The 57671-nt window shown below is 62.4% G+C and carries 50 protein-coding genes, 1 tRNA gene, 1 rRNA gene and 1 riboswitch (1 of these 53 running past the window's edge); of the genes, 23 read left to right on the top strand and 29 right to left on the bottom strand.

Features of this window, described 5'->3' with window-relative positions; genetic code table 11:
• The first annotated feature begins 168 nt into the window (after nucleotides 1-168).
• Nucleotides 169-285 (top strand): 5S ribosomal RNA (gene rrf / locus OS914_RS14440).
• Between the two features lie 158 nt (nucleotides 286-443).
• Here rrf and OS914_RS14445 read toward each other — a convergent pair.
• The 4 genes from OS914_RS14445 to OS914_RS14460 all read right to left on the bottom strand — a co-directional run bounded on the left by OS914_RS14445 (nucleotide 444) and on the right by OS914_RS14460 (nucleotide 5378).
• The gene (locus tag OS914_RS14445; protein ID WP_267546765.1) at nucleotides 444-1802 is read right to left on the bottom strand and encodes a DUF4032 domain-containing protein; all 1359 of its coding nucleotides are present in this window, start codon (nucleotides 1800-1802) and stop codon (nucleotides 444-446) included.
• Between the two features lie 125 nt (nucleotides 1803-1927).
• Entirely contained in the window at nucleotides 1928-3010 is a 1083-nt protein-coding gene (locus OS914_RS14450) for an ABC transporter ATP-binding protein (protein ID WP_267546766.1), read from the bottom strand.
• Nucleotides 3011-3163: 153 nt separating this feature from the next.
• Nucleotides 3164-3952 carry a trehalose-phosphatase gene (otsB, locus tag OS914_RS14455; protein WP_267546767.1) on the bottom strand — a complete coding sequence of 263 codons (789 nt, stop codon included), beginning with the start codon at nucleotides 3950-3952 and terminating at the stop codon, nucleotides 3164-3166.
• On the bottom strand, nucleotides 3942-5378 hold the full coding sequence (locus tag OS914_RS14460) for an alpha,alpha-trehalose-phosphate synthase (UDP-forming) (protein WP_267546821.1): 1437 nt from the start codon (nucleotides 5376-5378) through the stop codon (nucleotides 3942-3944). Before OS914_RS14460 ends, otsB begins: the two co-directional genes overlap by 11 nt.
• A 239-nt stretch (nucleotides 5379-5617) precedes the next feature.
• On the opposite strand from OS914_RS14460, the gene OS914_RS14465 reads away from it, so the two are divergent.
• The 7 genes from OS914_RS14465 to OS914_RS14495 all read left to right on the top strand — a co-directional run bounded on the left by OS914_RS14465 (nucleotide 5618) and on the right by OS914_RS14495 (nucleotide 12406).
• Nucleotides 5618-6514: a DsbA family protein gene (locus OS914_RS14465; protein ID WP_267546768.1), complete on the top strand. Its 897-nt coding sequence runs from the start codon at nucleotides 5618-5620 to the stop codon at nucleotides 6512-6514.
• Between the two features lie 98 nt (nucleotides 6515-6612).
• Nucleotides 6613-6686, top strand: a tRNA-Thr gene (locus tag OS914_RS14470).
• Nucleotides 6687-7265: 579 nt separating this feature from the next.
• Nucleotides 7266-7931, top strand: a complete 666-nt coding sequence (locus OS914_RS14475) for a GntR family transcriptional regulator (protein ID WP_267546769.1) — start codon at nucleotides 7266-7268, stop codon at nucleotides 7929-7931.
• 38 nt (nucleotides 7932-7969) lie between these two features.
• Complete coding sequence (locus OS914_RS14480; protein ID WP_267546770.1) at nucleotides 7970-9598, top strand: BCCT family transporter; 1629 nt, start codon at nucleotides 7970-7972, stop codon at nucleotides 9596-9598.
• Between the two features lie 2 nt (nucleotides 9599-9600).
• Nucleotides 9601-10734 carry a mandelate racemase/muconate lactonizing enzyme family protein gene (locus OS914_RS14485; RefSeq protein ID WP_267546771.1) on the top strand — a complete coding sequence of 378 codons (1134 nt, stop codon included), beginning with the start codon at nucleotides 9601-9603 and terminating at the stop codon, nucleotides 10732-10734.
• A 2-nt stretch (nucleotides 10735-10736) separates the two neighbouring features.
• Nucleotides 10737-11855, top strand: a complete 1119-nt coding sequence (locus OS914_RS14490) for a mandelate racemase/muconate lactonizing enzyme family protein (protein WP_267546772.1) — start codon at nucleotides 10737-10739, stop codon at nucleotides 11853-11855.
• A 389-nt stretch (nucleotides 11856-12244) separates the two neighbouring features.
• The gene (locus tag OS914_RS14495; protein WP_267546773.1) at nucleotides 12245-12406 is read left to right on the top strand and encodes a hypothetical protein; all 162 of its coding nucleotides are present in this window, start codon (nucleotides 12245-12247) and stop codon (nucleotides 12404-12406) included.
• A gap of 858 nt (nucleotides 12407-13264) precedes the next feature.
• On the opposite strand, the gene OS914_RS14500 is transcribed toward OS914_RS14495, so the two are convergent.
• On the bottom strand, nucleotides 13265-13639 hold the full coding sequence (locus tag OS914_RS14500; protein ID WP_267546774.1) for a hypothetical protein: 375 nt from the start codon (nucleotides 13637-13639) through the stop codon (nucleotides 13265-13267).
• 474 nt (nucleotides 13640-14113) lie between these two features.
• Complete coding sequence (locus tag OS914_RS14505) at nucleotides 14114-14539, bottom strand: Hsp20/alpha crystallin family protein (protein WP_267546775.1); 426 nt, start codon at nucleotides 14537-14539, stop codon at nucleotides 14114-14116.
• A 193-nt stretch (nucleotides 14540-14732) separates the two neighbouring features.
• Here OS914_RS14505 and OS914_RS14510 point away from each other — a divergent pair, with 193 nt between their 5' ends.
• Nucleotides 14733-15029, top strand: a complete 297-nt coding sequence (locus OS914_RS14510) for a MerR family transcriptional regulator (RefSeq protein WP_267546776.1) — start codon at nucleotides 14733-14735, stop codon at nucleotides 15027-15029.
• 260 nt (nucleotides 15030-15289) lie between these two features.
• Here the strand turns inward: OS914_RS14510 and OS914_RS14515 are convergent, their stop codons facing one another.
• A complete protein-coding gene (locus OS914_RS14515; RefSeq protein ID WP_267546777.1) occupies nucleotides 15290-15616 on the bottom strand; it encodes a hypothetical protein in 327 nt (108 codons plus the stop codon).
• 859 nt (nucleotides 15617-16475) lie between these two features.
• On the opposite strand from OS914_RS14515, the gene OS914_RS18115 reads away from it, so the two are divergent.
• From OS914_RS18115 to OS914_RS14535, 3 genes are all read left to right on the top strand, one after another.
• Nucleotides 16476-17744, top strand: coding sequence for a CAP and S-layer homology domain-containing protein (locus OS914_RS18115; protein ID WP_324290667.1), 1269 nt, complete (start codon nucleotides 16476-16478; stop codon nucleotides 17742-17744).
• 306 nt (nucleotides 17745-18050) lie between these two features.
• Nucleotides 18051-18731, top strand: a complete 681-nt coding sequence (locus tag OS914_RS14530; protein WP_267546778.1) for a response regulator transcription factor — start codon at nucleotides 18051-18053, stop codon at nucleotides 18729-18731.
• Nucleotides 18706-19812, top strand: a complete 1107-nt coding sequence (locus tag OS914_RS14535) for a sensor histidine kinase (RefSeq protein ID WP_267546779.1) — start codon at nucleotides 18706-18708, stop codon at nucleotides 19810-19812. The genes OS914_RS14530 and OS914_RS14535 overlap by 26 nt, the downstream gene beginning before the upstream one ends.
• A gap of 64 nt (nucleotides 19813-19876) precedes the next feature.
• Here the strand turns inward: OS914_RS14535 and OS914_RS14540 are convergent, their stop codons facing one another.
• Together OS914_RS14540 and OS914_RS14545 are read right to left on the bottom strand one after the other, a co-directional pair.
• Nucleotides 19877-21562, bottom strand: coding sequence for a copper resistance CopC/CopD family protein (locus OS914_RS14540; RefSeq protein ID WP_267546780.1), 1686 nt, complete (start codon nucleotides 21560-21562; stop codon nucleotides 19877-19879).
• Between the two features lie 91 nt (nucleotides 21563-21653).
• Nucleotides 21654-27269: an Ig-like domain-containing protein gene (locus tag OS914_RS14545; protein WP_267546781.1), complete on the bottom strand. Its 5616-nt coding sequence runs from the start codon at nucleotides 27267-27269 to the stop codon at nucleotides 21654-21656.
• 257 nt (nucleotides 27270-27526) lie between these two features.
• Here OS914_RS14545 and OS914_RS14550 point away from each other — a divergent pair, with 257 nt between their 5' ends.
• Nucleotides 27527-29428 (top strand): FAD-binding monooxygenase, encoded by a 1902-nt coding sequence (locus OS914_RS14550; RefSeq protein WP_267546782.1) that lies wholly within the window; start codon nucleotides 27527-27529, stop codon nucleotides 29426-29428.
• A 430-nt stretch (nucleotides 29429-29858) separates the two neighbouring features.
• On the opposite strand, the gene OS914_RS14555 is transcribed toward OS914_RS14550, so the two are convergent.
• Nucleotides 29859-30587 (bottom strand): IclR family transcriptional regulator, encoded by a 729-nt coding sequence (locus OS914_RS14555; protein ID WP_267546783.1) that lies wholly within the window; start codon nucleotides 30585-30587, stop codon nucleotides 29859-29861.
• 220 nt (nucleotides 30588-30807) lie between these two features.
• Nucleotides 30808-32199 (bottom strand): MFS transporter, encoded by a 1392-nt coding sequence (locus tag OS914_RS14560; protein ID WP_267546784.1) that lies wholly within the window; start codon nucleotides 32197-32199, stop codon nucleotides 30808-30810.
• Between the two features lie 164 nt (nucleotides 32200-32363).
• Between OS914_RS14560 and OS914_RS14565 the strand changes: the two genes are divergently transcribed.
• Nucleotides 32364-33329, top strand: a complete 966-nt coding sequence (locus OS914_RS14565; protein ID WP_267546785.1) for a LysR family transcriptional regulator — start codon at nucleotides 32364-32366, stop codon at nucleotides 33327-33329.
• A 241-nt stretch (nucleotides 33330-33570) separates the two neighbouring features.
• On the opposite strand, the gene OS914_RS14570 is transcribed toward OS914_RS14565, so the two are convergent.
• Nucleotides 33571-33744: a CsbD family protein gene (locus OS914_RS14570; RefSeq protein ID WP_267546786.1), complete on the bottom strand. Its 174-nt coding sequence runs from the start codon at nucleotides 33742-33744 to the stop codon at nucleotides 33571-33573.
• Nucleotides 33745-34117: 373 nt separating this feature from the next.
• A complete protein-coding gene (locus tag OS914_RS14575; protein ID WP_267546787.1) occupies nucleotides 34118-34948 on the bottom strand; it encodes a C40 family peptidase in 831 nt (276 codons plus the stop codon).
• A 4-nt stretch (nucleotides 34949-34952) separates the two neighbouring features.
• Nucleotides 34953-35142, bottom strand: a riboswitch (cyclic di-AMP (ydaO/yuaA leader).
• A gap of 393 nt (nucleotides 35143-35535) precedes the next feature.
• On the opposite strand from OS914_RS14575, the gene OS914_RS14580 reads away from it, so the two are divergent.
• Together OS914_RS14580 and OS914_RS14585 are read left to right on the top strand one after the other, a co-directional pair.
• Nucleotides 35536-35745 carry a helix-turn-helix domain-containing protein gene (locus OS914_RS14580; protein WP_420713962.1) on the top strand — a complete coding sequence of 70 codons (210 nt, stop codon included), beginning with the start codon at nucleotides 35536-35538 and terminating at the stop codon, nucleotides 35743-35745.
• 190 nt (nucleotides 35746-35935) lie between these two features.
• Nucleotides 35936-36208, top strand: coding sequence for a hypothetical protein (locus OS914_RS14585; RefSeq protein WP_267546789.1), 273 nt, complete (start codon nucleotides 35936-35938; stop codon nucleotides 36206-36208).
• 212 nt (nucleotides 36209-36420) lie between these two features.
• Here OS914_RS14585 and OS914_RS14590 read toward each other — a convergent pair whose 3' ends face one another.
• The 3 genes from OS914_RS14590 to OS914_RS14600 all read right to left on the bottom strand — a co-directional run bounded on the left by OS914_RS14590 (nucleotide 36421) and on the right by OS914_RS14600 (nucleotide 39496).
• Entirely contained in the window at nucleotides 36421-37428 is a 1008-nt protein-coding gene (locus OS914_RS14590; protein WP_267546790.1) for an MDR family NADP-dependent oxidoreductase, read from the bottom strand.
• Nucleotides 37429-37911: 483 nt separating this feature from the next.
• Nucleotides 37912-38532 carry a bifunctional 4-hydroxy-2-oxoglutarate aldolase/2-dehydro-3-deoxy-phosphogluconate aldolase gene (locus tag OS914_RS14595; RefSeq protein ID WP_267546791.1) on the bottom strand — a complete coding sequence of 207 codons (621 nt, stop codon included), beginning with the start codon at nucleotides 38530-38532 and terminating at the stop codon, nucleotides 37912-37914.
• A gap of 70 nt (nucleotides 38533-38602) precedes the next feature.
• Complete coding sequence (locus OS914_RS14600) at nucleotides 38603-39496, bottom strand: sugar kinase (RefSeq protein WP_267546792.1); 894 nt, start codon at nucleotides 39494-39496, stop codon at nucleotides 38603-38605.
• Between the two features lie 290 nt (nucleotides 39497-39786).
• On the opposite strand from OS914_RS14600, the gene OS914_RS14605 reads away from it, so the two are divergent.
• Nucleotides 39787-40518: an IclR family transcriptional regulator gene (locus OS914_RS14605; RefSeq protein WP_267546793.1), complete on the top strand. Its 732-nt coding sequence runs from the start codon at nucleotides 39787-39789 to the stop codon at nucleotides 40516-40518.
• Nucleotides 40519-40583: 65 nt separating this feature from the next.
• Here OS914_RS14605 and OS914_RS14610 read toward each other — a convergent pair whose 3' ends face one another.
• The 8 genes from OS914_RS14610 to OS914_RS14645 form a co-directional block, all read right to left on the bottom strand.
• Nucleotides 40584-40772, bottom strand: coding sequence for a hypothetical protein (locus OS914_RS14610; RefSeq protein ID WP_267546794.1), 189 nt, complete (start codon nucleotides 40770-40772; stop codon nucleotides 40584-40586).
• On the bottom strand, nucleotides 40753-41145 hold the full coding sequence (locus tag OS914_RS14615) for a hypothetical protein (protein ID WP_267546795.1): 393 nt from the start codon (nucleotides 41143-41145) through the stop codon (nucleotides 40753-40755). Before OS914_RS14615 ends, OS914_RS14610 begins: the two co-directional genes overlap by 20 nt.
• Nucleotides 41146-41194: 49 nt before the next feature.
• Nucleotides 41195-41728 carry a gluconokinase gene (locus tag OS914_RS14620; protein WP_267546796.1) on the bottom strand — a complete coding sequence of 178 codons (534 nt, stop codon included), beginning with the start codon at nucleotides 41726-41728 and terminating at the stop codon, nucleotides 41195-41197.
• The gene (gene manD, locus OS914_RS14625) at nucleotides 41725-42954 is read right to left on the bottom strand and encodes a D-mannonate dehydratase ManD (RefSeq protein WP_267546797.1); all 1230 of its coding nucleotides are present in this window, start codon (nucleotides 42952-42954) and stop codon (nucleotides 41725-41727) included. The genes OS914_RS14620 and manD overlap by 4 nt, the downstream gene beginning before the upstream one ends.
• A 76-nt stretch (nucleotides 42955-43030) precedes the next feature.
• On the bottom strand, nucleotides 43031-44176 hold the full coding sequence (gene dgoD, locus OS914_RS14630) for a galactonate dehydratase (RefSeq protein ID WP_267546822.1): 1146 nt from the start codon (nucleotides 44174-44176) through the stop codon (nucleotides 43031-43033).
• A 12-nt stretch (nucleotides 44177-44188) separates the two neighbouring features.
• Nucleotides 44189-45070 (bottom strand): carbohydrate ABC transporter permease, encoded by an 882-nt coding sequence (locus OS914_RS14635; RefSeq protein ID WP_267546798.1) that lies wholly within the window; start codon nucleotides 45068-45070, stop codon nucleotides 44189-44191.
• Nucleotides 45070-45990 (bottom strand): carbohydrate ABC transporter permease, encoded by a 921-nt coding sequence (locus OS914_RS14640; RefSeq protein ID WP_267546799.1) that lies wholly within the window; start codon nucleotides 45988-45990, stop codon nucleotides 45070-45072. Before OS914_RS14640 ends, OS914_RS14635 begins: the two co-directional genes overlap by 1 nt.
• Nucleotides 45991-46122: 132 nt before the next feature.
• Complete coding sequence (locus OS914_RS14645; protein WP_267546800.1) at nucleotides 46123-47427, bottom strand: ABC transporter substrate-binding protein; 1305 nt, start codon at nucleotides 47425-47427, stop codon at nucleotides 46123-46125.
• A 145-nt stretch (nucleotides 47428-47572) separates the two neighbouring features.
• On the opposite strand from OS914_RS14645, the gene OS914_RS14650 reads away from it, so the two are divergent.
• Complete coding sequence (locus tag OS914_RS14650) at nucleotides 47573-48361, top strand: FadR/GntR family transcriptional regulator (protein WP_267546801.1); 789 nt, start codon at nucleotides 47573-47575, stop codon at nucleotides 48359-48361.
• A gap of 55 nt (nucleotides 48362-48416) precedes the next feature.
• On the opposite strand, the gene OS914_RS14655 is transcribed toward OS914_RS14650, so the two are convergent.
• The gene (locus tag OS914_RS14655) at nucleotides 48417-49289 is read right to left on the bottom strand and encodes a prephenate dehydratase (protein ID WP_267546802.1); all 873 of its coding nucleotides are present in this window, start codon (nucleotides 49287-49289) and stop codon (nucleotides 48417-48419) included.
• A 219-nt stretch (nucleotides 49290-49508) separates the two neighbouring features.
• Between OS914_RS14655 and OS914_RS14660 the strand changes: the two genes are divergently transcribed.
• Together OS914_RS14660 and OS914_RS14665 are read left to right on the top strand one after the other, a co-directional pair.
• Nucleotides 49509-50957, top strand: coding sequence for an amino acid permease (locus tag OS914_RS14660; protein WP_267546803.1), 1449 nt, complete (start codon nucleotides 49509-49511; stop codon nucleotides 50955-50957).
• A 134-nt stretch (nucleotides 50958-51091) separates the two neighbouring features.
• The gene (locus OS914_RS14665; RefSeq protein WP_267546804.1) at nucleotides 51092-51334 is read left to right on the top strand and encodes a DUF2630 family protein; all 243 of its coding nucleotides are present in this window, start codon (nucleotides 51092-51094) and stop codon (nucleotides 51332-51334) included.
• Between the two features lie 82 nt (nucleotides 51335-51416).
• Here OS914_RS14665 and OS914_RS14670 read toward each other — a convergent pair whose 3' ends face one another.
• The gene (locus OS914_RS14670) at nucleotides 51417-52097 is read right to left on the bottom strand and encodes an ABC transporter ATP-binding protein (RefSeq protein ID WP_267546805.1); all 681 of its coding nucleotides are present in this window, start codon (nucleotides 52095-52097) and stop codon (nucleotides 51417-51419) included.
• A 3-nt stretch (nucleotides 52098-52100) separates the two neighbouring features.
• The gene (locus OS914_RS14675; RefSeq protein WP_267546806.1) at nucleotides 52101-53552 is read right to left on the bottom strand and encodes an ABC transporter permease; all 1452 of its coding nucleotides are present in this window, start codon (nucleotides 53550-53552) and stop codon (nucleotides 52101-52103) included.
• Between the two features lie 254 nt (nucleotides 53553-53806).
• Between OS914_RS14675 and OS914_RS14680 the strand changes: the two genes are divergently transcribed.
• Nucleotides 53807-55282, top strand: a complete 1476-nt coding sequence (locus tag OS914_RS14680) for a threonine/serine exporter family protein (RefSeq protein WP_420713960.1) — start codon at nucleotides 53807-53809, stop codon at nucleotides 55280-55282.
• On the opposite strand, the gene OS914_RS14685 is transcribed toward OS914_RS14680, so the two are convergent.
• Nucleotides 55279-56103 (bottom strand): siderophore-interacting protein, encoded by an 825-nt coding sequence (locus OS914_RS14685; protein WP_267546807.1) that lies wholly within the window; start codon nucleotides 56101-56103, stop codon nucleotides 55279-55281. The genes OS914_RS14680 and OS914_RS14685 overlap by 4 nt on opposite strands.
• Nucleotides 56104-56210: 107 nt before the next feature.
• Entirely contained in the window at nucleotides 56211-56969 is a 759-nt protein-coding gene (locus tag OS914_RS14690; protein ID WP_420713961.1) for a uracil-DNA glycosylase, read from the bottom strand.
• A 143-nt stretch (nucleotides 56970-57112) separates the two neighbouring features.
• On the opposite strand from OS914_RS14690, the gene OS914_RS14695 reads away from it, so the two are divergent.
• Both OS914_RS14695 and OS914_RS14700 read left to right on the top strand, forming a co-directional pair.
• Nucleotides 57113-57394, top strand: coding sequence for a DUF3263 domain-containing protein (locus OS914_RS14695; protein ID WP_267546808.1), 282 nt, complete (start codon nucleotides 57113-57115; stop codon nucleotides 57392-57394).
• Between the two features lie 40 nt (nucleotides 57395-57434).
• Nucleotides 57435-57671: the beginning of a LytR C-terminal domain-containing protein gene (locus tag OS914_RS14700; RefSeq protein WP_267546809.1), read on the top strand. Its footprint extends 414 nt past the window's final position; 237 of the gene's 651 nt are visible here — the first part of the coding sequence; it begins with the start codon at nucleotides 57435-57437; its stop codon lies beyond the right edge, outside the window.

A 57671-nucleotide genomic window follows, 5' to 3' on the forward strand; every position in this document is an offset into this window, starting at 1 on the left:
GTCCACTATGTGGTTCCCAACCAACAACCCCCACCCCCAGGGGCGTTGCACGGTCAACGGAACAAACACCACAGCATAACTAAATACTGGTAGTTGTAACCCACAAAATTTCCCCCACCACACCCCCAAACAACACCCGGGGGGTCGTGGCTGGTGCGGAGGAAGAGTTACGGCGGTCATAGCGTGGGGGAAACGCCCGGTCCCATTCCGAACCCGGAAGCTAAGACCCACAGCGCCGATGGTACTGCACTCGTGAGGGTGTGGGAGAGTAGGACACCGCCGGACAACCATTAAAAAAAGGACTAGGCCCCGCACACCGTGCGGGGCCTGACCCCTTTAACACCCCCAACACCACAACCCCCGGGCGAGGTGCTGCCCGGCACCGTTTTCCCGGTCGCGCTCCAGCCGGCGCTAAGCCGGCGCCGACATTGCATCGGAGGGAGTCAGGAATCCTCGCCGAGCGTGCCGCCGTCGAGGATTTCCATGGTCGCCGTATCCGCGGTGAGCATGATGGCGGCCTCATCGCGCCGGTGCCGCAGAATCGTGTCCAGATAAGACTGCACAGCCTCTGCCAGCGGCACGTTGCGGTCCTGCCTTTCGGACATGTACCATCGGTGTTCCAACACCTCGTGCACCACTTCCGCCGGTTCGAGTTTGCCGCCCAGTTCCCGTGGGATAGAGCGGACAATTGGCTCGAAGACGTGGCTGACCCAGGAGTGCGCGCTGATTTCCTCATCCAGGTCCGGAGTGTTGTCCGCGCGGTAGGTGTCCATGTCGTTAAGCAGCCGCCGGGCCTGATTTTCCTGTGCGTCAATGCCCGTCAGGCGCAGCAGCCGGCGTTGGTGGTGTCCGGCGTCGACCACTTTCGGCTGTAACGAGATGGTGGCGCCGTCTGGAGTGGTTTTGATGGTGTACTCGCCGACGTCGAAGCCAAGTTCGTTCAGGCGGCGGATGCGGGCTCCCACCCGCCAGCGCTCACCAAGCTCGAAGGACTCCTTCCCGGTCAGCTCTCCCCAGAGCCGGCGGTAGCTATCCATGATCAGCTCACTGGTAGCTACCGGATCGACTTTTTCCTCGATGAGGCCGCCCTCCAGCAGATCCATAAGTTCGCCGGCGATGTTGACCCGTGCGATTTCCAGGTCGTATTCGCGCTGCCCGGTGGAGAGGTCTGGGTACAGTTCGCCGGTCTCGGCATCCACCAGGTAGGCGGCGAAGGCCCCGGCGTCACGGCGGAAGAGCGTGTTGGACAGTGAGACGTCGCCCCAGTAGAAGCCGATGAGGTGCAGTCGGACCAGCAGTAGCGCCTGGGCGTCAATCAGGCGGGTCAGGGTGTCCCGGCGCAGCATCTGTGAAAAAAGTGCCCGATACGGAAGTGAGAACTTCAAATGGCGGGTAACCAACACCGGGTCCAGGGGGAGGCCGTCGGCAGTGGTGCGCCCGCTAATGACAGCTACCGGTTCGACGCAGGGTACGTCGAGGCGACGCAGCTTGCGGAGCATATGGTATTCATGTTTGGCCACATGCTCGCTGGTTTCCTTGATGGCGATGACGGAGCCGCTGAGGTGTGCAAAACGGACCACATGCCGGGAGATGCCGCGGGGCAGGGCGGCGAGGTTTTCCTCCGGCCAGTGCTCGAGGGCGATGTGCCAGGGGAGGTCCAGGAGCTCAGGTGCCGCCGTTGCCGCCGTGATGCTGAGCGAGCCAAGAACACCGGGCGGTGGTGCCGGCGGCCGTGGCAGCTTACCCTTTTGGCCAAAGTCCGTGGGCTCATCTGTCCACCGGGCGCCTGCAGAGTCCGTCATGGGTCAATTCTCCCTTAAGTGGCGGAAACACAGATCAGCGAAACACGGAATAACGCAAAACGCGGAGTGACCGAAACGCGGCGGCACCCCGGAGGTTGCCGCCGCGTTTTCGGTGAGGATCGTGCTTAGTCGCCGAGCCGCAGGCCGGAGGTGCTGTCGAAGAGGTGGATGTGCCCCTGCTGTGGACGCACAAACAGGTGGTCCCCCTTCGCCGGTGGGCGGCGGCCGTCGACACGGGCCACCATGTCGTAGTTCTTGCCGTCCACGGTGGTGTGCCCGTAAATGTAGGCATCCGCGCCCAGCTCTTCAACGACGTCAACCTCAACCTCGAGGCCTTCGCCCTCCGGAGCCGTTTCGAGGTCTTCCGGCCGCACACCCACCGTCACGGTGTTGCCTGCGGCGTGGGTGAGCACATCGCGCTGCACCGGGTACACGGCGCCGCCGAACTTCACGCCGCCGTCGACGACCGGCAGTTCCAGCAGGTTCATGGCGGGGGAGCCGATGAAGCCGGCCACGAAGACGTTGTTCGGGTGGTCATACAGCGCACGAGGAGTATCAACCTGCATCAGCAGTCCGTCCTTGAGCACCGCCACACGATCGCCCATGGTCATCGCCTCGACCTGGTCGTGCGTGACGTACACGGTTGTCACACCAAGCCGGCGGGTCAGCGACGCAATCTGCGTGCGGGTCTGCACGCGGAGCTTAGCGTCAAGGTTGGAGAGCGGCTCATCCATTAGGAAGACCTGCGGGTTACGGACAATCGCGCGACCCATGGCAACGCGCTGGCGCTGACCGCCGGAAAGCGCCTTCGGCTTGCGGTCCAGATATGCCTCGAGGTCCAGCAGCCGGGCGGCTTCCTTGACGCGGGTGGCGCGTTCTTCCTTCGGCACGCCTGCGATCTTCAGGGCGAAGCCCATGTTGTCCGCTACGGACATGTGCGGGTAGAGCGCGTAGTTTTGGAAAACCATCGCGATGTCGCGGTCCTTCGGGGGAACATCGGTAACGTCGCGGTCACCGATCAGAATCCGGCCGGAGTTGACGTCTTCCAACCCGGCGAGCATGCGCAGCGAGGTCGACTTACCGCAACCGGAGGGTCCAACGAGGACGAGGAATTCGCCGTCGGCGATTTCAATGTTGAGCTTGTCAACAGCGGGCTTCTCGGTGCCCGGATACAAACGCGTAGCGTGGTCAAAAGTAACTGTAGCCACAGTCATCAATCCCTTCATCGGCAGGTACGTGCCGAACGATCCGTAGTGAATGGTGATTTTTATTCAGTTAGCTGCCGCAATGTGCGCCACTTGAGCAGTATGTCATATAAAACGTGACGTGCATCTCAGCGGCACACTCCCGGCTGGATAATCTCAGCTGCGGGCGCTGCGCAATCCCAGCACCAGCTCCAACAGCGGCGCGACGTCATCCGGCGAACCGATGCGAAATTGTGCTGCAGTCTGCCCGGCGCCCACTTTGACGCCGACGTCCTGCGGCCCGAGAACGCCGAAGCCGTACTCGTCCGTGACGTCGTCGCCGGCGAAGAGCACCGCGGAGGCGTGGACGGCGTCGCGCAGGGTCCGCAGCCCGTCGCCTTTGTCCGCGCGCACCACGGAGAGTTCCAGTACGCGCTTGCCCTCACTCACGTAGACGCCGGGTAGGGCGTCCAGTGCAAGGTGCGCTTGTTCGACGGCGGCGGAAGCCGCGGAGTCCTCGGCCAGCCTGGTGTGCAGCACCACGCCGGCGGGTTTTTCCTCCAGCAAGGTTCCCGGGTGCTGCCCGGCGATGCCCTGGACCAGCGCTCTGGCCCGTCCGAGCAGCCGTGCCTGGGCCTGGGTCAACGTCAGCGGCCGGGCATCGGGCCCTAGCCAGACTTCCGCGCCGTGGCTGCCGATCAGCAGGGCCTCCGGCGGCGGGCTGGCGACCGCACGCAGACTGGCCAGTGCGCGCCCGGAGATCAGCGCCGTCGTCGTGCCCGGCAGGTGCGCCAGCGCAGCGAAGGCAGCCGCGGTTGCCGGCAGTGGGCGCGCGTCGCCGGCCCGCGGGACCAGCGGGGCCATGGTGCCGTCAAAATCCATGGCCACCAGCAGCCGTGGCGTACGGCACAGACGTTCGACGGCGGTGCTCAGGTCCGCGGGAAGGCCGGTCGGATCAGCGGTCATCCCGGACGGCCTTTTCATCCAGCGTGACCAGGAAGTCCTGTGACCAACGCTCCACATCATGGTCCAGCACCTGCCGGCGCATTGCGCGCATCCGTCGGCTGGCGGCCACGGGGCTGAGGTTGATGGCGGCCATGATGGTCTCTTTCAGACCGTCGATATCATGCGGATTGACCAGCATCGCCTGTCGGAGCTGGTCAGCCGCGCCGGTGAATTCGCTGAGCACCAGCGCGCCGGTGTTGTTGACCCGGGCGGCAACGTATTCCTTGGCCACCAGGTTCATGCCATCCCGCAGGGCCGTGACGAGCATGACGTCGGCGGCCAGGTAAAGCGCCACCATTTCCTCCACCGGATAACTGTGATGCAGATACCGCACAGCGGTGTTCTGGATCGTGTCGAACTGCCCGTTGATTCGCCCGACGGTGCCCTCCACCTCTTCGCGCAGCATCCGGTAGGTTTCCACGCGCTCCCGGCTGGGACTGGCAACCTGGATCATCGAGGCGTCCTCTACCCTGACGTTGCCCTCGTTGAGCAGTTCGCCATACGCCTTGAGCCTGTGCGTGATGCCCTTGGTATAGTCCAGCCGGTCCACGCCCAGCAGGATGGTTTTGGGATTGCCCAGATCGCTGCGGATCTGCCGCGCGCGTTCAATCACGTCCGGGCGGCGGGCCAGCGTCTGGATCTGCTCCACATCGATGGAGATCGGGAAGGCCTCGGCGCGCGCAATATGGCTCATGGCGCCGTCGGGCGTTGGCACATGCACCTGCTTTTGCTTCACGCTCGCGCCCAGGAAGCGACGGGCCGAGCGCAGGAAATTAGCGGTATCGTTGGGCCGCTGGAAGCCGATTAGATCCGCCCCGAGCAGCCCGTCAATTATGGCCCGGCGCCAGGGCAGCTGCGCGAAAATCTCCGGCGGCGGGAACGGGATGTGATTGAAAAAGCCGATCCGCAGGTCGGGCCGGCTCTGCCGCAGGTACCGCGGCACCAGCTGGAGCTGATAATCCTGCACCCAGACCGTGGCGCCCTGTGCGGCGGAGCGGGCAGCGGCGTCGGCGAACCGATGGTTAATCCTGCGGTACACGTCCCACCAGGTGCGGTGGAACTCCGGCGGCGCAATGACGTCGTGGTAGAGCGGCCAGAGAGTTGAATTGGAGAAGCCCTCGTAATATTGCTCAACCTCGTCGCTGCTGAGGGTTACCGGGATCAGCCGCATGCCCTCGTTATCGAAGGGCTCCAGGTCCTCGTCCGGAGCACCATGCCAGCCCACCCACGCGCCGTCGGCCTTGTTCATCACCGGGGCAAGCGCCGTGACCAGACCGCCCGGCGAACGCCGCCAGCCGCCGTCGCCCTCCGCTCCCGGAACTCTGTCCACCGGCAGGCGGTTGGACACGACGATGAAATCGAAGTCTCCCCGCGGCGCGTTGTCCATCGGCGTGCGCTCACGGATAATCTGGCTCGGACGTGTTTGAGGATCGGACAACAGTGTCTCCCGCGTTTGTCTGGTGCTTATCAGCCAGCCTATAGGTTCCGGAATCATAGCGCTTTTGGTTCGCTGGCCGGTCACTGGTCCGGTCATTTGTGCAGGCGTAACCCGGCTCCCCGGTTCGTCCCCTAAAATGGGGGAGTTGCCGCCGCGTGGAACTCCCGCGCCCACTGACACGAGGAACTATGACCCCGCAGAACGAGCCACGTCCCAGCAAAGCCGAACGAACCGCGCAGGCCCGCGAAGAGGCGCGCCGGATCCGCGAAGCACACGCCAAAAAGGAGAAGCGCAATGGCTGGCTGATCCGCGGCGGCGTCCTGCTGGCCGCCGTCATCGTCGTCGCCATTGTGGCCCTGTTGATCGTGCAGGGGACCAAAAAAGCGCCGGAAACCGCTGCCAGCGGACCAGTCCCCGCCAACGCCAACATCTACGGGGGCGTGGTTCAGGACAAGACTGGCGTGGTGCAGCACACGTCACCGGGCCAGGTCGACAAAGCAACCCTGCCGGCCGCACCCTCCGCCGGAGCCAGCGCCGCGGCCACTGATTTGGCCTCCATTGGCATCGCACCCAGCGCTGCGGGTAAGCCCGTGCAGATCGTTGCCTACGTGGACTTCATCTGCCCCGCGTGCAAACAGTTTGAAACCGCTTACGGCCCTGTGCTTAAGCAATGGCAGGACTCGGGGAAGGCGACCGTCGAGTACCGGGCAGCCGGCATCCTGGACCAGTACTCCAGCACCAACTACTCCTCCCGCGCCGCCGCCGCCGCCGCCTGCGTGGTGGATAAGTCCCCGGACAAATACGCCGCTTTCTTTAGCGCCCTCTACGCCAAGCAGCCCGCCGAAAACAGTGCGGGCCTGAGCAACGACGAACTGAAGACGATGGCCAAGGACGTGGGTGCTGCGGATATCGGCAGCTGTGTGGACAACACCACCTTCCGCCCCTACATTCAATACAGCACCCTCGCTGCGCACGCCCACAACGTCAATGGAACGCCGACCGTATTCGTGGACGGCAAGCAGTACACCGACACGACCGTTGCCTTCAACGCGTTTGCGCAACCGATTATCGACGCAAAGAAGTAGTCTCTTCGCTTGGTTCCGGACGGGCCTCGGGGCGGCTGCATTTAGCGATGCGGACGCCCCTGGGCTAGTCTTGTCTAGCTGGCTTTCGGGCCAGTCATGCCTCCTTAGCTCAGTTGGCCAGAGCACCTGTCTTGTAAACAGGGGGTCGCCGGTTCGAATCCGGCAGGAGGCTCAAGGAACCCGGAACGACGGGGTATCGGTGATTGGAATGGCCCCAATGAGGGGCCTTTCCAACTTAAGTCTCCACAAACTTCCCACATTGGGCCTCTATAGTCATTAGTTTTCATCCTTCTTCGCGGTCGGGGGGAGGCTCTTCCCTTCGGGGTGTGAAGGCATCCACGAGGCCCTGGTATCCAGGGCCTCCTGATGGTCTCAAAAGGAGGGTCCGGCGCGTCTGTGTGGCCACACAAATCATTCCGGAGCCGGTGGTGTCTGCGGGCACCTTTGCCGTGGCGGACCCGTGACCACAGGACCGGTGGCGTTCTTCCTGACCGCCCCGATCCGGTCGGGCAACATACTTTTTTGTAGTCTTCTTCACTCCTACCGTTTAGGTAGCCGGCGTGGGCCTCCATGGTGTTGATGTTCTCCCTGCGCCCCGTCCTCAACGACACCCGGCGCCCCTAACTCCCTGAATCTGCAAGTTTGTGTGGGTGAATGGAACAGCCCCTACCCAAATGTTGGAAAAGTCACTACCATTGGATTGTCGACAATCGACACCCGACAGTTGGCGCCTCATGATGAAGGTTGGAATATGAGCAAGCTGGAGAAGATCTCCCTGAAAGACCGTCTTGCCACGGAGCTTCGGCGCAAGATTCTCACAGGTGCCCTTCCTCCGCACTCCCGCGTCACTGAGCAGGATCTTGCGGATGAGTACGGCGTGAGCCGCGCCGTGGTGCGGGAGACCATGCTGGTGCTGGAATTGCAGGGGCTTATAACTTCTGTGCCCTACAAGGGTTCGGTGGTCGCCTCCATCTCCCGCACCGAAGTGGCCGAACTACTTTTGCCTATTCGAATCCATATCGAGCAGTTTGCGCTCAAACAAGGCATGCCCCTTTTTGATGCGGACACCTTTGAGGCCTTTGACCGTGTCTTGGCCGAAATGCAACGCGCCATCTATAACAAGGACATCGAAGCCTTCAATGAGGCCGACATGCGTTTCCACGCCATCATTGTGGATGCCTCTCCGACCGACTCTGCGCGAAGCATCTGGGATTCCATCCATCCACGGATCAGGATGCACTTCGCACTACAAACCGGGCGCACCGGCGCGCTTCCGGAATTCCTGGAAGACCACAGACGACTGGTTGACATCTTCCGGACCGGAGACGTCAACGCCAGTGTCGCCGCCATCAAGGCCCACATCATCGAGACGAACGAACCCCATCTGAGCGTGCTTGACAAATCCGTACAGGCATAACCACACGTAGATATCAATGCTCTGCCAAAGGAAACAACGTGATTGAAACCAAGGCCGCCAGCGAGGCGCCAAAGAAGTACCAAACACCCAGACCAAAAGTGGACAAGGTCCTCGTCGTCGGGGCCATCATCGTCGTCGGGATCGTCGTGGCGGCACTGCTGCTGTGGCCCAACCAAGCACAGTCCTCCGCAAGCTCCCTCTTCGATGGATCGACCCGTATCTTCGGCGCACCGGTTCAGGTGCTCGGGCTGGGCTGCTTCCTGCTGGCGGTACTGCTGGCGGTCTCCAAGTTCGGGCGAATCAAACTTGGCGAAGGCAAGCCCGCGTACTCTACATCCAGCTGGCTTTTCATGTTCATTTCCGCGGGCCTCGGATCGGCCACCATGTACTGGGCCTTCATGGAATGGGCCTACTACTACCAAACGCCCGGGCTCAATATTCAACCGGAATCCCGGGAAGCCCTGGACGTGAGTATGTCCTACACCTTCTTCCATTGGGGTCCCATCCCGTGGGCCATGTATGTGGTCGCCGGCATCTCGATGGCGTACTACTTCCACGTTCGAAAGGGTAAGCGCCTTAGCTACTCCGGCAACATAGAGGCAGTGACGAAAAAGGTAAAGGCCGACGGCATCGGCGGGCGCATCATTGACCTGCTGTTTCTTTTTGGCACCTTTGGCGGACTGATCCTGACCGTCACCGTGACGGTCAACACCGTCTCTGCCGGGGTCGCCGGACTATTGGGCGTTGAGAACGCTTTCTGGCTCAAGGCGGCCATCCTGGCCGTGTCTACCGTGGTGTACGGACTGAGTTCCTTCGTCGGCATTGACAAGGGATTGCAGAAACTGGCCAAAACCGCGATCATGGCCGCTTTCATCTTTGCCGCGGTGGTGTTCCTGATCGGCCCGTCGGAATTCATCATGGACAATGTCGTGAACGCTGCCGGACTGGAGGCTCAGAACTTCCTTCACATGAGCCTATTTACCGACCCGAACGGGGGCGGCTCCTTCAGCCGCGACTGGACAGTTTTCTACTGGCTCTACTGGATTTCCTACCTCCCCGGTGTAGCCATCTTCATTACCAGGGTCTCCAAGGGACGCACCATCCGGCAGACCGTCCTTGGCCTGATGGTAGGCGGCTGCGCCGGCACCATGTTCTTTTTCGGCATTCTCTCCAGCTATGCCATCCACCAGATGAACCATGGAACCGTTAACGCTCCACAGATCTTGGCAGGCAAGGGAGGCGACACGGCGGTCGCCGAACTGCTGAACACCTTGCCCTTCGGGGGATTCTTCTCCATCGTGTATTTCCTGATCATGCTGGTGTTCCTGGCCTCGCACATGGACGCCACCTCGTTCACTGTTGCCGCGGTCAGCACCCGGAACCTGCCACACGGGACCGACCCGGCCCGCAGCCTTCGCCTGTTCTGGGTTGTCATGCTGGCTGCCGTTCCGATGGCCATGCTTGCGATCAACGCCGACCTGGGCACGCTGAAAACGGGCCTGACCCTGACAGCCATCCCCTTCCTTTTCCTGCTGCTGGTCCAAATCTGGGGCCTCATCCGATGGCTCAGGCAGGATTCGGGCCGCATCGACACGAAAACTGGCCTCCTTCGCCCGGTGAAGCTGGAAGAGGCAGCAGAACCCACAGCTACGGAGGAAACGCGCTGATCATGAAGATTATCGACGTCGAAGCGATCTGGCTGCGCGTTCCATCGTTCGGTGAACGATGCGAGTGGGGCGAGGACGCGTTCCTGGTGAAAGTGCACACCGACACCGGCCTGATCGGAATGGGGGAATCCGACAGTGCCCCGGCCGTACTCAAAGCTTTAGTAGAGACACCCTCCTCCCATTCCACAAGTCGTGGGCTGCGTGAAGTCCTGCTGGGGGAAAACCCCCTGGACATTGACCGGCTGTGGCGGAAAATGTATGACGAATCCTCCTACATGGGTCGACGCGGGGCTGCCATACATGCCATCAGCGCCATCGACATAGCCCTGTGGGACATCGCATCCCAGCACTACGGGGTGCCGATCCATACGCTTCTGGGCGGGAAGGTCCGTGACGAGATTGCCGCCTACGGCACGTTCATTCCCAAAGACAGACCCGGGGACAACGCCAAGCTCGTCGAAGGGCTCCTCCAGTCCGGGTTCACCAGCCTGAAGCTGGGCGGTGGCCTGTTCGGCGCCGACCCGGATCACGACCATGAAGTCATGCGTGTTGTCCGGGAAACTGCAGGAGACGACGTGGACTTCGCAATTGACTTGGTGTACCAGTGGAAAAATTACCGCTACGCCAAAACCCAGTGCGACCGTATGGCCCAATTCGGACTGAACTGGATCGAGGAGCCCCTCCCCAGCGACGACCATCAGGGGTTGCGGCGTCTGGCGGAAACCTCGGGGACCCGGATATCCGGCGGCGAGGGACTCTCGACAGTGGCAGAATTTTCCGAATTCATCCGCGAGTCACGACCTGACATCATCCAGCCCGACATCACCCGTTGCGGGGGCATCAGCGAGATCCGAAAAATCCACGACGTCGCCGCGCGCTACAGCACCGAACTTGTCCCGCACGGATTCAGCACCGGCATTCTCATGGCCGCCACAGTGCAGTTTCTGGCCAGCATCCCGGGTGGGGAGCTCATCGAGTTCTCCCAAAGCACCAGCCCGCTGTCCCAGGACCTGGTCACAAATCCCATCACCTTGGAAAACGGCAAGGTCATGGTGCGGGACACGCCCGGTCTGGGCATCGAACTGGATGAAGAACTCATTTCCAAGTATCGCGTCGAAATGACGTTAGGGGCCTGACAGTGAAAAATCTTGCGATCGACTCTGTCGACGTATTCGTTCTGACAAACCCCGAGGCCAGGTATAGGACCTCGGCACACTATGACGAGCTCCAGATCACCAATACCGTGGTGAGAATCAATGCCGGCGATGCATTCGGGGTCGGCGGTGCCATCTCGTGGACCGAAGGCGGCGTAGACACGGCCCTGGGCAAGGCCATCGAACATGTTGGAAGCGCCCTGATCGGTCAGAACGCACTCAACCGGGAACGCCTCCACGGGCTGATGTCCAACAGGTGTGCCTCCATGCTGCCATTTTCCCTGGCGCCGCTGGACATCGCCTTATGGGACTTGGCCGGCAAAACGTTCGATGTGCCGCTGTACCAGCTACTGGGAGGTTACCGGGATGAAATCCCCGCCTATGCGAGCACCCCGTTCTTCGACACCATCGAGGAATACCTGGACATGGTCGCCCGGTATTTGGAGCAGGGCTACCGGGCGATCAAGTTCCACACCTGGTGCTACCCGGACAAGGACCTCGAACTGGTCAACGCCGTCGCGGAAAAATTCGGTGGACTCGATATTGCCTGGATGCTCGATGTTGAAGGGCGCTACAACCGGAAGGAAGCGCTGCGTGTCGGCCGGCGGCTGGAGGAGCTCGGGTACACCTGGTTCGAGGCGCCCCTGCCCGACAGCGATCTGGAAGGCTATCGCTGGCTGCGCAGCAAGCTGGACATTGAAATCATCCCGGCCGGCAACGAGCTCGTGACGCTGGATCTGGTACAGACGGGCATCTCCATGGGGAGCTGGGACCACGCCCGCGTCGATGCAACCCTCGCCGGTGGCATCACCGGAACCCAACGCATCATGTCCGCCGCCCGGGCGCATTCGATGAATGTCGAATTGCAGTCCTGGGGCTATACCCTCTCCCAAGCCGCCAACCTGCACCTCATGCTCGCGTTCCCCAATTGCCGGTACTTTGAACAGGCCATGCCCCTGGAACCGATGGAGTACGCCGCGCTTAACCCTATCCGCATAACTTCCAACGGACTTGTGAGGGCATCGAACAAGCCTGGATTGGGCATTGACCTTGATTGGGAACTAATCGAAAAGCAGGCCCTGGTCAAATACACGCTCCGATAACTCCTAAACTATCCTGCTGAAAGCGGAGCGCTGCCACCGGTTGGTAGGGCTCCGTTTTCAGCTTAACTGAGCAAATCCCGGCGGGTCCTCTCGCCGCCCCAGGAGGCGAACGAGCCCTCAGGGAAGATCGGGCTGCGGACCCGTCCAAGAGGCGAAGCCTGCCCGGCAAAGTGACGGGTCCAGGAAGGGCCAATCCATGGCAACGTGTCGCGGGCAGGGGGCTGGCTATGTCGACGTGCAAACTTAACAGGACTGCCAGCTAGCCTTGGGCCAGACGATAACGAAACAGTGACACCGTACCCACTGGAGGAGTTCACCAGGACGAGGCCTACGACTACCAAGTCAATGTTAAGGTTGCCCTTCAGTGGATCATCGACCGCTATTAGGTCATGACCCACAAGGATTCCCAAATCACCAAGGGCCCCAACGACTACTGCCGTGAAATCAGCAACCCCCGCTCCATCGTGGATCTGATCAAACGCGTTTTCACAGTGTCGTTGGAAACGATGAAGATCGTGGCACAGCTTCCGGCTCTGGATCTCGCTGAGTGATCGGCTGGGATCAATGCGAGGCCGACCAGGAGCATCGTTTAGGGGCAATCCGGTTCAGGTGGCCGCGTACGCCCGGCGCGTGAGCTCCTCGACCAGTGGCCAGTCGGCTGTGTTGCTGATCCTCAGCTCAAGATCCCCTGTCCCGAAGTGACCGATCTTGCTGACGTCCCGGCTAAATCCCTCTCTGAATTACACGGACGCCGGGTCGAGCTTTAATACGAGAGCAGGTTTTTTGAGGCGGGTGAACTTCTACGCAGGCGAAATTCTTCAGCTGACGGAAGGTGAAGTAGAGGGATCGCTCGTTCTTCACGACGTCATCACCGAGCGACAGCGCGAACGTCTCAAACTTCTCATAAAGGGCCGCTAACTCGTGATCTGCCTGGGCGAGTAATTCGGCGACTGTTTTGGACCGTGACGATTTCTTTTCGAGGACTCCCGGAGCCGGGGCTGAGAGGCCTATGGATGGAGGTATTCGTCGTAACGCGTGAAGTCGTTGGCAACGCAGATCAGCCGGGGGCGGACCCATCAAGACTCTCCGCTGTTGCGGTGGATGGGAAATCCTTCATCCATGCGCTGGAAAGTCATTGGGTCCTGCAGGAGGCTCCAGAAACCCCTCCGTTCAGGCGATTTTGTCCCTGACGGAGGAGTTTTCCATGCGTGAAAACAGGGAACGACACGCTTACGACACGCTTTCAGAAATCCGGCCGACACCCGTCGGCTCGCGGTCCGCATGGGGAAAGCCATGCAAGCAGGTAGAGAGACCTTGGGGCCGGCAACGGACCAAGGCAACATACCGCAGCTCCTGACGACCGAGGAAGCGGCCTTCTGGCTGCAGATGGCTCCCAAGTCCCTCAGGATCTAGTGGTCGTCGGGCCCGTAGATGAAGGCTTTAGCGTGATCGACGGCTTTTTTGAAGGCATCGTTGCGCAGGGTGATGTGATCGCTTTGCCGGGTTTCGAGGTAATCGGTGTTTCCAGGGCGTAGGAGCCAGATGTCACCGGCTGGTGGGAGGTAGAACACGGCGAAGGAGCGGTGGGTGTCGTCGTCATCGGCCCACACGGGGACGACGGCGAGCGCGCCGCCGGTGTCGGCGTTAATCCACTGCGCCCGGGGCATGGGTTGTTCGTGGAGTTCCGGGTCCAGGAACGGGGCGGTGCCTTTGCCCCAGCGTTGCTCGAAGCGTTCGTGGAATGCCGGCAATAGGGGTGAGTCGTAGCGACGCCATGCAGTCATCTAGATGCGCCTCCTGGCGGGTGGTTCCCACCGCAGCGGCCCGACGATAATCTTCGGCTGCCTAAACGGCGGCCCCGACATGAGTCCCGGAACTGCGGCCGAGGGGCCGGGAACGGGCGCCGCGCCTGTCGAATCTCTCAGGTGGTGGCGGCGCATCAGCGATCTGTACGCCCGGCCGACATCATCGGCGGTGGCACCGGGGCCCAGGTGCAGAACGGCATAGTAATCCGGTGACGTCGTCATGAGATCTGACGCTTCCTGTCGACAGCTTGTGGCGCCGGGTGCCGGTGCCGGTGCATTGCGGTGGTGGTTGTGTTGGGGGTGGGATGGTCCCCGGCCGCTGGGGCCGGGAACCATCCCTGGCGGCAGGGCCAAGAAACGTCTCTTCGTTACGCGTCCGGCGAGGTTGGGGCGCCGTGCAGGTACCGCCCTGTTCCCTTGTTAGACGGGTGCTGAGGGTGCCTTCTCTCGTGGTTAGGAGTTGATGGCCTGCCGGTCCCCTTCTTTGGTGGTGGTGATGGAGATCTTGCGGGGTTTGGCCCGTTCCGCCACCGGGATGCGCAATGTCAGCACGCCGGAGTCGTAACTGGCCTGGATGTTTTCAGTATCCAGGTTCTCGCCCAGGACCAGTTGGCGGCTGAACACACCCCGGGGCCTTTCAGCGGCGAGCATCTCCTTGTTCCCGTCAAGGCCCGGGCGTTCGGCCCTGACGGTGACCACGTTGCGTTCCACGTCCAGGTTGATCGAGTCCGGGCTGACACCGGGCAGGTCAAACTCGACGTCAAAGGTGTCCCCTTCACGCCAGGCGTCCATCGGCATGGCCGCCGGCCGGGCCGCGGTCCCCAGTACCTGCTGGGCCAGTCTGTCAAGTTCACGGAACGGGTCTGTACGCATCAACATGGCTATTCACTCCTTGTCAGTGTCACTTGATGCCATCTTCACTTGCTTACTGCCCATCAATACCTGTCATGATGGGCATAGATTTTTTATAACACGGCTGCCACACTGGTGCAAGAGGATTTTTTTACAGACTAAAGATTCTGCAGGTCCGGGGAACTTTGCAGGACCAGGCACAGGAAGGGGGATACCCGTAATGATCCGGGATCAGCGGGCGCGTGGGGTGTACGCTATCTCAGTTGCAGCTGAACTCGTCGGGACCGGTCAGCAAAACCTTCGGCTTTACGAACGCAAGGGTCTGGTGACCCCCGGGCGTACAGAGGGCGGTACGCGCCGGTACAGCGAGAACGATCTGGTGACCCTCCGCCGGATCGCGGAACTCCTCAACCAAGGACTTAACACCTCCGGTATCCGCCTGGTCCTGGCCCTGGAAACGGAAAACCAGACACTCAAGACCGAACTCTCACACCCCACGGACCGCCCAGATGGGTAACGCCACACGACAGCCAACCCAGAACCCGGTCACCACCGCTGGCGTTGCGGGAGTATCCGTGGAGGATAAGTGCGTGGAAGCATATTCAGTGGTTGGCTGCGCCGGGGGACTCGCCCATGGGAATGCCTCGCACCTTCAATCGGCTGAGCACCGTGAGGCAAACAAGCTCCCCGTCGGCATCAGATACCTCCATGCCGCCCAGCCTCGCCACAACGAAGGGTCCACAGCCCCGGCAGTTTTCATTAGAGGGGTACAACCCGCTATGCACCGATGTCTATGACGTAACTATTCACACCGATTAATTTCGCAGCCTTGCTCGCGCCAGCGAAGCGCAGTACATGACAGAAGCCCAGTTTCGTCCCGTCACTCAACTCAAGGACACCGTCTACACTTGCGCCACGGCCGTGAGTCAGAAGCGATCCGAAGACCACCTCGCTGACCGACGGAAGCCCGGAGACCCAAGCTAGAGCCACGGATTTTCCCATCAAGTTCCGCTCACCGACGAGAGCCCAGGAGACGTCACTGGCTAACAACGACGAAATAAAGTCGATATCCTTCATCGCCAGTGCCATAACCAGATCACGCACAATCCGCTTCCGTGGCGCATTGCCGCAGTCCGGTTCCCCCCGAATTGCCACCATGGACCGACTATACAATCTGATTCTGTAATTATGGTTCGATCCTTGCCCTAAAGCTTCAGCGATAGAGGTTGGCCCAGTGGGACCTATTGTATCCAGGGCTGCCTGCTAAGCGTGGCTTGGCGTATCCATCGGCGCCGGCACGGGGGAGAACGGCGAACTGAAGGATCCTGAGCAGGTTGCGCATATCCCTTTGAGAGGCATCCAATTCGTGGACGTGGTTAAGGCCGTTCCTGTGATGTACAGATCGCAACCGCATGTCTGATGGACGCTCCCGCCAGAAGATGTCAATGCTCTTGCCATTGCGGGTTTGATGTGGTGGCTAATTCCTTTGGCCCCTCGTGCTTGGACTCACCGCCTCACGTTGGCGGAGTTCGCCGGCCGCCCGTTCATCATCGTCTACGTCGCTCTCGCACTCGCTTTTGTGGCTGCGCGGGAAGATCGTGGATGCAGCCCGGGAGCAGGCCGACAAGGTTCTGTCCGGCACAATGCCCGAGCACACAGCGATGGATATGTTCGTCGTTGCAGAGGGCAGCTTCTGGAAGAGGCTGTTCTCCCTCTTCGGCTGCCCGGCAGCTAGATCAAGACCATGGCGGGCTCCCTCGACGCCGCGACCGCCGCCTGTCCAGGCAGAAGAGGAATCTTTTCATAGGTTCAGCCTTACGCATCGGACCGGAGGTGCCGATAGAGCGTCTTGACCGGTGATGACGCGGGGACTCTTCTCATTGACGCCGCACACGCGATTTGGGATCCGCCACCAGCCGTACACGAGCCTGGCCCGCGATGTCCCTGATAAGAAAAAGTGGTTATGAAAAAGTTTGCCCTCAGTGCCTCCGCCTTGCCGCTCGCTCTTGCCCTCGCTTTGGGGAGTGCATCCGTCCCGTTCACGAGTGCTTCCGCCGCTGTACCGACAGACACCGTAACTGTCGGAGCCGGATCAGACCTCATCCCTGTTATGCCCGACACACCCAAACCACCAGCGGATATGACCCTGCCAGCTGGGTCGGCGCTGATGCCGGCCGGCGCGGCGGGCAAAAATCCCGCGTCCGTCGAGGTGAATTCAGACTCCAGCGACATTTACGCCGCGCAGGTTCTCGACCTGATGAACGCCCAGCGGCGCAACGCGGGCGTGCCTGCGCTGCGCTGGAACCAGAAAGTCGCTAACGTCTCACAGGAATGGGCGAACCATCTGGGTGAAGCCACGAAGGACCCTAACTTTGATTGGGGGACCATCCATCGGGCCGACGGTGGCGGCCCGGCGATTTCGGCTGGAGCGACGTGGTATGCCGAAATCATCGGTTTCAATTTCACGCCACGCAATATTGTTGACTGGTGGATGAATTCGCCATCACACAGGGCTGCCATGTTGGACGGCCGCGAAACAGATGCCGGCGTCGGCTATGTCGTGCCGGCCTCCGGGCCGTACGCGGGCTGGCATCTGGTCGTTTCCAATATGGCCGGCTATCGCTCTTCTGGACCTGCCCCGGTACCTGCCCCAGCTCCAGCGTCTTTCTTCGGTGACCTGAGTGCCGGGCAGCCGTTTCTCACTGAAATCAATTGGGTCGCTGATAAAAAGATCGCCACGGGCTGGACCGAGGCCAACGGAGCCAAAACGTACCGCCCCTTTGACTCGGTGAGCCGGGAGGCCATGGCTGCCTTCATGTACCGTCTTGCCGGATCACCTGCATACACGGCGCCTGCATCGTCCCCGTTCGCAGACGTCGCCACGGGGCAGCAGTTTTACAAAGAAATTGCCTGGCTCGCTTCGAGGAGGATTTCGACCGGCTGGACCGAAGCGGACGGAACCAGTACTTTCCGGCCGCAGCAGCCCGTCGAGCGGGATGTCATGGCTGCCTTCTTGTACCGTCTCTCCGGTTCGCCGTCGTACACGGCACCGAAGGTATCTGCGTTCGCTGACGTCTCCTCCGGCCAGCAGTTCTACAAAGAAATTGCCTGGCTGTCAGCCAGGGGCATTTCCAGCGGCTGGACCGAAGTCAACGGCACCCGGACCTTTAAATCAGTCCAAAGCGTCAACCGCGATGCCATGGCCGCTTTCATGTACCGATGGGTCCACTGAGCGGCCGGGAGCAGTTTTACTTCCTCAAACGAGTGTCGATGGGGAAAACAGCGACCCCGTGAAGTTTTCGGAATGACTGCAATTTCCCGGGCCGACCCGAAGCCCATTGCACCTTCGTAACTACTTGGGTCATTGATTTATACGTGTTGACTGCTGTGGAGCCTTGGCTGACGATGAGTGCAGCCGGTGACTCCCGTACCGGCCTAACCACGATATTGTGGATTTTATCGGGCAGGAATCGGCGGAATATCGCATGGAAAACCGTATTGAACCGCCTGACTTTGACCTCGCGCAGCGGTCACCGACGTGAATCGCATCGCGGTCGTCGAGGACGAGCCAGAGCTGGCCAGACTCCTCGGCCGCATCCTCTGTGGTGCCGGCCACACGGTCACGGTGGCCGGCACGGTGGCCGGTGCCTTGGCGGCAATCCGCACCGTCGACCCGGATCTGATCATTCTGGACCTCGTGCTGCCGGACGGACGCGGCGAGGACGTGCTCGCCGAACTAATGCGGTTCCGCCCGTTGAGCCGTGTCCTGGTGCTGTCATCGATGACGCAGGTGGCGACGCGTGTCGGTGTTTTGGAGGGCGGTGCGGTGGATTTTATGGCCAAACCGTTCGCCAACGCTGAGCTGTTGGCGCGGGTCAATGCCCGTATCCGGACACCCGCGACGGCGGCGCAGGCATCGGCTGCAATGGTCCCCCGTTTCCTCCACATGGCCGGTGTCGAAATTGATGTGCAGCAGCGCGAACTTGTGGTCGACGGGCGCCACGTTCCATTGACCCATCGGGAGTTCGTGCTGCTGGCCTTCCTCCTCGAGCGGGCGCCCGAACCGTGCTCTCGAACCGAATTGCTCGAGCGCGTGTGGGGGACGAAATTCGATCCAGGCACGAACGTCGTGGACGTCTGTGTGCGCCGGCTGCGATCGAAACTCTCCAACGACAAGATAGAAACGGTGCGAAATGTCGGATATAGGATCGCGGCATAAGGCCGTCCTTGCCGCCGCCTGGGCGGTATTCGCGGGAGTGAACTGCTACCTCACCTTTGCGCTGCCCGGCAAAGAGACCATCCCTTTTCACCTCGTGTGGGCCAGTTTCGCACTGCTGTACGGGCTGTGCACGTGGCCACGGCGGGCCACCCTGGTCGTCTTCGCCATCATCACGACGGTAACGGGCATCGCGCTGGTCCGGCACGCAATGGCAGGGGTCATCGCGTGGGAAGAATGCAGCGAGACCGTCCTGATGGGCGGCATTGTCTCGCTGTTGATTTGGCACGTGAACCGGCAGTGGTCCGCTCAGGCCCGGTTGCGGGCGCTGCAGCAAGCCGACCGGCACCGCAGTGAGCAGCGGGAGAACGCAGCCAGGTTCGGTTCGCATGAGGTACGCACTCGGCTGACAATTGCCCGGGGCTACGCGCAACTCATCGCCGACCAGTCAGCCGATCCGACGGTGCAGGAGGACGCCGAGCTGGTGGTTGCCGAACTCGTCAAGGCGTCTGCTTTGGCCACCAACTTGCTTACGCTGGTCCGGGTTGTGGAACCGTCGTCCGCTGAACCGGTCAACGTCGACCGGATACTGACCGGTGTTTTGCGCAGATGGTCGGTCACTGCCGACCGGATCTGGAGTTCCCGGAGTACGGTCGGTACCGCGCAGGGCGACAACGAACGGCTCGAGGCAATGCTGGATTGCCTGTTGGAGAATGCGGTCAAGTTCACCCGTCCGGGAGACTCTATTGCGATGACGGCGGATGCCGAGGGCGACGAGTTGGTCCTGACAGTGCGGGATAGCGGGACGGGTATACCGGCCGCGGAACTTGATGCCGTGTTCGAGATCTTCAGGACTGCGTCGACCGCAGGCGAGCGCGCCGGGAGCGGACTGGGCTTGGCCATCGTGAAGGCCGCCACGGAAGCCCGTGGGGGTACCGTTTCAGTGGCCAGCTCGCTCGGTGACGGAACCACCTTCACCCTGCGCTTGCCGGTACAGCCAGTGCCACTTACTCCGGTCGGAGAACCCGCATCCGGCCCGAGTGGCCATGGTGCCCTCAGCGAGTCAGCGGACGTGCTTAGCTGACGCGGGCACCTCAACGGGTCAGCTGGCGAGCTAGCGGGTCCCGCCGGCGTGGAAAGGGCCGTGCTCATCTCACGATGACCACATCGGCGACGGCTGCGGGCTGTTCCAACTCATTGATCCGGACGGCGGTGGTGATCTTCCACTGGCCCGCTACGGGGAGCACGACGACGGCCCGGTAACTGCCTGGCGTTGTTCCCGGCTCAACCTTGGCAGTCAGCGGTCCGAGGCTCAGATTAGGCTCCGCCACACTGACCTGCGGCATACTGAGCGGGACGATGGGCGCACCCCCAGCGTCGGTGAGGTCGAAGGTGATGACGTTGGCTCCTGCCGTACCAGGGCTGAACCGGCCGGTGAGGTGGCCGGTGCCGAGGTCGGCGACCACGGGCGTCCCAACCGCAGCCGGGTCAGCGGAGGTATCGGTTGCCCGCGGATTTTGCAGCGTCAGGGCCGAGGTGAGGCCAACGACCAGCACCACCCCAACCGCCTCCAGGCGGATGGCCAGTGCCAGCCGGCGCCAGGCTTCCCCCGTGATGGCCTCGCGCGCCAGGCGAGGGACCAGACCGAATCGGTTCCAGACCGCAAGCCCACCGATCACCGCGACAACGCTAAGTTTGAGCAGCAGCAGCCGGCCGTAGGAGCTGCCGACGAGGGCCGTCGCGGAGCCGACCATCACCACGGCCAGGATGGTTCCGGTGATGCCCAACAGGACGACAAGACCACCGGCCAGGGTAGAGAACCGGCCCAGGACCACGGCAGCCTTGCCCGGATTATCCTTTCGCCGTCGGGCACGTTTGACGTGCAGGATCAGGGCTACGAGGCCGCCCAGCCAGACTGCTGCTGTCGCGGCATGGACCAGGTCGGCGCCCATCACCAGCCAGCCGGGTCCGAAGGTGCGGGTGTGTCCGACGGGCAGCACGGAGGCCAGCGCCGTCCCGGCCCCCACAGTCCCGACCCAGAATCCTTCCCGACGCGGCAGACGCCCCCGGAGCAGCATCAGCGCAACCCCGGTCCCGGCGAGGAGCAGGGTCAATACGGCGCTCCCGGACCATCCGGGGGTGAGGGCCGTTGGTTGCAAGAGCGCACTAAGACCCAACCCCAGCTCGCGCACCGCGGTGAGGGGCACCAGTACGACGTAGGCACAAACGGAGACGAGTGCGGCCGCCCGCGGCAGCAGGGGAGCTACAGCGGCGGTCCGGGCAACGAAAATATCGAAAACCGTCAGACCCACAAGATAGAACAGGCCCAGATAGCCCAACGCGGTGAGAACCCCGTACAGCACGTCCACGGGTCCTGTATAGCTTTTGGCGATGGTCGGGACCGATGCGCTGGCCCGGCCCACGATGAACGACAGCGTCCCGGACGCAGGGTGGGAGTCGGCGGAAATCACCCGCCAGCCGAGCGCGTAGCTGCCCTCGCCGAGGTTTGACGGCAGGTTTACCCGGACAATCGCGTCCACTTCCTCCCCAGACACCGTCCGGTGACCACCGCTGCCGTCATAGAGTTGGAGGCCATCGGGGATCAGGGAGACTTGCTCGTCGAAGGCGAGTTCCACCGCGGTGGGCGCCTGGGCGAGTACTGCGCCCTCAACCGGTGTCGTGTAGAGCAGGGCGGAGTGCGCCAGGGCCGGGGCCGGGGGTGAGACCAGGATCAGAGTCAACGCCAGGAACAACAACGCCAGAAGCCGGCGGACCAGTGGCCCACGGACTCGGGATGCCTGGTAGCGGATCTTATGGCCCGGTCTGCTCAACATGATCATGTCCTCGTCCTGTGGGACAGTGCCCGGACAATGCTCACCGCCGCCCGGGACAAGGTCCGGGCGGCGGTGAGCATTGCAGGCGGTGCTATTTGCCGGTCGTGAAGTTCCACGTGACAGGAGTCAGCAGGTTGCCGGCGGTGTCCTTGATCCTGCTGCTGAGGGTGATGGTGTACTGGGTGTAGGCCAGCAGCGTGCCGGTGGGGTTTAACGTTGCTACCTTCGTGGTACTAGAGTAGCTGGCTACCGAGGCGAAAGCGGCGCTGTTGGACGTCCGCTTGATGGTGAAGTTGGCGTTCGCCGCGGCCGTGCTGGGCAGCCCAGTGACCGCTTCGCTGAAGGTGGCGGTGATATTTGCCGTCCGGCTGACCCCGGTGGCGTTGACTGCCGGGGTTCGAGCCGTGACGACGGGGGCGGGACCGGTGATGAAGGTCCACGTCTTGGTGGTGAGCGGGTTGCCGGCCACGTCCTTTACCGCGTTGCTCAGCGATAGCGTATAGGTGCGGTCACTGACCATGGGAGCGTCCGGGGTCAGTGTTGCGATTCGGGTGGTGGCGTTGTAGGTCACCTTTGAGGCGATGGTCGCTGTCCCCAGCTTCAGGGTGAAGTTGGGTGTGCTGGCAGCGGAGGTGGGTAGGCCCGTCACGGACTCACTGAACGTTGCGCTCAACGGAGTCCGTGTGGTGGTCGTTCCCAGACCGATGCCGGTCGCTCCGGCGGCGGGGTTGGTGGTGATGACGGTCGGGCTGGGGCCGGTAATGAAGTCCCAGTTCGACGCCGCCAGCGAACCGCCCGATGCACTCTTGATGGCCGTGGTCACCGAGAGGGTGTAGCGCTTGTCGGCGGTGAGTGCCGCCGTCGGGACTAGAGTGGCTGTCCCTGTCGTCGCGCTGTAGGTCACGGAAGCAGGAACAGTGGTGGTGCCCTGCTTCAAGGTAAAGGTGTTGTTGCTGACGCCGGTAACCGTTTCGTTGAATGTAACGGTCGGCCGGACGTTGGTCGCCACCCCGGTCGCCCCTGATGCCGGGCTACTGGCGGTTACCTTTGGCGTGGTGGAAGCGGTGAGCGATGGAGCGGACAAAGTGTTCCCTGCCGCGTTCCACGCCGTGACCCTGTAGGCGTACTGCCCCGTCCCGGCTGTCTTGTCCGTGTAGGTGGTGATGTTGGCCAGTGTGGTGGCGATTTGGGTGTAGATCCCGACCGCGCCGTTGGTCAGCGGTGCGCGTTCGATCTTGTAGCCGATCTCGTTTTTCGCGTTGCCCCAGGTTGTGGGATCGGTGATCGACACAGGTGTCCCGTCGGTCCAGTTCAGCACCACGTCACTCGTGGGCCGAGTGAAGCTCACCACCGACGCGTCCGGTAGCGTGCGGGGCGCGCTGACCGAGATGGGCCGCATCATGTCCATCTCCTCGTGGCTGAGAATGTGGCAGTGCCATACGTACTCCCAACCGAAGTTGGTCATGTCGTTAGTGATGGGGGTAATCGGATTACCGTTGGTGTCGGTGTTGTTGAAGCCGGCTTCGGATCCGTTCGGGCCCGTCGTCGATCCTTTGGCGCCCAGGGGCATCATCGGGTTCAGGGGCCGGTTACTGTCCGGGATTGCGAACGGGAGTTTAGGCAGGATCGGTCGAACCGCCACAATGGTGTCCTCCAATGGACTGACACGCACAGTGTCCTTCCAGCCGAGTTCTGTCGGTTCAGGGGGAATGATGATGTTGTCCCAGGTAACTCGGTTCAGCACCTGCACATCGTTTAGGTGGAAGTGCAGCGGGTGGGTGTCCACGCCGTTATGGGTGATCTTCCAGATCTGCGTCCCGTCTGCGTTGGTGGAGATGGGTGTCACGTTGAGGCTGTTCGTCCCCGCGGTGCCGTCCAGTTTTTCCGTGGCGGGGTTGACATACGGGTAGAGTATGACGTTTTGGAGCAGCGGAGTTGCTCCGGGTGCCTCCAACCCGATATTTCCGCTCATTCGGCCCCATTCGTCGAAATTCGCCGAGTTCATCTCGTCATGCACGCTCTTACCCTGGATGGGAATGCTGAGCTGTGGCCCTGCTAAAGTGTCGAACTTGAACTGCTCTCCTCCTTGTTCGGCGATCCGGACCAGGCCGTCGCATTTGGCGGCAGGGTTGCTGGCCGCGTTGCAGTACCCGTTGCCGGCGAAAGTCTTCCCGTAGGCCTGGTTGTACGCGGCCTGACCGACGACGATCGGGTTCTGACTCGACTCGAAGACTCCTGCTGCTTTGCCTGCCGCGTCGGTGTGGTGATCGAACGCCGCCATCAGCTTGCCCATCTGATCAGCGGTGGTATTCGGCCGGTCGAAGGCCAGCGCGGGCGCGGCGTTCGAGATCTTGACCTGCATGACAGACCGGGTGTCGGGCCCGTAGCCGGGAAGGGTTGAAGGAGCGCCGGACGGAGCCATGTCCGGTCCACCGGTGTAGTAGTCGTAACCGGGTATCCGGCCCGGGAACGCCGCCGGGGCATCGTTGTAAAGGATCAGGGTCTTGCCCCTGTAAGCGGAGAAGTCGACGATCACGTCGGCGCGTTCGGCCGGGGCGAGCAACAGCGAGTGCTGGTCGACATTGCCGACGTCGAATCTGGTCGCGTCGGTGATAAACGTTGTCTCGTGGGCGGGGACCACTGCCGGAGTCGGGAGGAAACCGCCCTCGTTACCGATTTGGATCCAGTCAGGGCCCTTCGGGCTCTTGGTGGTGTCCGGGGTCGGCATGACGACCGGGTCGGTCTGCGCCATCGAGACCTCGCTGGACTTCAGCGCTACCTCGGTACCGGTGGCAGGATCGGCGACGTACCAGGAAAGGTTCCAGAAACGATCGTCGGAGCCGTTGAGGATCCGGAATCTGTACGTCTTCGGGTCCATGGTTGTCGTGGGGTAGGCGGTGCCGTTCACCACAGGCGTGTCATGGAAGGCCTCCATACCGACCGAGTTGTTGGGAGTCGAGGGGATCAGCGCCGGCTCGCAGAAGGCAGCCGCGTTCGGGTCGCACTTGGGGTCGTAGTAGGGGTTGGCCATGGGCGGGTACTTGGCATCCTTGGCCGGTGGCCAGAACCACGGGCCGTAGAACCAGCGGCCGAACGCACTCATGCCGCTGGGGTCGCCGGGGTTCTGCGCGGGCATGTAGACGTGCGGCTGCCAGAGGTTGCCCTCACCGCCCCACTTCTTCGGGTCCCAGGTCGGATCGAGCTGGGCCATGCGCTTAGCGCTGGGCACGAAGGTCTTGTCCTGGATGGTGAGCTGGGTTCCCATGCCGAGACCGTCGAGGGCACCACCGGGGGCCATCAGCTTCTGCTCCGCGTCGTCGGTGATCATATAGCCGGCTTCCTCGCCCGCGTACACGTTGAGCCGTGTGATGCCCCACGAGTGGTCGTGGTAGAACATCATTCGCGCGCTCTGCTGGTTGGTATAGAAGAACGTCTCCGCACCGGGGCCGGGGTCTGGCATGTCCGGCACGTTGCTGACGCTGACACCCTTCGGGTAGGCGGTGTTCTCTCCGGTAGGGGTCACCCACTGGTGCGGCGTACCGTCGCTGATCCACGGGGTGATACCGCCGTGCAGGTGCAAAGTGGCGCGGTTCTCCGAATAGCAGGTGGTCGGCTTGGGCGTCTGCCCGCACATTGGATTGCGCACGCCGTCCAGGACGCTTTTTTCATCCTTGGCCATGTCCACCGGGATCTTGGTTTTGGGATCGAGCATCATCATATTCGGACCGGCACCGGCGCCCATTACCGAGGTGTCGACGGGGAGGAACAGATCGCCGGCTACGCCGGTGGGCAGCAGATTGCGGAACAGTACCCGGACGGGCTTGTTTTTCGTGGCGATAATTGTCGGGCCGAGGTAGTGCGGATTGTCCACCCCGGCGAAGCTGATGGGACTGTCAGGCAGGGCAGGATCGAGGTTGGCGTTGCCGAGTACGACCTTTTTGCCCGGGACGACGCTGGTCGAGAGCTGGACGTAGCCACGCAGCAGAGTGGCCGGCAGGTCCCGGTGGAATTTCATCCGGTACTGCACCACCGCGATCTCGTAGTAGTCGGTGCCGGGGTAGGTAGTGGTGTCGGGCACCGCGACCGGGATGTACTGGCCCAGGTCGTTGGCGTTGGCCTCTCCCTGTCCTGGAAGGGTGTCAACAAACTTCTTGATTCCCGGGGTGAGGTAGCCCGCTCCGGGGCTGGTGACCACGATGTCAGTGACCGAGCCCTTGACCGCAACCTTGGCGGTGGCGCTGGCGCCCTTGTCTGCCGTGCCCACTGTGTCAGCGATTGTCACGGTCGGTGTGGAGCTGTAGCCGGCGCCGCCGTCGGTGACGTCGATGCGGGTGACGCCGATGGTGGCCTCGGCCTTGGCCGCCTGAGTGGGTAGCGTCTTGCTGGCATCGGTGAGGGTTACGGTAGGGGCGGAGGTGTACCCGCTGCCCGCGTTCGCTATCACGACGCCGGTGACCACTCCCTTAGAGTCCATCGTCGCGCTGCCCGTTGCCTGTTCGCCATCTGCGAGGTCAGGCTTGGAGAAGTTCACCAGCGGCTGGGTCTGATAGCCCGTGCCGCCGTCGGTCAACTTCAGGTTGTCGACTGCTCCGCTGGCCAGCGCATGCGCCTCGGAGCCCGCAGTGGGGTTCCCGCCCGTCAGCGTTACTGCTGGCGCGGTGAATCCGTAGCCGGTCTCGTTGACGTTGATGCCGGTGAGGACGCCGGTGGCAATCTTGGCGGTGGCCTTGGCCACCGTAGTCGGAGTGACTCCGGCGGTCGTGATCTCTACCGTGGGCGGGACGGCGTAGCCGTCACCCGGGCTGGTCACAGTAACACCGGAGATGGCGCCCGTCTTCGGGTCCACCGAGGCCGTAGCTTCCGCGCCGGTACCCGGATCGGTGATAGTCGGCGTGACTTCGGCCCCAAAGGAGTACGTGCGGTCGTGGGAGAAGTCCGGGTAGTTCGAGGCACCGAGCTTGATGGTGCTGTCCTTGGCTGGGGAAACGTTAGTGTTCAGCGTCGGGTCACCAGTTGCCGGTGTGCTCAAGGTGTCGCCGTTGGCCGGCACTTGTGTGTCGATCGGAATACCTTGACCGTAGAAGCCGATCACATCGTCCTTCTGCACCGGCACCGCCGGCACGGAATAGGTCGTGACCTCTCCGGTGTTCACGGTCGGTGTCGGAACCTTCAGCTCGTCGCTGGCGTAGACGACGGCGTACTCCCCGGCGGTGCCGGTGGGCCGCAGCACCAGGGCGTGGAAGAGGCTGCCGGCGGAGGGGGTCGGGCTCGCCCCCGCGGTGCCCTGGTTCCAGCTCTGAAAGTTGTTGAGCGTGCCGGCGGGCAGCTTGGCATGGTCCAGCACCACCAGAACCGGACCCAACTCACCAGTCGGCTTCGCGTAGTCGGTCGCGTAATTGCGTTTGGTCAGGGGGTTGCCGTACAGGACCGGTGTTGGGGTCCCGATGCTGATCTTCACCATCGCGTCCGCCAACGTCTGCGGGCTGTTTGCCCAGTTGGGGTACGGACCGAAGTAGTGCGGCACCTTCGTCATGTCGGTGCTGCTCGAGGGGATGGCGGCTGCGGCAATATCGGGTTGGAAGGGGGTGTGCATACCTCCCAAGGGGCCGATACTGCTGATCAACAGTGCCAGTACCAGGATGGCAGCCGGCCTGGCCAGGCGACGCCTCGGGGCCCGGTGGAAAGGGGGGCGGGCAGTCGGTTGCATGATATTTCCCCTAACAAGCGGAGCCCGGGATTGCGGGCTCTATGTGATGAGGGTGCACCACCAACGGTCGAAGCGGGCCGTTTATGACATAAGTGTCATCTGGCCGGAAACGTCTGCTTCGTGGGCCTCGTCGCGGACTTGCGTGAGATTGCGCACACAATTAGGATGAGTGTGCGTTATTAGAACGGAATGTTCAGATAGCGAACTAGTGGCGATGCTTGTGAGCTCGCCGCCCACAGTGCAGTGAGGAGATTCTTGTGCAGTTCCACCACCACGGATATGTATCCGGTGACCCCCGCATCCAGACGGCGGCCGGGACCGGCATCGACCGTCCCGAGGAGCTTCCCAGCGAGGTGGATGTGCTCATTGTGGGCTCGGGGCCGGCCGGCATGCTCATCGCGGCCCAGCTGGCCCAGTTCCCGGACATCACCACTCGCCTCGTGGAACGCCGCGGTGGGCGGCTGGAGCTCGGTCAGGCCGACGGCATCCAGGCCCGCAGCGTCGAGACCTTCCAGGCATTCGGTTTCGCCGAGCGGATCATTGCGGAGGCGTACTGGCTCACCGAAATGAACTTCTGGCGCCCGGGCGATGAAGACCCCCGGAACATCGTCCGCGGCGGTCGCGCGGTCGACGACGCCACCGGCATCAGCGAATTCCCGCACCTCATCGTCAACCAGGCCCGCGTGCTCGACTACTTTGCCGAGGTCGCGGTGAACTCGCCCAGCCGCCTGACCCCCGACTTTGGCTGGGACTTCCATACGCTCGAGGTCACCGACGAGGGCGAGTACCCCGTCAGGGTCACGCTGGTCCGCAGCGCCGGACCGGACGAGGGCACCGAGCGCATCATACACGCCAAGTACGTCGTCGGCTGCGACGGCGCACGTAGCAAGGTCCGCGCCTCGATCGGCTGCACCCTTGCCGGCGACGCTGCCAACCACGCCTGGGGAGTCATGGATGTGCTGGCCAAGACCGACTTCCCCGACATCCGCACCAAGTGCGCCATCCAATCCCACGACGGCGGATCCATCCTGCTGATCCCGCGCGAGGGCGGCCATCTCTTCCGGATGTACGTGGACTTGGGTGAGGTGCCTGAAGACGATCGCGGCGCCGTGCGCAAGACCAGCATCGAGCAGATCATCGCCAAGGCGAACGAGATCATGCACCCGTATTCCGTGGATGTGCGCAGCGTTGCCTGGCACAGCGTCTACGAGGTTGGCCACCGCCTCACCGACCGGTTCGACGACGTCCTGGCGCAGGACCGCGGCACCCGCAGCCCGCGCGTCTTTATCACCGGCGACGCTTGCCACACGCACAGCGCCAAGGCCGGCCAGGGCATGAACGTCTCCATGCAGGACGGCTTCAATCTTGGCTGGAAACTGGGTCACGTGCTTGAGGGCCGGAGCCCTGAGTCACTGCTGGACACTTACTCCGCCGAGCGCCAGGTCGTAGCCAAGAATCTTATCGACTTCGACAAGCAATGGTCGACGATGATGGCTAAGAAGCCCGAGGAATTCGCCAACCCCACGGAGCTGGAGGACTTTTATGTGCGCACTGCCGAGTTCCCGGCCGGGTTCATGACGCAGTACACGGGCTCGCTGCTCACCTCCGCTGACGCCGACCAGGAACTGGCCACAGGGTTCCCGCTCGGCAAGCGCTTCAAGTCCGCGCGTGTCTCCCGCGTCTGCGACACCAACGCCCTCCACCTGGGTCACCAGGCCACCGCCGACGGCCGCTGGCGCATCTACGTCTTCGCCGATGCGGCCAAGCCCGGGGCCGCCTCGCCCACCACTGATTTGGCGCAATGGCTCGCGAGCGCTCCGGAATCGCCACTGGCCGCCACACCCCAAGGGCTCGACGCCGACGCCTGGTTCGATGTGAAGGTCATCTACCAGCAGAAGCACGAGGACATCGACATCAACGCGGTGCCGGAAGTGTTCAAGCCCGAGGTCGGGCCATTCGAGCTCACCGACCTCGAAAAGGTTTACGGCGTCGTCGAGAGTGATGACATCTTCGATACACGGGGGCTGTCCCGCGACGGCGTGGTCGTCGTCGTACGCCCGGACCAGTACGTAGCGAACATCCTGCCGCTGACCGCGACCGCTGAACTGGGCGAGTTCTTCGCTCCCGTGCTGTCGGGGACAAGGGCCAGAACGGTCTGACCCACGTCCCGCCCGGCCACGCTGCCTCCAAGTACGCAGTGGTGGGCCTAGCCCACACGTCCGCCGGATGCGTGCCGCTGGTTATCGCAGGTCCACCTGCTCGAACTCGAGCAGGTCCATGCCGCTGGCCACCGGCCCACTGTGTAGAGTCGAAGCTCCTCTCCGGCGACAGTGCGCAGGAGTGCGAATCCTTCGAAGCCCGGGTGGCCGCTCGGCGACTTAAGGGTCGAAGCCACGGTGGCGGCGGGGGATGCATCCACTGGGCTTTACTTCTGGCTGTTCGGTGCTGCAGACGTTGCCGCCAGCGGAGCAAAAAGGATTGCCAAGGCGGCGATTAAGCCCGGGATGCGAAGAAGAAGGTTATCGTCTCCACCGGAAGATTGAGCGTCAGGAGCACGCCTGAGAGGATCTGGATGCTGGCGCCGTGACGCTACTGCAATTGCGCCTCAATGGCCCGCGCGCTAATGCCGAGACGGGAGCCGATGGCGGCCGGTTCGTTGCCGCGCCCCAGGAAGATCACGCAGATGGCTGCCGGCATGCCGCCGGGGACGTGGATGGGTGCGGCGATTGCGGAGACCCCGGGAAGGACCTCGTCGTGGCTCGTGGCGAACCCGGCGGCACGAGCGGCACGCGCTTCGTGACGGTAGGGCAGGCCGGGCGCCAGCCGCGCCCACGCGTCCTCGCTGATGGCGGACTGGATGGCAATGCCGGGCGCGCCGGAACTGAAGGAGTGGCGCGTTCCCGGGCGCTGGGCCAGGGTGGCGCCGGAATGCCGTGGCTCGACAGTCAGGAGGGTGACGGTGTCGCGGTGGTCCCACACGGCAATGAAGGCCGTCATTGACAAATCATTGGCCAGCTCCGTAAGTTCGGGGAGCGCGGCCGTCTGCAAGTCCTGGGACACGCCGCGTGCCAGCACCGCCAGCCCCGGTCCGGTCTGGACCCGGCCTGCGTCGTCCCTGATCAAGAGTGAATGGTCCTCCAGGGTGCGAAGGATTCGGTAGGCGATGGAGCGGTGCACCCCCAACGCCTCCGACAATTCGGCGATGGTCAGGGGAGACTGGGCCGCGGCCAGAATTTCCAGCGTGCGTATGCCGCGGGACAAGGTTTGAGAATGGGCTGCTGCCTTCGCCGGGCGGTTCTGTACTGCTTCTGTACGCACACCTATTCCTGTTCAGTAGCCGTCCGCGGTAGCCGGCATTGCGGCAGCCCCACATTTTGCCTTCATCCTATAGTGGGACATCGAATTCAGATAACGGACATGGACGGGCAGGTGGCCGCTGCCCGCTTGAGCTAACTGGTACGCACTGACGTGGACATTTTCCCCAAGCGCGACGGCGGCCCCCCTAAGGTGGGCGCCGCCGTCGTGCTTGGTTTGCGTTTTAGGCTTGTGCGGAGGCCACGTCCGCAACCGGCTGACGCTTGTCAAAGATGGTGGCGCCAACCTCCTGCTCGGCCTGATGGGTGATGCTGAGGTTGATCCCGGAACGGTCTTTGAGCATAATGACCGCGGCCAGGCCGATGAGGGTCGTGAGCAGCAGGTACCCGGAGATGGCGAGGCTGGTGCCGGTGGCCTGCAGCAGCCACTGGGCGATCAAGGGAGAAAACGCACCGCCCAGAATGGCGCCGATGGCGTAGGAGATGGAGACGCCGGAGAACCGCACCGAGGCCGGGAAGATCTCGCTGTACCAGGCGGCCTGAGGGCCGTAGGTCAGGCCCAGGCCAAAGGTGAGCAGCAGCAGTGCCAGGTATAGGGCCCAGAGTTCGCCGGTGTTGATCAACAGGAACAGGGGAAACACAGTCAGGGCCATGGCGACATAGCCGATCACGTAGGTGCGCTTGCGCCCGATCTTGTCGGACATGCCGCCGGCCAGTGCGGTGAAGATGAGCCACGTGGCTGCGGCAAAGGTCATGGCGATGAGTACGGGCGTCTTTGCCAGGCCCACGATCCCGTCGGGGTTGGTGGCGTAGCTGGGGATGAAGCCTCCCGTGGCCATGTAGCCGGCGGCATTGTTGCCGACAAAAACCAGGGCCGCCAGGATGACGAGGAGCCAATGCTTGCGGAACAGTTCGACCACGGGAATTTTTGGCTGCTGCTTCTTCTCCGCGATCTCCAGGAACACGGGGCTTTCCTCCACAGCACGGCGCACGAAGTAGCCCACACCGATCAGGACGAAGCTGAGCAGGAACGGGATGCGCCAGCCCCAGGCCATGAAAGCATCACCCGGTGCGATGACGCCGGTCATCAGCGCCATGACGCCGGAGGCCAGGAGCAGGCCCAGCGGGACGCCGAGCTGCGGGAACGAACCGGCCCGACCGCGCTTGTTGGCGGGCGCATGCTCAACGGCCATGAGGACGGCGCCGCCCCATTCGCCGCCTGCCGAGACGCCTTGGAGAATGCGCAGGAGCAGCAGGAGGACCGGGGCCAAGACTCCCGCCGTAGCATAGGTGGGCAGCAGGCCGATGAGCATGGTGCTGGTGCCCATCAATAAAAGGGTCAGCACCAGCATGGCCCGGCGGCCGATCCTGTCCCCGTAGTGGCCGGCGAGGAACGCGCCGAGCGGGCGGAACAGGAAGCTGATGCCCACAGAGGCAAAGGAGAGCAGCAGACCGATCTGGGCGCCGGCGGGCCCAAAGAACAGGTGGGCAAAAACCAGGCCTGCGGCCGTTGCGTAGATGAAGTAGTCGTACCACTCGACGGTGGTACCGATCAGGGTCGCAAACGCGACGCGTCGCTGCGTGCGCCGCGTATCGAGGGCTTTTGTGTTGCTCATGGGTCGTAGTCCTTGATTTCAGTCCGGGATACCGGCCGGGCCGGCTTCGCATCAACGCGGCAGCAGGCTCCGGCGAGCGGAATGTAATCAGTGTCACAGAAAAATTTCCATGAGTAAACTTATAAAAAACGGCATACTAATTCGGTTTCGTGAAAGAAGTCCTCTTGTCAAAGTTCACGTTCCGCCAGCTGGAGCTTTTTGTGGCGCTGGCGGAGTTTCCCACGCTCAGTGATGCGGCCGCATCACTGCACTTCTCCGAGTCGGCGCTTTCCCAGGCGATCACCCGGCTGGAACGCGCAGTGGGCGAACAGCTGTGCATCCGCCGCAAGGCGAGGGGCCTACAGCTGACCCCTGCCGGGGAATACTTTGCGGTCAGGGCCCGCGTACTGCTGAAAGGAGCGGAGGACCTGCTGGCCGAGATGGCCGGTGCCACGGGGCAGTTGAAGGGACCCGTAAAGCTGGGCTGCTTCGCCAGCTTCGCCGCCAGCGTGCTGCCCGCCATCCTGGACGGCTTCCCCCGGATCCACCCCGGCGTTGACGTGGAGGTCGTGGTCGGAACGCACGATGACCTGCTGCCCGCGCTGGAGAACGGCCGGCTGGACCTGGCCATCGTCTACGACATGGAACTGCCGCCGGGGTTCCAACGCCGAACCATCTACGAGACCGAGCTGCAGGCGGTACTGCCCGTTGACCATCCGTTGGCGCTACAGGAAACCGTCGACCTGGCACAGCTGGCCACTGAACCGCTGATCATGTACGACGCCAGCCCCAGCCCGGCCAATACCCACCGGGCCTTTGCTGAGCGCGGCCTTCACCCGAGAATCGTGGCGAACATGCCGCAGATCATCCTTGTGCAGGCGTTGGTGGGCCGCGGCCTGGGCTATGGGCTTTTGATGTCGCGTCCGAACTGGGCGCCGGTCACCCTGGAAGGACTTCCCGTAGCAGTGCGCTCGCTGGCGCCTCCGGCCAGCCGCACCACCATGTCGGGCATTTGGCTCGAAGGCTCCCGGCTCAGTCCTCGCGCGCAGGCACTTCTCGATTTCACTGCCGACACGTTCAGGCAAACACGCTCGCCAACGCAGCAAGAAACAAAAGACAGACACAAACACGACCGGTCGGCACCTCGTTGAGGGGTCCTCCGGCCTCGGCTGGAACGCCGGCCTGGGCGCTCTGGCCCTGAACTATCCCGACCGGCCTTCCGGCCACCTGAACAAAAAAACGAACTACTTGCACAGAAAAATTGACAAGCTCCGCCAAGGGTGTTTTTTCAATTCCAAGGAACTGTGACGGCACCCTGATGACTTTCCAGGGACGGGGGAAGGGGTACACCGTTGTCGATGTACCCCTTCTCGGTAACCCGTTCAGCCAGTGCTATTTCTTGAACGCGTCCTTAATCTTTTCGCCGGCCTGCTTCAGGTTGCCCTTGGCCTGGTCGGTCTGCCCCTCGGCCTTCAGGCTGTCATCGTTGGTCGCTTCACCGGCGCCTTCTTTGGCCTTACCTGTGAGCTTCTGCCCGGCATTTTCGATTTTATCGCCCAAACCCATAGCAACCTCCTGAAATAGTCGTTGACCAGTAATAAGTTGACCAGTAATAACTAGCCACCCCCATGGTCTCATTTTACCAAGGAACTGGTGCAGCCCTTCGGAATGTGCCAGTGCTGCCTACGGCCCTCCCCCCCCCCCCCACCGGGGACACGAAACTGCGTATGGCACCCCGCCAATGACCCGGACGACGGGAAGATGTTCTCCTTCCTGCACGGGGAATCCGGATCCGTAGGCATCTGTACCCGCGCGGTGGCCACGGACCTGACCCGGGCCCAGCAACTGTTCGGCCAGCAGGCTGACCCGCTTGCTCCCGGTTCCACACGTTAATCTCACCATTTGTATTTCAGACTGGCCCGGAACCGGCAGTGGTCCTTTATCTGTTATAGGTGTAGTAGCCCATGACGGGCATGGCATCCACGGAGTGGACGATGGTGCCCTGGCTGGGGTTCAGCGCGCTGATCATTTGACCGTTGCCCAGGTAGATCCCAACATGGCTCCCCCCGTTTTGGACGACCAGATCGCCCGGACGCGGGTTACCTGTTGGCGTCATGACGTTCCACTGAAAGGTCCGCGGCAGGTTAATGCCATGCTGGGCGTAAACCCACTGAACGAACCCCGAGCAATCCCAGCCCCCCGGCACCGAACCACCCCACACGTACCTGCCGCCAGCATAAGCCCGGGCGGTGCCGGCGATACCAGAAGTAGCCGATCCTAGAATCGGATACACACCAGAAGAAGCGGTACCCACCCCTACGCCGGCATACTGAGAGCCGGTGAAGGCAGGCATGGGCGCCACGGAATTGCCAACGCTCGCGGACCGGGGGGCGTTGCCGGAGAGGGTAAGGGTCTGCCCTGGATATATCACGGAGTCCCATCCGAGGTGGTTCAGGGCGAACACCGTGTCAAGGCTCACGCCGGTCCGGGCGGCTATCGCACCGAGAGTATCCCCTGAACGAACCGTGTATGTGCCGGCTCCGAATGTGCTGGCACTCGACGACGTGTTCGCGGCAGCAACGGGGCTGACCTCTCCGGAGGCATTGGCTGCGGTGCCGCCCATGAAGGTGAGGCCGTAGGCCACTGCCATGACGGCTGCCGGGCCTACGATAAGGCGCCGGTGGGAGCTAATGGTTGTTGAAATGGTTTTCAGCGAGCTGTGGCGGACCGGGGTAGCACGATGGCGTGCGGTATTGGTATTTGTGGACATGTTTGTTGCCTCTCCCAATGCCTGCGAAGTTAGCTGTCGGGTTCGGATGGGAGTCACCCGGACATAGAGTCTTCTCCCGAAAATTCATTCTCGGAATGAGCTGTATTGTCTTAACCCCAAAATCCTCTCTCAAGGATTCGATATTGGGCCCTCCGCCTCTGCCGGATGATCGTCTTGAACGGGCCTTGATGACAGCGGCAGAGTTAGGCAATCTGTCCAAGGATGTCAAAGCGGTTTCGCGTCGACACGTGGCCCACCATATATCACGGTTCCACCACCTGTCACCACGTGGTATCGCTCCGTTCGTTGGTCCCAGCGCCCATGGTTGCATCAGTCGTGTCGCCTGCAGTGCATGACCAAAGCGACCACCCGAGTCCTACCGCAGTGATTCAAACGCTGCACCCGGTCTTTGCGCTTTTGCTGACAAACTCGCCCACGGGACCCATCCGGACGTCCTCATTTCTCCGAATCAAGAGTTAACTGTCCCTTACATGCTGCAGCCCGCGTTGAAGGCCATCTACGGGAAGAACGGGCCATGGGTCAAAGCACGGCGCACGTCCGCCAACAAGGTCTAAACGGGGTACATGATGGATAAAAAGTTTGATGAGGTAGAACTGCTGACAGTGGCTGAGGTGGCCACAAAATTGCGTGTTTCCCGGATGACTGTGTATCGCAAGGTGCGTTCCGCGGAGCTGCCAGCGGTGCACTTTGGGAAGTCGATTCGAGTACCCGCGACGGCCATCGAAGCATACCTACTTGAGGCTATAAACACCCAGGACACCGGGGAAGAGTTGTAGCTGATGAAGCTGCTAAAAAGTGGCTCACGGCCGAACGGCCCTGCCGGAAAGAGGAGATCGGCCTTGCCTCTGCCGCACGTTCCGGCCACCCACAATCTGGGTGCGCGGGTTTATAACGACTTCATCAACATTTGCAACGCCACAGCGGGCGGCTCCAGCAGGACCCGGTCGGCAGGCTCATACTTTCATCATGGGGAATAGCCACGAAACACGTCAACCACAAAACCGGCGCTCAACCCGGTACCGGCAATATTACCCTTCGGTGGTCGTCCTGCTGCTCGTTCTGGCTTTCTGGACCGTCGCAGCCCTAGGCGGTCTGGGTCTGCTGCGCTCCGGACGTGCACCCCTTGAAACGCTTACATGGCTATACGCCGTGCTGGCGCTGATCGCAGTGTCAGCCGTCGCCCTCTGTCTGGCCCTAGCCGATATTTTCCGCCGCATCCGGCGCCAGCTGCGGAAATAACCGGCAATCTGGCAGGCACCGGGCAGCGTCCTCACTCCTGGCAGGGCGCCATTTCAGTCCACGCCTTCACCGAAATAAATTCACGAGATATTCTGAGTGTCCTTCCAACAGCGGTATGCAGTTACCAACCCCAGCATCAGGTCGGAACCCGATCACACCGACAGGGCAACCTCCACGGTACCGGCGCTCGGAACGGCACGGAGCCCCCGCGGTCAGCCGTCGCAGTTGACGATCATGCGGCCGCTGTTGCCGCCGGAAAGCAGCGACGCGAAAGCCTCCGGAATGCGGCCAAAGCCATCGATCACGGTGTGGACGCTGCGGATTTTACCGGCACGCAGCCACCGGTTAGCGTCGGCTTCGAAGTCCTGGCGCAGGTCCTCATTCGATGTCACATCGAAGCCGCGCATGGTCAGCTGCCGGTAGATCATCCGCATGTAGTTCGCCGGGCCGCGGCGCTCGCCGCCCTTCCCGTACTGGGACGCGGCGCCACAGATCACGACGCGCCCGCCAAAGCGGAGCATCTCCATAGCGGCGTCCAGCTGTTCTCCGCCAACGTTGTCATAGAACAGGTCGATCCCTTCCGGGGCTGCTGCCCGCAGTAGGTCCAGGGCCGCGCCGTCGTGGTGGTTGAAGGTCGCGTCTGCGCCCAATTCGCTCAGCAACCGCACCTTCTGGGCCGAACCGGCGCTGCCAACCACGGTGGCGCCGACGGCCTTGGCGAACTGTACAGCGCAGCTGCCCACGCCGCCGGCCGCCCCGGAAACGAAGACACTGTCCGCCGCCTGTACACCGCCAAAGCGCATCATGCCGGTGTACGCGGTGAAGCCCACATGTCCAAGCACCGTCAGGTGGGCCTCCAGCGGGAGGTCCTCTTCCAATGCCGGGATGCGGCGCAGCTCTTCGGCTGCGGCTACGTCAACACTGCGCCACAGCGATTTTCGGACGGCGAGGTCCCCTTGGCGGAACAGATTGCTGCGGGAGGCAAGAACCTCCACGACGCCGTCGCTCGCCGGCACGTCGCCTGGACGAATGCCTGGGCCGTAGGCCGTGTCCGGGCCGCCGATCCGGTTGGCCAGCCCGGCGTTCAGCCCCAGCCGACGTAGGCGCACCAGCACCAGGCCGGGGCCAAGTTCCGGGACATCCGCCGTTTCAATCCTGAAATTCCGGGCCTCGACGGCGCCGTCCGGGCAGCTGGCCAGCTGCACTTCGTGAGAATCCATGATGCCAGCGTAGGCCGCCCTGTCTTCCCTGGGTATCACTGCAGCCAGTAGGCAGGGCGTTCACGCCGTCGTCGGGCCGGCATAGGACGGTACAACAGAGGGGCGCCGTCGTCGCTGATCCAAAACCAGGAACGGGAAGATCAGTACCGACAGCATCCTGGCGCCGATCAGGGCGGCCGCAATTCCCTACGGGAGGAGTCCGGTGCTCCTGCCGATGGCTGTCAAAGCAACGATGATGGGCAGCCCTGTCGAACTGACCAAGACACTTGCGCGCCGGTCCGATCAGGTAGCGTCAACGGGTGTGGCAATTCCCGCTCCGAGGGAGACCAGCCAGGCCAGCCCGGCTCGATTGGCCGGACGTCCCCTTGATCGTGACAATCAATCTCATTGCCGGCCAGGAAGAACACATGGTCTGTCCACGTCCGGAGAGCGCCTTGATGAACTCCGTCAGCTGCCCCCAGCCGGGCACGCTTGGGAGCTCCGCTACCCGGCGATGATCGCCGCGAGCCGGCTGAGCTGGCTTTCGTCGGCAAGGGCAGAGCCGACGGCACCCACGCGCGCTCCGGCGCCAAGGTAGTCGCGGAGGTTGGCGGCGTCCAGGCCTCCGGTGGCGACAATGTTCAGCTGCGGGAAGGGTCCGTGCTGGGCCTTGAACCAAGTGGTGCCCAGCGCGGTGGCAGGGAAGGCTTTGACCCAGCTAAGGCCCTGGCGTAGCGCGCACTGGATCTCGGAGGAGCTGGCAATGCCTGGCAGCGTGGGCATGCCCGTAGCCAGCGAAGCCGCGACGATGTCCGGGTCCAGGCCGGGGCTGACGGTAAAGGCGGCGCCGGCCTCTGCGGCTTGGCGAACGTGGTTGGGGGTCAGAACGGTGCCGGCTCCGACGTGCAGACCGCGGTCGGCTCCAGCGGAGGCGATGGCGGTGAGGGTTTCAATGTCGTCGGGGGACTGAATGGGGACTTCGACGCTGGTGATGCCCAGATCCCAGGCGATGGTGGCCAGTTCGAGGCTGCGCAGGACGCCAAAGCCGCGCAGGATGGCCATGATGGGGGCGGCTTCGAAGTTGTTACTGAACCAGTCGTTAGACTGGGCTGCTGTAATGGTCACGATTGATCCTTTTCTTGGCGGGGTTTCAGAGATGCTCACTGAAGAGGCAACTGCGTGCGGCGTCGGGGCGTCAAGTCGCGAGCGGATAGTCGCCGGTGGAGCGCAGGACCTTCACCGCGCAGTCGTGGCCGGCCTGCAGACATTGCTCAGGTGAGAAGCGGCTGAGCCACGCATCCAGGTAGCCGGCTGCGAAGGCGTCGCCAGCGCCTACGGCCTCTACGACGGTACATTTCACGGCACGGACGAAGGCTTTCCAGTTGGGGGAGAACTCGGTGGCGCCGACGTCGCCGTCCTTAATGATCAAGGTGGGCACCCGGTCCAGCAGGTCCCGGACGTCCTCGGGGGTCGTCGTTCCCCAGAGTACTTCAGCCTCATCCAGTCCCACAAAAACCAGGTCCGCCTGCTGTGCAAGGTCGCGCAGCCTTGGGCCGGCCTGCGCGATGTCCCACAGCGGCGCGCGGTAGTTAACGTCGAAGCTCAGTAGAGTGCCGCTGCCGGAAATTCTCCGGATGACGGCGTCTGTCAGGTCGGAGCAGCCTGCTGATAGGGCAGGGGTGATGCCGGAAAGATGGACGACGGCGGCCTGCTCCAGCGGGATGTCCCGGACGGTTGCGGGGTCCATCAAGGATGCGGCGGACCCGGTGCGGAAGTACTGGACGCCGTGGCCGGGGTTCTTGAAGTACACGCCGCTCGGCGCCGACGGCTCGGTCCGTGCCCAGCGCAGATCAATGCCGCGGCCGCGCAGCAGCCGGAATGCGCGACGGCCCAGGGCGTCGTTGCCGAACTGTCCCACCCATGCGGCGCGGCGGCCCAGCGATGCCAGATGGGAGGCCAGATTGGACTCCGCACCGCCGACGTCAAGGTGGAACGTTTCGGCGTCTTCAAGTGCCTCTTGCACGGTGGGAGTGACGAGCAGCATTGTCTCGCCAATAGTGATGACCTCGGGCCTGTGAGCGGTGCTCATCTCATCCCTTTCATTCTTGGAGCATATAGCACAGCGTCGTTGCAATATACGCACACATCAAGAAGTTTGCATGTAGGGAATTGAAGGTACTATGTTGTGAAGTATGTGCAAATCCTGCAACTCAGCGTGCAGTATACGCACATACTTTATCGGCGGTGATTCGCAGACCGAGATCCCCGGACAGCGTGGGATGGCCTGGCTTTGCGGGCCGTTGAGCAGCTTCCTGGCTGACATCACGGCGGGGCGCGGGTACCGCGCTGCGAAGCAGGATTGCGTGGAAAGGAAATGTGATGTCCCAAAGTGTCCGCAGGGCTGCCCGCATCATCGACGCGATTGCCGCCGAACCCCGGTCCGTCAACGAACTGGCCGAGTCCTTTGATCTTCACAGGTCCACGATGTTCCGCGAGCTGGCCGACCTGGAGGAGGTTGGCTACGTCCGCCGAGGACGGAACGGCAAGTATGTGCTCGGATTGCATCTAGTGTCCCTGTCAAAACGCGCCTTTGACGACCTTGACCTGCGCGAGGCCGCACACGACCATATCCGCGCGTTGCACAAGGTCCTAGGAAATACCATTCACGTCGCTGCCCTGATGGACCACAGCATTGTCTACGTGGACAAGGTTGAGGACTCGGCCGGTGTGCGGATGTACTCGCGGATCGGCAAATCCGTGGAGGCGTACTGCACCGGCGTCGGTAAAGCCATTTTGGCCGAGCTGGATCTGACCGAGCGCAATGCGGTGCTCGAAGGCACCAGTTGGGAGCGGTACACCCCCAACACGCTTTCCACGCGGTCCGCGCTGGACGACCAGCTGGCTGAGATCGAAAAACGGCACTGGGCGGTAGACAACTGCGAACACGAAGATTTCGTCAACTGCATCGCCGTGCCGATCCTCAACTCCCACGGCGTAGCCGGTGCGCTATCCGTGACCGCCATCCGCATGGTGGCCGACCTGGAGCAGCTCAAGGACCAGTTACCGCTCATTCAACAGACTGCCTTGCTGATCTCGGCCGAACTCGGATAGCCGCGGTGCCCGGCTGCGGTCGCCACCGAAATCATCATTGGGGAGGCCGGCGCACCCGGCGGCGGCTAGCGTTTGCTGTGGCGCGAATCCAAGGCGCGGCGTAAGTTTTCCGCAGCTTCGAGCACCATCGCATCTTCCCTGTTAACCACCACGACGGTCCTGCTCTGAGTGGGCAGCGAAACCTCATAATGGCCGGAGGGGGATAGCTTCCTAACCAGGTTCGGTTGAATCTGCTCAATTTTTGGAGTTGCCACTAGCCTCATCTTCTTCATGTGCTGTCTCTTCATTATCATCCGGGGCTGCGGTCCCGTCCACTAGCTCGGCGGTGACTCCATCGGCGATATCACGGAGAAGATCCGCATCTTCATCACGGCAGAGGTCACTGCTCCCCAATCGTGCCAGGACGATAAGACCGGTCCGTTGCCGGATCCGATCGCTCGTGCAAATAGCCGCGTCGATGGCCCACTGCAGGCGCTGCCAGAATTGGTCGCGCCTATCAGCACGGGTGCGCTCGACGAGTGTCACGAGGCCGATGGTCCCTGCGATGAAGGCGCCGACAAGTATGGCCAAAGGCGCGGCGGCAGAGATGTACTGCAGCCAGCCGGGGATTTCGGTAGCTGTTGCCATCGGATCAGCATAGTCCCGCGGTGGGATCCAAGGGGAGGTCCGCCCCCTGTCAGCGGACGGCAGCCGCGACTGCTTCGGTTTGGATACCCGAGCCTGCGGCCAGGACCGCTTGTTTCAGGATTTCGCTGACGGGTTGGTCGATGTCGACCGCGTAGCCGGTTTCGTCGGGTTGAAGGGGTTGGAGGGTGGCCAGTTGGGAGTCGAGGAGATCAGCGGGCATGAAGTGGCCGGCACGTCGTGCCAACCGGGTGCTGAGGAGCTCACGGGTGCCGTGCAGGTGCAGGAAGAACACGTCCGAGGCCTGGGCGCGGATCGCGTCGCGGTAGGAGCGTTTTAGTGCGGAGCAGGCCACTACCAGACCGGGTCCGTCCGTCTGGGCCAGCGCGCGGCCGACGACGGCGAGCCAGGGCCGGCGGTCGGCATCCGTCAGCGGGGTGCCGGCCGCCATTTTCGCGACGTTCTCCACCGAGTGCAGGGAATCCCCATCCACGAAGGGAATGCCCAATGCATGGGCGACGAGGGAGCCGATGGTGCTTTTCCCGCAGCCGCTGACGCCCATCACTACTAATCGTGTACTGCTCACCAGTCGTGCACCGTGCCGTCTGCCAGGCGGTTGTAGGGCAGGTAGGCCTGCTGGTATGGGAAGGATGCGGCGGCTTCTTCATTGAGTTCAACACCCAGGCCCGGTTTCTCGCCTGGATGCAGGTACCCGTCGGTGAAGGTCATGGTTTGTTCAAAGACGGTATTCGTCTTCTCGCTATGTTCCATATATTCCTGAATCCCGAAGTTATGGATCGCCAGGCCCAAATGCGTCTGGGCGGCCAGCCCGACAGGGGAAACATCGGTGGGCCCATGAAAACCGGACTTAATCTGGTACTGCGCAGCGAAGTCCATGACTTTCTTCAGTGGGGATATTCCGCCGAAGTGCGTGGACGCGGCGCGGACGTAATCGATCAGCTGTTCGCGGATCAGGGTCTGGAAATCAAAGACGGTATTAAACACTTCACCGACCGCAAGCGGCGTGATGGTGTGCGAGCGGACCAGACGGAAGGCCTCTTGGTTTTCCGCCGGTGTGCAGTCCTCCAACCAAAACAGGTCATAGGGCTCCAGCGACTTCCCCAGCTTCGCGGCCTGGATTGGCGTCATCCGGTGATGTCCGTCATGGAGTAAGGGCAGATCCGCCCCGAATTCGTTGCGGACCGCTTCAAAGACCGTCGGCAAATGCCGCAAATACGCCCTGGTGTCCCAGTCCTCCTCAGCCGGCAAAGCACCACGCCCGGCGGGTTCGTAGTCATAGCGTTCCCCGCTGGACTGGGCCTGGGCGGCTACGCCATACACGGCCTTTATCCCCGGCACCGAGGTCTGCACTCGGATCGACTTATAGCCTTCCGCCAGATGCGCCCGGATGGAATCAAAAAGCTCCGGCAAATCCCGTCCGGAGGCATGCCCGTAGGTGCGTAACCCCGATCTGGATGCACCCCCCAACAACTGATAAACCGGCAAGCCCGCGACCTTGCCCTTAATATCCCACAACGCCATGTCTACCGCCGCGATCGCAGCCATCGTCACCGGTCCACGGCGCCAATACCCGCTGCGATACAAAAACTGCCAGGTGTCCTCAATTCGGTGCGGATCCCGCCCCAGCAGCAACGGCACCACATGCTCGGTCAGATACGACGCCACCGGGAGCTCACGACCATTCAACGTCGCATCCCCCAACCCCGTGAAACCCTCATCCGTGGTGATCTTCAAGGTCACGAAGTTCCGCGAGGGACTGGTAACAATCACATCAGCAGCAACGATCTTCATCGGTCTTCCTCTCCATACCTGGACATACGTACCAGCGCGTTTTCTCGGTCTCCCGTGCAGCTGCCGGAAGGTGAGCTCACCACTCGGCGTATGAGCCGTCGTCGTGCCGCCACAATGGCGAGCGCCAGGCATGCCCGTTCTTGTCGGCGCTCCGCACCGACTGTTCGTCGACCTCGATGCCCAGACCCGGACCGGTCAGCCGCTCAATATGTCCGTTGACGAACTTCAACGGCGTTTTGTCCAGCACATAGTCCAGCACCTCGGCACCCTGGTTGTAATGGATACCGATGCTCTGTTCCTGAATCAGGAAATTCGGCGTCGCGAAGCCCACCTGCAGGCAGGCGGCCAGAGCCAGCGGCCCGAGTGGACAGTGCGGTGCTAGCTGGACGTCGAAGATCTCGGCAAGGGAGGCGATTTTCCGCACCTCCGTGATGCCGCCGGCATGGGACAGGTCCGGTTGCGCGACGGCGATTCCGCTTTGCAGGACCGGCAGGAATTCCTGTCTGCTGTACAGCCGCTCACCGGTTGCGACAGGAATGGATGTTGACCGGGTCAGCTGACCGATCAGATGCGAGTTCTCCGGCACAACGGGTTCTTCGATGAAGAACGGGCGTAGCGGTTCCAGCAGCGGCGCCACCCGGCGGGCGTTAGCGAGCGTGAAGCGGCCGTGAAAGTCGACGGCGACATCCCGGTTCGGCCCGAGGACCTCCCGTGCGGCGGCGACCCGTTCCACCACGCCGTCGATCTCCGCGACACTGCCGATCGGATGCATCCGGCCGCTGGCGTTCATCTTCACCGCCGTTAGACCCACGTCCAATTGGGCGCTAATGGAGTCGGCAATTTCGCCCGGCTCGTCCCCGCCTACCCAGCCGTACATCCGGATCCGGTCCCTTACATGGCCTCCCAGCAGTTGGTGCACCGGGACGCCCAAGTGCTTGCCGGCAATATCCCACAGAGCCTGGTCCAGTCCGGATACGGCACTGGCCAGGATCGGGCCGCCGCGATAGAACGAGCCCTTGGTCATGACCTGCCAGTGATCCTCGATGCGCAGCGGATCGGTACCAATCAGAAGTTCGGCTAACTGCTCGACGGCGGTCCGGACGGTTTCGGATCTGCCCTCCACCACCGGTTCGCCCCAACCGACGATGCCGCTGTCAGTTTCGACGCGGACGAACAGCCAGCGCGGGGGGACCAGGAACGTTTCAATGCGGGTAATACGCATCTCGGTCATCGGTCAGCCTTTCGTGGCGCCGGCCGTGAGACCGGTGACAATGTATTTCTGCGTAGACAGGGCAATCACCATGATGGGAATGGTCACCACGACGGCAGCCGCCATCAGCCCACCCCAGTCGATGCTGGCATAGGAGACAAAGTTGAAGATCGCCACCGGCAGCGTCTTGGTGTGGGCGCCGGAGAGAACCAGAGCGAACATGAAGTTGTTCCAGGAAAAAATGAAGGAGAGGATACCGGCGGTGGCAATGCCGCCGACGGACAACGGAAGGGTGATCCGCGCGAAGGCGCCAATGGCTGTCAGCCCGTCCACCTGGGCAGATTCCTCGAGTTCCAGTGGCATCGAATCGAAAAACGACATCATGATGTAGACAATGAGCGGCAGTGCCACGAACATGTGCGAGAGGATCAGCACGGAGAACCCGCCCACCAGGCGCATATTGGAAAACACGTAGTACCACGGAACCAGCAGGCTCACGCCGGGAATGATGCGTGCCATCAGCACCACCAGGGCTGAGCGGTGCATGGTGAAGCGGCTCATCGCATACGCGGCGGGTACGCCCAAAACGAGGGACAACGCGGTCGAGCAAAAGGCCACCCAGAAACTGTTGAAAATGAACTGGAAGTAGTTGTTGCGGCCCAGCACATTGCTGTAGTTCTCCCAGGTGGGGGAGAAGATCACTGATTTGCCGGCGTCGTAGATGTCCACGTTGGTCTTAAATGAGGCCAGTAACATCCACGCCAGCGGAGCAATGAAGACGATGACGACCAGAATCAACATGACCACGCGGAAGAGCTTGTAGGCCCGGGAACGCAGCGGCTTCCGGCGCCTCGGCAGGACGGTCGGTGTCGTTTTAGGGCCGACGTCGGTCAGGGTGGCGCTCATTATCTGTTGCCTTTCCGGCGACGTGTCAGGACAAACATGCACGCCACGATGATTAGGAAGAACAAGATCAGAACTGCCGAGGCCAGGCCGTAGCTGTTGTAATCGAAGCTCAGGCCGTAGGCGTAGACATTGAGGGTTTCGACTTCGTTGAAAGACCCTCCGCCCTTGCCTTTGGTGGCGTAGAGAATATCAAAGGTCTTCAGCGCATCGATGCTGCGCAGCAGGACGGCGACGATGACCGTGGGCATCAGCAGAGGAAGGGTCACAAAGCGGAACCGTTGCCAGGCATTGGCGCCGTCGATGCGGGCCGCTTCATCCGGTTCATCGGACAGGGCGGTCAGTCCCGCGAGCAGAATCAGCACCACCATCGGCGTCCACTGCCAGATATCCACGAAGACCAGAGTCGGCAGGGCGGTTTGGGGGGAGGAGAGCCACGGCTGGGACGGCAGTCCGATGAAGTTCAGCAGCTGATTGGCGAAGCCGATGTTGGGATCGAAAATCAGGCGCCACATCATGCCGACGGCGACGGGCGTCGCCACCAGCGGCAGCAGGATGGCCACCCGCACCCATTTTTCACCGCGAAAGGGCCGCCACAGCAGCAGCGCAATGCACATTCCCAGGACCATTTCCACGGCCAAGGCGGACAGTGTGAAGGCAAAGGTGCGCCCCGTCGCGGGCCAAAACCTTTTGGTGTCCTTGAGGACTTCCAGATAGTTGCCAAAGCCGACGAAATGCGACGCCGCGCGGACCGAACCGTGGGCGTCGGTCAAACTCAGATAGAGGGTCCAGGCCAGCGGAAAGGCGATCAGGACTCCCACGAATATCATTGCCGGGGCCGCGAAGAGCCACTTGCGGTGGGTATTGGCCCAGTCCGAATAGGCCCGCCAGGCGGATCTGGGGGTCGTGGTCAGAACGGTCATCGTTCACCTGTCGAATCGTGTGTCGGGTGGAAAAGGTGTGCGGCTTGAGGAAGATGCGCAAGGCCGGCCGCCAGGACGGCGACCGGCCAGCTTGTGCCCGCACTCAGCTGCGGCTGATTTATGTCGCCGGTCTTATTTATCGCTCTCAAGGAACTTCTGGAAGGCAGTGTTCGCAGAATCCGCTGCGTTGGAGGTGTTGCCGCCCGTGATGGCGGTGACGATCGGGTCGCCCACGATTTCTCGGGCCTTGGCCACGGAAATCACGAGCGGCCGGTCATGGCCGACACCGTTCTTGGCGCTGACGGCGATGGCCGAAGCCAGGTCCTTCGGGTAGGTGGAGATGCCCGCCGGATCGTCCCAGACGGAGTTGCGGGGTCCGGGGACTCCCGCCTGCTGGATTTTCAGCGTCATGTCCTTGCTGGTGGCCCACTGAATGAACTTCCAGGCGTTGTCCTGGTTCTTGGAGGCCGCGTTGATGCCCAATGCCCATGACGGCACGTTGTAGGGCTTGGATCCGGCAGGACCGGCGGGGAGGGGTGCGAAGCCGACAGTATCGGAGACCTTGGACTTGGCCGGGTCGGTAGCGTTCTTGTAGAGGCTGTCTGCTTCCGTGTAGAAGGCCGCGTTACCCTGGGTGAAGATTGCCATCACCTCGGGCCAGCTCATGTCGGTGCTGACATTGGCCGGTCCCTGATCCTTGATCAGGCCGCCGTAGAAGGAATAGGCCTTCTTCGCCGCGTCGCTGCTGACGGCGGACTTGCCCGACTTGTCGATGAAGTCGCCGCCAAAGCTGTACAGGAAGCTGGAAAACTGAGTGACGGCGGTGGACTTTCCGGTCCGGGCCACAAAGCCGGCCATCCCTGGATTAGCGTCCTTGATCTTCGTCGCGGCGTCCTTGAGCTCATCCATGGTCTTGGGGACTTCAAGGCCTGCCTTGGCGAGCAAATCCTTGCGGTAGTAGAGGACCTCGCGTTCGGTGATCGTCGGGACGCCGACTACTTTGTCCTCGTAGGTCGTGGAGGAGACGGGGCCGGCCTGGAAATCGCTCCAGTTCCAGCTCGCATCGTTTTTGACCTTGTCCGAAAGATCGGCCAGGTAGCCGTTCTTGGCGAACAGCTTCCCCTCCTGCAGCGGACGGTACATCATGACGTCGATCTCGTCCGTACCGGCGTTGAGCTTAACGTTGTACTGATCGGACAGCTGATCCTCGCCCAGCTGGGTGAGTTCGACCTTTACATTATTGGCCTTTTCAAATTCCGGAATGGCGGCCTTGATCTGATCTGTCCAGACGTGGTTCGCAAGTGTAACGCGCAAGGTGCTGGGGGCGCTTCCACCGGCCGAGTTTGAGGCGGTGCCACAGCCGGTCAGTGTTCCCGCAGCCAGGACCACTGTCGCAGCGGTTATCCCAATGGATCGCAAAAGAGGGTTTCGTTTCACGCTCTCTCCATTTCTTCAGTAGGGCTGCACCGCCACAGACGACGCAACCGAAGCTGATGCATCATTACATCTGCTTTATCCCGAAACTCTAGTGAGAAAGATCATACTTATGCAACCGCAAAACGGTAACGATATGATCAATGCCATGGAACCCGGGAAATTTTCGCACGGTGCCGCTGCCGAAACCAGTGAGAGCACTAGTCTTCAAGCAGCCTCGGATCCGGCCCGCACAGGCGGTCTCCACGCGCAGGTGGTGGAGCTCCTGGGGCTGGCGTTCAGCTCTGGTGAGCTGAACGGCGGTTCCACCCTACGCATCGAAGAACTTGAAGAACGCTGCCAGGTTTCGCGTTCCGTGGTGCGGGAGGCTCTTCGCGTATTGGCATCGATGGGCATGGTCACCTCGCGGCGCCGAATTGGCGTCTCGGTGCTGCCGTCCTCGGAATGGAATCTGTACGACCCCCAGATTATCCGATGGCGGTTAGCCTCCGCGGGACGAATCGCACAACTGCGCTCCCTGTACGAACTGAGGGCTGCGATTGAGCCGGAGGCCGCCAAATTAGCGGCGCTGCGGGCACCGCTCAGCGACGCCAGCGACCTGATGGGACTGGCAGGGAAGCTGTGGGCGGCAGGCCGGGACGGCGACACGGGCCTCTTCCTCGATTTGGATATCCAGTTCCACCGCCTTGTGCTCTCCAGTTCGGGGAACGAGATGTTTGGCCGGCTGCACACCCTGGTGGCCGAGGTGCTGACCGGGCGGACCAACTACGGTCTGATGCCGGAACACCCCCACGAAGAAGCGCTCCAGATGCATGTGGATGTGGCCAGTGCCATTCAGCGCGGCGACCCCGTGCAGGCACGGGACGCCATGTTACGGATCACCGACCGTGCGGTACGGGAGATGCAATCGCTGTGGACCAGGAACCCGAACGCTTAAGACAGCCGACCATAGGCCCTCACCGCTGGCGCACCCTTTTGCCAGCGGTGAGGATCTAATCCGTTGTTCTGGTCTGCCGGTAGGGGTGGGCGGGGAAGACGCCCAGGATCCTCAGCTCCGTGCTGAAGAAGGTAAGCTCCGCCAGAGCCTGCTTCAGGGCGCGGTCCTCGGGGTGGCCTTCCACGTCCACCATGAACATGGTGGCGGAAAATTCACCGTCCACCATGTAGCTCTCCAACCGGGTCATGTTCACGCCATTGGTCGCGAAACCACCAAGCGCTTTGTACAGTGACGCGGCGATGTTGCGGACCCTGAAGACGAAGCTGGTGACCAGCGGCCCGCTCCCGGCCTCCGGGTAGCTCTGTGGGGGAGAGAGCACTACGAACCGGGTGGTGTTGTGGTGCTCATCTTCCACATCCTTGGCCAGAGTATCCAGCCCGTACATGCCGGCGGCCAGCGGCGGAGCCAGCGAAACCTTTGTCGGATCGTTCCAGTCGCGTACCTCGCGGGCGGACCCGGCGGTGTCCCCGGCAACGACCGGCTTGAGGTCGTGATCGCGGATGAAGCGGCGGCATTGGGCCAGGGCGTGGACATGACTGTGGACTTCTTGTGCCTGGTCAATGGTGGCACCGGGTATACCCAGTAGGTCAAAGCGGATCCGCAGAAAGTGCTCGCCGACAATCTGCAGACTGGTGTCCGGGAGCAGCAGGTGAATGTCCGCCACCCGTCCTGCCACCGAGTTGTCGATTGGAATCATCGCGAGCTGGGCCGCTCCGGTGGTGACCTGCGCGAAGGCATCCTCGAAGGTGGAGCAGGGGATCGTATTCCAGCCGGGGTACGCCTCGAGGCAGACAATGTGCGAGTTCGCCCCGGGCTCGCCCTGGTAGGCAATGGAACCGATTACGGTGGGTTCTGCTGCTGACGTCATGATTCCATGCTAGTTAGTGCGGGGCAGGCACCCTAAAAGGGCGTCCGTTCAGTAGCAGTCCGCCGGAACTGTCCAACTGCACATAGGCGGCAGTTGAAACTGCCGTTACAGTAAAACCCGGCTGTGACACAGCCCACGCCCTTCACTACGAGCCGGCTCGTGCCTGGCGGCCTGTCTGCCGTCCGAGAGCTGAGTCGAGGAACAGAATGGATATCATCGGTGACTGCAGACCAACAACTTTCCAAAACGCTTAAACCCCGGCATCTGTCCATGATCGCCATTGCCGGCGTGATCGGTGCCGGGCTGTTCGTCGGCTCCGGTGTTGCAATCCGGCAGGCGGGTCCGGGCATTCTCATTGCCTATGCTGCCGCTGGGTTGGTGGTCATTCTGGTGATGCGGATGCTGGGGGAGATGGCCGCTGCCAATCCGGAAACGGGCTCATTCTCTACCTACGCGGACAAGGCGCTGGGCCGATGGGCGGGCTTTAGCATCGGCTGGTTGTATGCCTGGTTCTGGATCATAGTTCTGGGCGTGGAGGCGACTGCCGGTGCCGCGATTATGCACCGTTGGGCGCCTGGTGTGGACCAGTGGATCTGGGCGCTGATCCTGATGGTACTGCTGACGCTGACCAACGTCGCATCGGTGAAATCCTTCGGGGAATTTGAATTCTGGTTCGCTTCCATCAAGGTTGCGGCGATCACCATCTTCCTGCTGCTGGGCGTGGCGGCAATCCTAGGATGGTTGCCTGGTGTCAAGGCACCCGGGATGAGTAACCTCACCGGTAACGGCGGCTTCCTGCCCAATGGTGGCGGGGCAGTGTTGGCGGGGATTCTTGTGGTCGTGTTTTCCTTCTTCGGCGCGGAAATTGCCACCATCGCCGCCGGCGAGTCAGCCAACCCCGTGAATGCGGTCAAAAAAGCGGTCAAATCTACGGTCTGGCGCATCTTGATCTTCTACATCGGTTCGATTGCCATCGTGGTGACTTTGCTGCCCTGGAACGATGCGTCGGTGGCGAAAAGCCCTTACGTCGCCGTTATCGAGTTGTACGGTATCCCCGGAGCAGGAGTAATAATGGACGTCGTCGTACTGACGTCCGTACTGTCCTGCCTGAACTCGGGACTCTACACAGCCAGCCGGATGATCTTTTCGCTCTCCAGCCGCGGGGATGCTCCCAAAGCGCTGCGGGGGATATCCACCCGCGGTGTTCCCGCTGCGGCGGTTCTGGCGTCCACCGTCGTCGGCTTCATCACCGTCGGCCTGAACTACATTGCCCCGGACACTGTCTTTCTTTTCCTCGTCAATACTTCGGGTGCAATAGCGTTGTTTGTCTGGTTGGTTATCGCAGTCTCTCAGCTCATTCTGCGCCGTCGTATGGGTACGGCGGCTAGGGACCTCCCGCTGAAAATGTGGGCCTTCCCGTACCTGACGTGGTTGGCCATTGCCAGCATCACGGCGCTGCTGGTGGGCATGATCATTCTCCCCGATACCAGGGAATCACTGCTCCTCTCAGCCGCGCTGGCCGCTGTCGTCGTGGCCATCGGACTCTACCGCTACCGCGGCGGCAGAAAAATCCATGCCGCTAACGGCGCGCAGAATCCGCAGGCCTTGCAAGGATCCGGTGAGAATAGTCCCGTTCTGGAGGAAAGCCTGGAGAACGAGAGCGTCTAGTCAGCCGCCGGAGCTCTGCGTAGCCTAGGGACCACGACGCTGAAGCGGACCCGGCAGTTCAAGAGTCACAGCACTGAAGACGTTCTCAGTCCGCAGAAGGCAGCCCGGCAACAATAGACACTTAGGAGACGGCGATGGACGGACAACAGATACATCAGCGGATTCAGGAACTCGTGGAGCAGGAACAACAGTTGCGCGAATCCGCACCGTCGGAAGGGGAGTCGAAGTCCCGCAGTGCGGATCTGAAGCATCTTGAGGTCCAGCTGGATCAATGTTGGGACCTGCTTCGGCAGCGGCGGGCCAAACTCGACGCTGGCCAGAACCCCGATGAGGCTTCCGTGCGTCCTTCCGAAGAGGTTGAGGGCTACCGGCAGTAGCGCCGGGCGGCTCAAGACGACGGGCCGCGACAGGGCCGCAGGGGCACTCCGCAGCGACTACGCGGGGGCGCCCTACGGCTCGTTAGCCCTGAGTTATCTCGGTGATTTTGCCCCGGGCAAGCCGGAACCTGCGGTTCGTCTTCCGGGCCAGGGCCTGATCGTGGGTGACGACCAAAATGGTGGTGTTCTTTTCCTGGCACAATGAGCGCAACAGCTCGATGATCAGCTCGCCCGTTTCGTCATCGAGATTTCCGGTCGGCTCGTCCGCCAGGATCAGCTTGGGTCTATTGGCAAGTGCCCGGGCTATCGAGACGCGCTGCTGTTGACCGCCGGAGAGCTTATTGGCCTTTCGATCGTGCGTTTCCTCAGCCAGCTCCACCTGGCTGAGCAGTTCCACGGCCCGCGCACTGCGCTCGGCCCGGGATACACCGGCAAATTCCATCGGCAGCATCACGTTCTCCTTGGCCGACAGGTTGGGGATCAGGTTGTACTGCTGGAAGACGAAGCCGATGTCGTCTCGGCGGTAGGCCGTCAATTTTGAATCCGGCAGTTGGCTGATATTGACTCCATCGACCAGAACGTCCCCGGACGTAGCCTTATCCAAAGCGCCAAGCAGCGAAAGGAGTGTGCTCTTCCCGCTGCCGCTTTTGCCTAAAATGGCTGCGAACGTGCCCTGTTCCACCGAAAAAGAGACTCCGTTGACTGGTTTGATGGTGTGATCGCCGGTCTTGAATGACTTGACGACGTCTTTTACTTCCAGCATCTCTTACTCTCCTCGCAGAACTTCAATGGGACGGACTTTGGCTGTCAGCAGCGCCGGGATCAATGCACCGAGGGCGGCAATGAGCAGAATTCCCAGCACACCCAAGACCAGGGTCTGCCACCCCAGGGACGTGCTGACGGTGCCGATGAGCCGACTCGCTCCGGCGAAGGCCCCGCGGCCGCCACCTGGGCCCGCGGCCGCGCCGAACCCGCCAGCTGTCTGTCCTGCCGCACGCAAAGCCTGCCGCCCGGACCTGGCGGCCGCCGTCGTCGTACCCGTATTGCTCGAAACCAGCGCGCCGACGATCGAATTACTGCTAAAGGCCGCGATCACTGCGCCAACAACAGAACCCATCACCACCAGGACCAGAGCTTCGAAAACGAACTGGACGCCGATGCTGCGGTTGGACGCACCGATCGCCTTCAAAACGCCGATCTCGCGACGCCGTTCCCGGACCACCATGATCATGATCAGCAAAACGATCAGTCCGGCCGTGCCCAGCGCCGCGATAAAGCCGATCAGCGAAATGCTCTGCACACTGCTGAGCGAACTGATGGCGGATCCCAGATTGGCCGATCCGGCGGTGACATCCACGCGGGTGCTGCCCAGTGCGGAGGCCAGCGCCGTCTTGGCGGCGTCGACATTATCGATGCTGTCCACGAGTACCGTCATGGTGCTGATCTCGCCGGGCCGGCTGGCCAGGGTCTGTGCGGCGGTCAGGGGCAGGTAGATGGCGTTATTGTCGAAGGCCGTGCCGGCGTCGAAGATTCCGCTGATCGTCATGGTCCGGTCATCGACGGTGAACATGGAACCGACTTTTAGGGAGTTCTTAGTGGCCAAGGTGCTGCCCACTAGCGCCTGGGCGGAGGTCCCCGCGAAATCGTTGAGGGCCGTGCCGTCGGTGATGTTAATGGGCACTCCGGCGGCGTTGACCGCGCCGGCGATGCCGGTCGCCTCAATGGGGATGCTGAAGGCGGGCCTGACCGCAGTGCTGCCGGCCCCGGTCCCTCCGCTGCTGGAAGTCGAGCCGTTCGCCCGGTTACCCAAAGTGCCAGGGTCGATGGCGGACACCAGGCTCGTGGTGCCGCTGGCGGCCCTTCCGGCCGGGCCTCCGCCCTGTCCGCCCGGTGCCGTGGCGGTGGTGCTGGCGTTGCTGCTTAGCCGCAGGCTCAGCGTCCCGGTCACGGAGCTGACATGCGCCACCGTCGAGGCGGTGCTGAGGTCCGCAGCGGTCAACGGTTCCCCGCCGCCCTGCCCGCCGCGGGAACCGGCTGGATTGACGGTCAGGTTATTTCCCACGGATGCCTTCAGCGACGTGATTTTGTCTGCCACGGCCTGATTGGCCACCAGCATGGACAAGGCCAGTCCGATGGCGACTGCCAAAATGATGACGACGGCACCGCTGCGGACCTTGTTGCGAAAGGCATTGCCCACGCTACGGGCGAGAACACTCATGTTTACTCCATAGATTTCCGGCGCTCACGCGGCGCCTGTTCTCCTTCATCTTTGAGGGCCGAGCCGTGGAAGTCCCTTTACCGGGCTGGGAGTGGGCTGTGAGTTGCCCGGGACGTCATCGCGGTGTCCGTTCAGGCGTTGCTCAGCCGCCGGACGTTAGACTGGACGCAGAGATCCGTCACCGTATAACGCCGTCGGGCTGGCGTTTTGTGTTCCGCGAGGACGGCAGGACGCGGGCCGGCGGGAAAGGCCACATGAGCGACAAATCACCGCAGCCCAGGCGCCCGGTGCCGCACGCCGGAATGATCCCCGTAGTGCCGGCGGCAAAGCAGAATTACGCGGCCCGCAGTGTGCTGCGCAAACTCGTCCAAGGCGAGGCGCCACCGACCGCGCCGATGAGTATTGTGGACCGTCTGGCGGGCAGCCCCTATGCAAACCCGACGATTCAGGTGGGCGGGGTGGATGCCTCGGCCCGCAAGACCATCGACTTCGCGCTGCACCTGGCGGAAACCATGTTTCGCTATGGCGCCGGCGCCCTGGAGGTGGAGACCAGCATCATCGCGGTCACTGCGGCTTTGGGGCTGCGCAATATCGAGGTGGACATCACCAACCAGTCCGTGATCATCAATTACGCGAAAAAGGACGCTACCCCCATCACGTTGCTGCGTGTGGTAAGGTCTTGGACCAATAATTACGCTGGCCTGTCGCTGGTGCATGAGCTGGTGACGGACATCGTTTCGGGCGGCGTGGGCCGGGACGAATCCTACCGGCGGTTGGACGCCATTCTTCGGAGCCCGCGGCCGTTCCCGCGCTGGATGGTCACGCTGGCGGAGGCGGGGTTTGCCGCCATTGTCGTAGCCGTCATCGGCGGGACGGGCTTCGGCGCCCTGGTGGCATTATTGAGCTCGCTGCTGGTGGGGCTGCTGTCCCGAACGCTGGGTAAATGGCGGGTCCCGGACTTTTTCACCACGGCGGCCAGTTCTTTCCTGGTGACCGCGATTGCCTTGATCTGCGCGCTGCTGGAAGTTCCGCTGACCCCGGCTTCGGTGGTCACCGGCGGGATCCTGCTACTGCTGCCCTCCGGCCGCCTCGTGTCCGCCGTGCAGGATGCCATCAATGGGTTCCCGGTCACGGCGGCGGGGCGTTTCCTCTCCGCCTTCCTGACCTTTGGCGCCATTGTCTCCGGGATCGCGGTGGGGCTGGTTTTTGGATCTCTATTCGGCTCCGGCCGGCTGGATGTCACCAACCCCTTTTCCGGCGCCCTGCCGTTATGGGCGGCTCTGCCGCTGGTGATCCTGGCATCGGTGGCCATCGGCATCGCCGAGCAAACCACGTTAAAGCTGCTGCTGCCTACCGGGCTGATCGGATTGCTCGGCTACTGCGTGCTTCTGCTCGCCACCGCAGCCGGCCTGGGGGACCGCTTGGCGCCGGCCGTGGCGGCCGTGGCCGTGGGGATGGCGGCCCGGGCCGTGGCGCTGCGGATGGGGGCGCCGCAACTGGTGATCGCCGTTCCGTCCAGCATTTTCCTGCTGGTAGGCCTGTCCATCTTCCGGGCCATGTTCGTCATGACCATTACCCCAGCTGCCTCCGTGGAAGGCGCCGTAGGACTGTTCAACGCACTGATCATTATCCTGGCCGTGGCCGCCGGCGTAGTGCTGGGCGATAATTTGGCCCGCCCGCTTACCCGCGGCCACGGCAGCAATGAGAAACGGCGTAACCGACGGCGCTAGATCTTGCCGATCGGGGTTTTCTTCTCGGCCTGGAACCCGTCTTCATTACGGCCCCGGGCCCAGTAGCCGGAAAGGGACACCTGTGATCGTTCCAGACCATGGTCCGCGAACAGGATTGCGCGCAGGGCCTTCATATATTCGCGCTCACCGTGTGCGAAGACATCCACGCGTCCGTCCTGCCAAGGAACAGCAGCCACGGCATCGGCCAGTAAACTGCTGGTGCCCGCGGGTTGGCCCCTGCGGAGCAGCCAGATTACTTCGATTCCCGCCGGGGCGGCGATCGTCTGGATGTCCTCGTTGCCGTCGACCTCCAGGAAGGCAGAGCCGACGGCGTTTGCCGGCAGGGCCTCAAGGGCTGCGGCAATGGCCGGAACGGCGGCCTCATCGCCGGCCAGCAGATACCAATCGGCGTCCGGATCCGGCCGGTAGGCGCCGCCCGGGCCGGAAATAATCAGCCTGTCGCCGGGGGCGGCGGCTGCTGCCCACGGTCCGGCGAGGCCCTCGCTGCCGTGAACCACGAAGTCGATGGCCAATTCCTGCGCCTGTGCATCCACCCAGCGCACGGTGTAGGTGCGCGTGGACGGCCACTGCTCCCGCGGCAGGCTGTTGCGGAGGGCAAAAACGTCCAGCGGCTCGCGATAGCTGACGCCGGGCTGCGGAAAATGAATCTTGACGTACATGTCACTGAAACCATTCGGCGTGAAATCGACCAAGCCGACGCCACCGGCAACGATCCGGACCATGTGGTCACCTAGCCACTCCTTGCGCACTACGGCCAAAGTGGCCTGCGGACGAGGCTTCACGGCAGGGGCAATGGTCACAGCAGGACTCCTCGGATCGGTGGCGGGACTCCCGGCGGGTGCAGGCGGGTGCAGGCAGGTGCAGGCGGATGCAGGCAGGTGCGGGGCCCAGGGGCAACCTTGCCAGCCTACAACGGGGGCAGCGACCAGTTGATCGGCCCGGCACCCTGGGAGAGAAGGAGTTCGTTTGTCCGGCCAAACGGCCGAGAGCCAAAAAAACCGCGGGATGCCGACAACGGGCTGGGATGGGCGGAAATGACAAGAGGAGTTCCGCCGAGCAGCGGCTCGAGTTTGAGCGCATCCTTGCCCCAGAGGATGGCGACCAGAGGGGAACGACGGGCAACCAAGGCCCTGATCGCGGCATCGGTAATAGTCTCCCAGCCCTTTCGCCGGTGCGAACCGGTATCCCCGGGTGTCACCGTGAGAACCCGGTTGAGCAGCATCACACCGTGATCCGCCCACGGGCTCAGGTCGCCGTGCAGCGCCGGGGGGATGCCTTGGTCCGCCTGCAGCTCCTTATAGATGTTGACCAGGCTACGGGGCAGCGGACGGGTGTGGCGCTCGGTGCAAAAAGCCAGCCCCACCGAATGGCCCGGCGTCGGGTACGGATCCTGGCCGACAATCAGCACCCTGACTCCGGCCATGGGGCGCTGAAAGGTCCGCAGCACATGCTGGGCGCGCGGCAGAAAGCCCCGTCCGTCGTCGTGCTCCTGAATCAGGAACTGTCCCATCCGACGCAGCTGCCCCTCGACGGGCTGCAGCGCAGCCGCCCAATCCGGCGCCATAAAGGACAGCGGGTCGCTGGCGAGCAGGCTCAAGGTGGCTGGATCCTCTGCCGGGAGGGATGCCACCGCGGAGAGGTTGAACAGCGCATCTGGAGTGGTCACCCACCCATTCTGGCCGATCGCGTCCGGATAGTGCGCCAAATGACAACAGTGTGATTCCCGATTATCATGGGGAGCAGCCGACTGCCCGAACCAAATGCCGCTGCCTTGCCTGCGCCGTTGCCTGAACCCGAAGGGAAGTGTGCATGACCGAGCCCGCACCCGTAATGCCGCAATCCGACGGCGGTTTCAGCGAACGCGACGCGCAAATGTTGACGCTGGAACGGCAATGGTGGAAGTACGCCGGAGCCAAGGAACAGGCTATCTTCGAACTTTTTGATATCTCCGCAACGCATTACTACCAGATCCTGAACGTGCTGATCGACACCGAAGCAGCGCTAGCCCACGATCCCATGTTGGTCAAGAGATTGCGTAGACTACGTACGTCGCGTCAGCGGGCCAGGACGGCCCGCCGGCTGGGGAACTGACGCGAAGCCGCGCAATACACCACAAGGACGCAACTGCCATATGAGTAAATATCCGCGGGACGAGTTCGACAAGGTCCCCGAAAATTCGTCGCGCCGCGGTGTACACCGAAGTTTCAATGACGCGCCCCGCTCGGGCCTTGTCCCTATTCTGGCCTTCGCGGTACTCGCTCTACTCATCGGTGCGGTGGCGTTCTTCGTTCTTCCCACGCTGGGGTTCGGGCCCTCGTCGAGCACCGTGACGTCACCTGCGCCTTCGTCCACCGCGTCATCCACGGCA

The organism is Arthrobacter endolithicus, assembly GCF_026627425.1.
Lineage (GTDB): Bacteria > Actinomycetota > Actinomycetes > Actinomycetales > Micrococcaceae > Arthrobacter_M.

Coding starts and splice junctions, on each gene's coding strand:
- OS914_RS14605 (WP_267546793.1), top strand. CDS start 39,787: ATGTCCCAAAGTGTCCGCAGGGCTGCCCGCATCATCGACGCGATTGCC.
- OS914_RS14570 (WP_267546786.1), bottom strand. CDS start 33,744: ATGGGTTTGGGCGATAAAATCGAAAATGCCGGGCAGAAGCTCACAGGT.
- dgoD (WP_267546822.1), bottom strand. CDS start 44,176: ATGCGTATTACCCGCATTGAAACGTTCCTGGTCCCCCCGCGCTGGCTG.
- otsB (WP_267546767.1), bottom strand. CDS start 3,952: ATGACCGCTGATCCGACCGGCCTTCCCGCGGACCTGAGCACCGCCGTC.
- OS914_RS14675 (WP_267546806.1), bottom strand. CDS start 53,552: ATGAGTGTTCTCGCCCGTAGCGTGGGCAATGCCTTTCGCAACAAGGTC.
- OS914_RS14460 (WP_267546821.1), bottom strand. CDS start 5,378: ATGGACAACGCGCCGCGGGGAGACTTCGATTTCATCGTCGTGTCCAAC.
- OS914_RS14465 (WP_267546768.1), top strand. CDS start 5,618: ATGACCCCGCAGAACGAGCCACGTCCCAGCAAAGCCGAACGAACCGCG.
- OS914_RS14510 (WP_267546776.1), top strand. CDS start 14,733: ATGATCCGGGATCAGCGGGCGCGTGGGGTGTACGCTATCTCAGTTGCA.
- OS914_RS14665 (WP_267546804.1), top strand. CDS start 51,092: ATGGACGGACAACAGATACATCAGCGGATTCAGGAACTCGTGGAGCAG.
- OS914_RS14475 (WP_267546769.1), top strand. CDS start 7,266: ATGAGCAAGCTGGAGAAGATCTCCCTGAAAGACCGTCTTGCCACGGAG.
- OS914_RS14545 (WP_267546781.1), bottom strand. CDS start 27,269: ATGCAACCGACTGCCCGCCCCCCTTTCCACCGGGCCCCGAGGCGTCGC.
- OS914_RS14590 (WP_267546790.1), bottom strand. CDS start 37,428: ATGGATTCTCACGAAGTGCAGCTGGCCAGCTGCCCGGACGGCGCCGTC.
- OS914_RS14575 (WP_267546787.1), bottom strand. CDS start 34,948: ATGTCCACAAATACCAATACCGCACGCCATCGTGCTACCCCGGTCCGC.
- OS914_RS14540 (WP_267546780.1), bottom strand. CDS start 21,562: ATGTTGAGCAGACCGGGCCATAAGATCCGCTACCAGGCATCCCGAGTC.
- OS914_RS14640 (WP_267546799.1), bottom strand. CDS start 45,990: ATGACCGTTCTGACCACGACCCCCAGATCCGCCTGGCGGGCCTATTCG.
- OS914_RS18115 (WP_324290667.1), top strand. CDS start 16,476: ATGAAAAAGTTTGCCCTCAGTGCCTCCGCCTTGCCGCTCGCTCTTGCC.
- OS914_RS14445 (WP_267546765.1), bottom strand. CDS start 1,802: ATGACGGACTCTGCAGGCGCCCGGTGGACAGATGAGCCCACGGACTTT.
- OS914_RS14655 (WP_267546802.1), bottom strand. CDS start 49,289: ATGACGTCAGCAGCAGAACCCACCGTAATCGGTTCCATTGCCTACCAG.
- manD (WP_267546797.1), bottom strand. CDS start 42,954: ATGAAGATCGTTGCTGCTGATGTGATTGTTACCAGTCCCTCGCGGAAC.
- OS914_RS14615 (WP_267546795.1), bottom strand. CDS start 41,145: ATGGCAACAGCTACCGAAATCCCCGGCTGGCTGCAGTACATCTCTGCC.
- OS914_RS14600 (WP_267546792.1), bottom strand. CDS start 39,496: ATGAGCACCGCTCACAGGCCCGAGGTCATCACTATTGGCGAGACAATG.
- OS914_RS14650 (WP_267546801.1), top strand. CDS start 47,573: ATGGAACCCGGGAAATTTTCGCACGGTGCCGCTGCCGAAACCAGTGAG.
- OS914_RS14495 (WP_267546773.1), top strand. CDS start 12,245: ATGACCCACAAGGATTCCCAAATCACCAAGGGCCCCAACGACTACTGC.
- OS914_RS14695 (WP_267546808.1), top strand. CDS start 57,113: ATGACCGAGCCCGCACCCGTAATGCCGCAATCCGACGGCGGTTTCAGC.
- OS914_RS14560 (WP_267546784.1), bottom strand. CDS start 32,199: ATGAGCAACACAAAAGCCCTCGATACGCGGCGCACGCAGCGACGCGTC.
- OS914_RS14580 (WP_420713962.1), top strand. CDS start 35,536: ATGGATAAAAAGTTTGATGAGGTAGAACTGCTGACAGTGGCTGAGGTG.
- OS914_RS14485 (WP_267546771.1), top strand. CDS start 9,601: ATGAAGATTATCGACGTCGAAGCGATCTGGCTGCGCGTTCCATCGTTC.
- OS914_RS14635 (WP_267546798.1), bottom strand. CDS start 45,070: ATGAGCGCCACCCTGACCGACGTCGGCCCTAAAACGACACCGACCGTC.
- OS914_RS14505 (WP_267546775.1), bottom strand. CDS start 14,539: ATGTTGATGCGTACAGACCCGTTCCGTGAACTTGACAGACTGGCCCAG.
- OS914_RS14585 (WP_267546789.1), top strand. CDS start 35,936: ATGGGGAATAGCCACGAAACACGTCAACCACAAAACCGGCGCTCAACC.
- OS914_RS14500 (WP_267546774.1), bottom strand. CDS start 13,639: ATGACTGCATGGCGTCGCTACGACTCACCCCTATTGCCGGCATTCCAC.
- OS914_RS14670 (WP_267546805.1), bottom strand. CDS start 52,097: ATGCTGGAAGTAAAAGACGTCGTCAAGTCATTCAAGACCGGCGATCAC.
- OS914_RS14680 (WP_420713960.1), top strand. CDS start 53,807: ATGAGCGACAAATCACCGCAGCCCAGGCGCCCGGTGCCGCACGCCGGA.
- OS914_RS14535 (WP_267546779.1), top strand. CDS start 18,706: ATGTCGGATATAGGATCGCGGCATAAGGCCGTCCTTGCCGCCGCCTGG.